The 57,671-nt window shown below is 41.7% G+C and carries 46 protein-coding genes (2 of these 46 running past the window's edge); 18 read left to right on the plus strand and 28 right to left on the minus strand.

The window, feature by feature from the left end; translation table 11 throughout:
- From RIB15_RS07680 to RIB15_RS07700, 5 genes are all read left to right on the plus strand, one after another.
- Positions 1-4,358, plus strand: partial view of an FG-GAP-like repeat-containing protein gene (locus RIB15_RS07680; protein ID WP_350201569.1) — the final stretch only. Its footprint begins 6,253 nt before the window's first position; 4,358 of the gene's 10,611 nt are visible here — the last part of the coding sequence; its start codon lies beyond the left edge, outside the window; its stop codon occupies positions 4,356-4,358.
- A gap of 147 nt (positions 4,359-4,505) precedes the next feature.
- Positions 4,506-5,831, plus strand: coding sequence for an efflux RND transporter periplasmic adaptor subunit (locus RIB15_RS07685; protein WP_350201570.1), 1,326 nt, complete (start codon positions 4,506-4,508; stop codon positions 5,829-5,831).
- 11 nt (positions 5,832-5,842) lie between these two features.
- The gene (locus RIB15_RS07690) at positions 5,843-8,950 is read left to right on the plus strand and encodes an efflux RND transporter permease subunit (RefSeq protein ID WP_350201571.1); all 3,108 of its coding nucleotides are present in this window, start codon (positions 5,843-5,845) and stop codon (positions 8,948-8,950) included.
- A gap of 119 nt (positions 8,951-9,069) precedes the next feature.
- On the plus strand, positions 9,070-10,017 hold the full coding sequence (locus RIB15_RS07695; RefSeq protein ID WP_350201572.1) for a DNA-3-methyladenine glycosylase family protein: 948 nt from the start codon (positions 9,070-9,072) through the stop codon (positions 10,015-10,017).
- 58 nt (positions 10,018-10,075) lie between these two features.
- The gene (locus RIB15_RS07700) at positions 10,076-11,719 is read left to right on the plus strand and encodes a beta-N-acetylhexosaminidase (RefSeq protein WP_350201573.1); all 1,644 of its coding nucleotides are present in this window, start codon (positions 10,076-10,078) and stop codon (positions 11,717-11,719) included.
- 2 nt (positions 11,720-11,721) lie between these two features.
- Here the strand turns inward: RIB15_RS07700 and RIB15_RS07705 are convergent, their stop codons facing one another.
- Positions 11,722-12,807, minus strand: coding sequence for a calcium/sodium antiporter (locus tag RIB15_RS07705; RefSeq protein WP_350201574.1), 1,086 nt, complete (start codon positions 12,805-12,807; stop codon positions 11,722-11,724).
- Between the two features lie 169 nt (positions 12,808-12,976).
- Here RIB15_RS07705 and RIB15_RS07710 point away from each other — a divergent pair, with 169 nt between their 5' ends.
- The 11 genes from RIB15_RS07710 to RIB15_RS07760 all read left to right on the plus strand — a co-directional run bounded on the left by RIB15_RS07710 (position 12,977) and on the right by RIB15_RS07760 (position 20,271).
- Positions 12,977-14,260, plus strand: a complete 1,284-nt coding sequence (locus RIB15_RS07710) for an amidohydrolase family protein (RefSeq protein WP_350201575.1) — start codon at positions 12,977-12,979, stop codon at positions 14,258-14,260.
- 34 nt (positions 14,261-14,294) lie between these two features.
- Positions 14,295-14,819, plus strand: coding sequence for a hypothetical protein (locus RIB15_RS07715; protein ID WP_350201576.1), 525 nt, complete (start codon positions 14,295-14,297; stop codon positions 14,817-14,819).
- 61 nt (positions 14,820-14,880) lie between these two features.
- Positions 14,881-15,387 carry an OsmC family protein gene (locus RIB15_RS07720; protein WP_350201577.1) on the plus strand — a complete coding sequence of 169 codons (507 nt, stop codon included), beginning with the start codon at positions 14,881-14,883 and terminating at the stop codon, positions 15,385-15,387.
- 16 nt (positions 15,388-15,403) lie between these two features.
- Positions 15,404-16,762, plus strand: coding sequence for a hypothetical protein (locus tag RIB15_RS07725; protein ID WP_350201578.1), 1,359 nt, complete (start codon positions 15,404-15,406; stop codon positions 16,760-16,762).
- A gap of 104 nt (positions 16,763-16,866) precedes the next feature.
- A complete protein-coding gene (locus tag RIB15_RS07730) occupies positions 16,867-17,163 on the plus strand; it encodes a cupin domain-containing protein (RefSeq protein ID WP_350201579.1) in 297 nt (98 codons plus the stop codon).
- Between the two features lie 24 nt (positions 17,164-17,187).
- Positions 17,188-17,592 (plus strand): gamma-glutamylcyclotransferase family protein, encoded by a 405-nt coding sequence (locus RIB15_RS07735; RefSeq protein WP_350201580.1) that lies wholly within the window; start codon positions 17,188-17,190, stop codon positions 17,590-17,592.
- A gap of 72 nt (positions 17,593-17,664) precedes the next feature.
- On the plus strand, positions 17,665-17,985 hold the full coding sequence (locus RIB15_RS07740; protein WP_350201581.1) for an ArsR/SmtB family transcription factor: 321 nt from the start codon (positions 17,665-17,667) through the stop codon (positions 17,983-17,985).
- A gap of 10 nt (positions 17,986-17,995) precedes the next feature.
- Positions 17,996-18,541, plus strand: a complete 546-nt coding sequence (locus tag RIB15_RS07745) for an SRPBCC family protein (RefSeq protein WP_350201582.1) — start codon at positions 17,996-17,998, stop codon at positions 18,539-18,541.
- A gap of 5 nt (positions 18,542-18,546) precedes the next feature.
- Positions 18,547-18,984: an SRPBCC family protein gene (locus RIB15_RS07750; protein WP_350201583.1), complete on the plus strand. Its 438-nt coding sequence runs from the start codon at positions 18,547-18,549 to the stop codon at positions 18,982-18,984.
- Positions 18,985-18,992: 8 nt separating this feature from the next.
- The gene (locus tag RIB15_RS07755; RefSeq protein ID WP_350201584.1) at positions 18,993-19,574 is read left to right on the plus strand and encodes a DUF6940 family protein; all 582 of its coding nucleotides are present in this window, start codon (positions 18,993-18,995) and stop codon (positions 19,572-19,574) included.
- A gap of 52 nt (positions 19,575-19,626) precedes the next feature.
- Positions 19,627-20,271: a class I SAM-dependent methyltransferase gene (locus RIB15_RS07760; RefSeq protein WP_350201585.1), complete on the plus strand. Its 645-nt coding sequence runs from the start codon at positions 19,627-19,629 to the stop codon at positions 20,269-20,271.
- A 58-nt stretch (positions 20,272-20,329) separates the two neighbouring features.
- Here RIB15_RS07760 and RIB15_RS07765 read toward each other — a convergent pair whose 3' ends face one another.
- Positions 20,330-22,096, minus strand: a complete 1,767-nt coding sequence (locus RIB15_RS07765; protein WP_350201586.1) for a T9SS type A sorting domain-containing protein — start codon at positions 22,094-22,096, stop codon at positions 20,330-20,332.
- A 253-nt stretch (positions 22,097-22,349) separates the two neighbouring features.
- Between RIB15_RS07765 and RIB15_RS07770 the strand changes: the two genes are divergently transcribed.
- Positions 22,350-26,570 carry a choice-of-anchor I family protein gene (locus RIB15_RS07770; RefSeq protein WP_350201587.1) on the plus strand — a complete coding sequence of 1,407 codons (4,221 nt, stop codon included), beginning with the start codon at positions 22,350-22,352 and terminating at the stop codon, positions 26,568-26,570.
- Between the two features lie 93 nt (positions 26,571-26,663).
- A complete protein-coding gene (locus RIB15_RS07775; protein WP_350201588.1) occupies positions 26,664-27,089 on the plus strand; it encodes a hypothetical protein in 426 nt (141 codons plus the stop codon).
- Here RIB15_RS07775 and RIB15_RS07780 read toward each other — a convergent pair.
- From RIB15_RS07780 to RIB15_RS07905, 26 genes are all read right to left on the minus strand, one after another.
- Positions 27,080-27,322: an anti-sigma factor gene (locus tag RIB15_RS07780; RefSeq protein WP_350201589.1), complete on the minus strand. Its 243-nt coding sequence runs from the start codon at positions 27,320-27,322 to the stop codon at positions 27,080-27,082. The two genes, RIB15_RS07775 and RIB15_RS07780, sit on opposite strands and share 10 nt — an antisense overlap.
- 49 nt (positions 27,323-27,371) lie before the next feature.
- On the minus strand, positions 27,372-28,016 hold the full coding sequence (locus tag RIB15_RS07785; protein WP_350201590.1) for an RNA polymerase sigma factor: 645 nt from the start codon (positions 28,014-28,016) through the stop codon (positions 27,372-27,374).
- A 148-nt stretch (positions 28,017-28,164) separates the two neighbouring features.
- A complete protein-coding gene (folE2, locus tag RIB15_RS07790) occupies positions 28,165-29,064 on the minus strand; it encodes a GTP cyclohydrolase FolE2 (protein WP_350201591.1) in 900 nt (299 codons plus the stop codon).
- 29 nt (positions 29,065-29,093) lie between these two features.
- Positions 29,094-29,525 carry a 6-pyruvoyl trahydropterin synthase family protein gene (locus RIB15_RS07795; RefSeq protein WP_350201592.1) on the minus strand — a complete coding sequence of 144 codons (432 nt, stop codon included), beginning with the start codon at positions 29,523-29,525 and terminating at the stop codon, positions 29,094-29,096.
- Between the two features lie 106 nt (positions 29,526-29,631).
- Positions 29,632-30,765 carry a pectate lyase gene (pelA, locus tag RIB15_RS07800; protein ID WP_350201593.1) on the minus strand — a complete coding sequence of 378 codons (1,134 nt, stop codon included), beginning with the start codon at positions 30,763-30,765 and terminating at the stop codon, positions 29,632-29,634.
- Positions 30,766-31,212: 447 nt separating this feature from the next.
- On the minus strand, positions 31,213-34,203 hold the full coding sequence (locus RIB15_RS07805) for a histidine kinase dimerization/phosphoacceptor domain -containing protein (RefSeq protein ID WP_350201594.1): 2,991 nt from the start codon (positions 34,201-34,203) through the stop codon (positions 31,213-31,215).
- Positions 34,204-34,207: 4 nt separating this feature from the next.
- On the minus strand, positions 34,208-35,095 hold the full coding sequence (locus tag RIB15_RS07810) for a PstS family phosphate ABC transporter substrate-binding protein (protein WP_350201595.1): 888 nt from the start codon (positions 35,093-35,095) through the stop codon (positions 34,208-34,210).
- A gap of 248 nt (positions 35,096-35,343) precedes the next feature.
- Positions 35,344-36,381 (minus strand): ACR3 family arsenite efflux transporter, encoded by a 1,038-nt coding sequence (gene arsB / locus RIB15_RS07815; protein ID WP_350201596.1) that lies wholly within the window; start codon positions 36,379-36,381, stop codon positions 35,344-35,346.
- Position 36,382: 1 nt separating this feature from the next.
- The gene (locus tag RIB15_RS07820) at positions 36,383-36,829 is read right to left on the minus strand and encodes a DUF6428 family protein (protein WP_350201597.1); all 447 of its coding nucleotides are present in this window, start codon (positions 36,827-36,829) and stop codon (positions 36,383-36,385) included.
- A gap of 36 nt (positions 36,830-36,865) precedes the next feature.
- Entirely contained in the window at positions 36,866-37,474 is a 609-nt protein-coding gene (locus RIB15_RS07825; RefSeq protein WP_350201598.1) for an arsenate reductase/protein-tyrosine-phosphatase family protein, read from the minus strand.
- An 11-nt stretch (positions 37,475-37,485) separates the two neighbouring features.
- Positions 37,486-38,391, minus strand: coding sequence for an arsenite methyltransferase (locus RIB15_RS07830; RefSeq protein WP_350201599.1), 906 nt, complete (start codon positions 38,389-38,391; stop codon positions 37,486-37,488).
- A gap of 1 nt (position 38,392) precedes the next feature.
- Positions 38,393-38,725, minus strand: a complete 333-nt coding sequence (locus RIB15_RS07835) for an ArsR/SmtB family transcription factor (RefSeq protein ID WP_350201600.1) — start codon at positions 38,723-38,725, stop codon at positions 38,393-38,395.
- A gap of 307 nt (positions 38,726-39,032) precedes the next feature.
- The gene (locus tag RIB15_RS07840; RefSeq protein ID WP_350201601.1) at positions 39,033-41,945 is read right to left on the minus strand and encodes a T9SS type A sorting domain-containing protein; all 2,913 of its coding nucleotides are present in this window, start codon (positions 41,943-41,945) and stop codon (positions 39,033-39,035) included.
- A gap of 41 nt (positions 41,946-41,986) precedes the next feature.
- On the minus strand, positions 41,987-44,854 hold the full coding sequence (locus tag RIB15_RS07845; RefSeq protein ID WP_350201602.1) for a TonB-dependent receptor: 2,868 nt from the start codon (positions 44,852-44,854) through the stop codon (positions 41,987-41,989).
- Between the two features lie 130 nt (positions 44,855-44,984).
- A complete protein-coding gene (gene ftsH / locus RIB15_RS07850; RefSeq protein WP_350201603.1) occupies positions 44,985-47,105 on the minus strand; it encodes an ATP-dependent zinc metalloprotease FtsH in 2,121 nt (706 codons plus the stop codon).
- A gap of 127 nt (positions 47,106-47,232) precedes the next feature.
- Entirely contained in the window at positions 47,233-48,261 is a 1,029-nt protein-coding gene (thiL, locus tag RIB15_RS07855) for a thiamine-phosphate kinase (RefSeq protein WP_350201604.1), read from the minus strand.
- Between the two features lie 72 nt (positions 48,262-48,333).
- Positions 48,334-48,780, minus strand: coding sequence for an ExbD/TolR family protein (locus RIB15_RS07860; protein ID WP_255135033.1), 447 nt, complete (start codon positions 48,778-48,780; stop codon positions 48,334-48,336).
- A gap of 6 nt (positions 48,781-48,786) precedes the next feature.
- Positions 48,787-49,329: an ExbD/TolR family protein gene (locus RIB15_RS07865; protein ID WP_350201605.1), complete on the minus strand. Its 543-nt coding sequence runs from the start codon at positions 49,327-49,329 to the stop codon at positions 48,787-48,789.
- 12 nt (positions 49,330-49,341) lie between these two features.
- The gene (locus RIB15_RS07870; protein ID WP_255135035.1) at positions 49,342-49,608 is read right to left on the minus strand and encodes a hypothetical protein; all 267 of its coding nucleotides are present in this window, start codon (positions 49,606-49,608) and stop codon (positions 49,342-49,344) included.
- A gap of 31 nt (positions 49,609-49,639) precedes the next feature.
- A complete protein-coding gene (locus tag RIB15_RS07875; RefSeq protein ID WP_255135036.1) occupies positions 49,640-50,359 on the minus strand; it encodes a MotA/TolQ/ExbB proton channel family protein in 720 nt (239 codons plus the stop codon).
- A 169-nt stretch (positions 50,360-50,528) separates the two neighbouring features.
- Positions 50,529-53,951, minus strand: a complete 3,423-nt coding sequence (locus tag RIB15_RS07880) for a DUF8818 domain-containing protein (RefSeq protein WP_350201606.1) — start codon at positions 53,949-53,951, stop codon at positions 50,529-50,531.
- A 115-nt stretch (positions 53,952-54,066) separates the two neighbouring features.
- A complete protein-coding gene (locus RIB15_RS07885) occupies positions 54,067-55,989 on the minus strand; it encodes a protein-disulfide reductase DsbD family protein (protein WP_350201607.1) in 1,923 nt (640 codons plus the stop codon).
- Positions 55,990-56,180: 191 nt separating this feature from the next.
- On the minus strand, positions 56,181-56,627 hold the full coding sequence (gene rplI, locus RIB15_RS07890; protein WP_350201608.1) for a 50S ribosomal protein L9: 447 nt from the start codon (positions 56,625-56,627) through the stop codon (positions 56,181-56,183).
- A gap of 20 nt (positions 56,628-56,647) precedes the next feature.
- Complete coding sequence (gene rpsR, locus RIB15_RS07895; protein WP_350201609.1) at positions 56,648-56,899, minus strand: 30S ribosomal protein S18; 252 nt, start codon at positions 56,897-56,899, stop codon at positions 56,648-56,650.
- Between the two features lie 29 nt (positions 56,900-56,928).
- Positions 56,929-57,318 (minus strand): 30S ribosomal protein S6, encoded by a 390-nt coding sequence (rpsF, locus tag RIB15_RS07900; RefSeq protein WP_350201610.1) that lies wholly within the window; start codon positions 57,316-57,318, stop codon positions 56,929-56,931.
- 153 nt (positions 57,319-57,471) lie between these two features.
- Positions 57,472-57,671, minus strand: partial view of an NADH-quinone oxidoreductase subunit N gene (locus tag RIB15_RS07905; RefSeq protein WP_350201611.1) — the 3' end only. The gene runs 1,267 nt beyond the window's last position; the window shows 200 of its 1,467 coding nt (coding positions 1,268-1,467); its start codon lies beyond the right edge, outside the window; the stop codon is at positions 57,472-57,474.

Below are 57,671 nucleotides of genomic sequence, written 5' to 3' on the forward strand. Positions count from 1 at the left end.
GAGCTAATCTTACCAACAGTTCGCTCGAAGTTCAGATTGGCGGGCAGAATGCGACTATTGCTTCATCTGACTCGATCAAGATTTCAGTAACAGTTCCTGCTTTATCACCCAGCACCTACGCTGTTACAATCAACATCAATGGAGATGTAAATCTCAGAGCCCCGGATATGTATACCGTTTTGGAAGATACACCTGATGAAAGCGGGTTTTTCCAGGATCCATCTACTCTGGCTACTTTGTCTGGCGTTCTTGAAATTCAAACCCCTAATCTGGATAACGATCAGGATCTCGATATTCTTACCGCTTCCTATAACGAAAATGCATTTAACAATGTAGGATATCTGGAAAACCTCGGTAACCTGACTTTCTCTGGTCTGCAGGAAATTGGAGAAACCGGTGATGCCCGTGCACGCAGCGTCACCTATGCTGATTTTGATGGCGACGGAATTCTGGATGTAGTCGCTGCTTACAACAATCTTCTGGCCTGGTTCCGGAATGATGGCTCCAATACTTTCAACAGCGTTGAAGGTTCAGTGATTGAAACATTCCCGGTAATCACAAACTACAATTCCCAGGATGTCATAGCTTTTGATGTGAACCTCGATGGTGATACCGATATCATTCATGTACATACCGTAACTGATGATATCTCATATTATGAGAATGATGGAACCGGATCTTTCCAGCTTCAACAAGTAATAGATGGAAATGCTCCTTTAGCTAATGATGTAAAAGCCGCAGATTTTGATGGGGATGGAGATTTCGATCTAGTCGCCTCAATTGAAGCTTCAGGTGAAATTGTTCAGTATGTAAATAACGCCGGAACCTTTAATACGGCTTCTGTAATTACCTCTTCTGTGGATTCACCTAAAAATGTTGTAACTGCAGATTTGGATAATGACGGCTTTATTGATGTGCTTTCGGTTTCGCAAAATGATTCAAAGGTAGCATGGTACTCCAATGGTTCCGGAACCGGAGTATTCTCAGCACAGAATATTATTTCCAGTGACATGACTGATCCTTTTAATGCAACAGCTGCCGACTTAAATGGGGATGGCTTAAACGACGTTATTGTTTCTACCCTTAACGGGGACCTGGTGTGGTATCAAAACCTGGGTTCCGGAAGTTTTGATACCGCCGTTAGCCTGCTATCTGGTGCCGGAGAATTACGCTCGGTTGCTGCTGCTGACCTGACAGAAACAGGTTTGCTAGATTTAATTGCAGGAGACTACACAGCTAATCAATTGATTTTACTAAAAAATGTGGATACTCCTCCTGCACCTCCAACGGGTGTGGCGGTTTCCGGAAATATTGGTTCTGCTTCAATTAGCTGGAATCCCAATACTGAAACCGATCTTCTGGGATATGATGTAGTTCGCAGTACAAACCCTGACGCAGATGGTTTTACCTCCCTGCTTGGCTCACCACAAACCGGAACCACATACGAAGATACCGGCCTGAATAACGGTGTAACCTACTACTATCGAGTGGTTGCTATCGACTCCAGTAACACACGGGTAGCATCTGATACCGTGAGCATTAAAGCCGTATCAACACAGATTTCCGGTATTCATCCAGCAACAGGTATTGAAGCAACCCGTGTTAAAATCTCAGGAATTGGATTTTCTAATGTTCAATCTGAAAATCAGGTACAGTTCAATGGAACATCAGCAACCATTCTTAGTGCCGACTCCGCCTCCATCATTGTGGAAGCTCCGTCAGGATTATCCGGGTTTGTTGACATATCTGTAACAGCCAATAGTATTGGATATACCTATCCGGGCAAATATCTTTACTTATCTGAAAGTGAAGGCACATTTGGCCAGTTCGAAACCCAAACAGGTTTTTCAGGCACCGGAAATATTACTTCTGCTGACATTGATGCTGATGGCTTTGAAGACCTGATCGCCACCCGCCCTAACGACAATCAAATATCATTGATTTTCTCCGATGGGGATGATCCGTTCAACAGAGTAGTAAACCTGAACTTCTCGGGTTCTTTATCCCCAAGGATTATTCGGCCAATTAATATTTTTGGAAATGAATACCCTGATTTTGTATTCACATCGAATCTGAATAATGAATTCAAAGTATTGAAGAATAACGGAGGAAGCACCTCAGGCGGCAACTTCCTGGATCAAACTACAGTAACAGTTAATCACGCAGGTATTACCGATATCTTCCCTGCTGATATGAATAATGATGGTTACACCGACGTTGTGATCTCTTCAGCCAATGATGGAAAAATAAGCTGGTACGAAAATCAAAGTTTCCTTTCTGAGGTAGCTTTTGGCCCGGAAAACCAAATCGTTGATAACAGTAATTTAATGAACTCTATTTACGCGGCAGATTTCAATGGCGATAACCTTACTGATATTGTATCGGCTGAGAATATTGGAAACGAAGTGGCTTTATATCAGAATAATGGAGATGGTTCCTTTACCCGGTCAATTATCGCTTCAGGTATTAATCACCCGGAAAGAGTAACAGCTGCTGATCTTAATAATGATGGAAATCTGGATGTACTTTTTGCTTCTTCTGACGACGATAAGGTCGGAGCCTTCATCAACAACGGAGATGGCACTTTTGGTACTGAAAATGTGATTGCAACCGGAATCTTGGGAGCACTGGATGTTTCTGCTGCAGATCTCAACGGCGATGGACTTGTCGATATCCTGGCCACATCATCCAATAATGGCGAAGGATACTGGTTCCAGAATAACGGAAGTAACACTTTCTCCACTGCTAATACACTCACAAGTGCATTTAGTGGGGCAATCAGCATTCACGCTTATGACTCGGACGGAAATGGCAATCTTGATGTTGCCATCCGCGGACGAGACAGTGGTACACTTGGAGTTGGCAAAAACTTCCTGATTACCGCTCTTCAAATCGAGCAGTTTCTTTCAAACGATAGCATTGTAAGCCTTTCAGATGGACTTGAGTTTGTGTTCGACACCGACCTGTCTACCCTCGATAATTTCGCCAATTATATGGACGGAACAATTACTATCTCGAATCATGATGGTGAAACATTCTCGGCTGGCGCCATAAATATCGAAGGCAATAGTCTGATTGCTGATGACATTAACTTCTATTCGTTAGATACACTTTTTGTAGATATATCTTCTCAGGCTTTATATGATAATAGTGGTGGAAGGTATTTCATAGACATCGACGGCGATGGAATACGAACTTCTGAAGATGACCGCTATTTCTCAGAGGATGACTTCTACACAACCATGATTGGTGATTTTGATAATGACCTGGATGTGGATTTTGATGACCTGAATTCCTTCAGCGATGGCTGGAGAAATGATGAGTTCGGTTATGAAACCGCTCCGCTTGATTTTGGAACTACACTGAGTTTCCCCAATGCGCGTTTAAATGGAGATAACGATTTCAATATTGATGATATCGTTGCTTTTATCCGTTTCTGGAACCTTACACAGGAGCGAAGCAAAGTAGCTAAAGCTCAGGATATGGCTGCGAAAATAGCTTCTCTGGAAAGTGGCTCATCAATAGATGAGGTAGCTTCAGGCCAGAATATTCTAAAGGCGGGAACCAAAGATTTGAGTAACAATACTGATGCCGTTCAGAAGAATTCAAAACAAAAGCCTGAAATCTCTATCTCTGATTCTCTTCAATTCATCAGCTACTCAAAGAATGAGCAGGTTCATGAATATGTGCATGATCAGAATGCAGCGCGTGAAGTAACCTATACTTTTGCTCTTTCCCACCCTGATAGTGTGATGGCGCTTTCTCTGATTATTGACTACGAAGAGGATAAACTGAGCATTTCGGATATTAAAAATCACGATCTGTTCAACATCCATAGCAGCAATGCTAATGTATTTCTATCTCATGTAGACAGCACCAATGGTATCATCACATTGAATGTGGCAAATTTTGGTACGTTGTCGAGTGTACAGGATAGAAAGATTGTTTCTCTAACATTCAATTCTCTTGACGATCAGGATTCAGAAATTATTATTTCATCTGATCTGAGAGCCAAAGGCCAGCCTGCCCTGCAGCAGATTGCAAGAAAAGCAATCAGGGTAGCCGAAGAACTGCCGGGAAGCTTTACCCTTTCACAAAACTATCCAAACCCGTTCAACCCAACTACTACAATTCATTACGAGCTGGCAGAACAGGCTAAAGTGAACATCTCCGTGTTTGATATCCTGGGCCGTAAGGTAGAAACACTGATCAGCGAGAATGGGGTTCGTCCCGGGTACTACAAGCTTAACTGGGATGCTTCCAGATATGCCTCAGGCATGTATATTTATGTTCTTAATGTGAAATCAACATCCGGGAAAGCATACTCCATGACTAAAAAGATGGTGCTGGTAAAGTAATCCTGAGAATATATACTCACAATTCTAACCCTCTGGGAGCCTTTTAAAGGAGTTCCAGAGGGTTTTCTTTTTTATAGCATTTAACATTTGTGCAGGAGTGGTTTACGAAAAAATTGGGTTAACTTTGAACGAACTCAATAAAAGACCATGAAACAGCTACTTCCGCTCTCAAAATTATTCTTTATTTCGGCGCTCTTAATCTTCATGAATGCCTGTTCAGGCTCGGATGAGAATACCTCTCAAAATCAACAACCTGAAAATACCGTCATTCCTTCAGTCGAGGCCGTTCAGGCACGCTATGGTTCTCTTCCCCTGGTAGAACGGTTCAGCGGTAACGTAAAGTCAGAAAATCAGGTGTCTCTCTACCCGGAAATCTCTGGTGTTGTAGAACAGGTTTTCGTGAAAAATGGAGACTATGTTGAGAAAGGTACCAAGCTGGTTCAGCTCAATACGGATGTACTGGAGAAACAGCTGCAACAAGCGGAAGCTGGCCTCAAAATAAACAGCGCGCAGGTTAAGCAAGCTAAAGCACAATTAGCGGAAGTTCAGTCTGAATACAGAAGAACCAAACAGCTTGAAGAGAAAGATTTAACGAGTCAGCTTGAAGTAGAACAAATTGAAGCCCAGTTAATGTCGGCGGAGGCTGATGTAGAACTTGCGGAAGCTCAGCTTGAACAAGCCAAGTCATTGGTTGCAGAACGAAAAGATGAATTGAATAAAGCTGTAATCAGAGCCCCAATATCAGGTACGGTAGGCCAGCGTAATGCAGAAATAGGTATGCAGGCATCCCAAAATTCACAATTATTCCTGATTGGTGATTTATCCAAACTCAAAATTGAAATCGTTCTTACCGAGAACATGCTAAACCGAATACAGGTGGGACAGTCTGCCCGTATCCTGGTTGAAAACAGTGCCGGACAGCAGAGAGCTATTAATGCTAAACTCTCCCGCATATCTCCCTTCCTGAATGAAGTTTCCAGAAGTACTGAAGCTGAAATTGATGTCGACAATGTTGATGGATTACTTAGACCCGGTATGTTTGTACCTGTGGATATATTTTTTGGCGAAAGTGAACAAGCCACACTCATCCCCGTGAGTGCTCTTTATACCGACCCTACTTCTGGTAAAGAAGGTGTTTTCATCGCAACATCTCTGGGTTCTGAAATTGAACCTGTTAGTGACTCAAGTGATAGCAACGGCACCCCCCGCGCTATGACTCAACCTACACCCGTACAATTTAAACCTATTGATGTAATAGCTGAAGGTAGAATGGAACTCGGGGTGACCGGTCTGGAAAGCGGACAATGGGTGGTTACTGTTGGTCAGGATTTATTGTCTGAAGGCAGAACTCAGGCTCGCATTCGTACTATGAGCTGGGAGCGTATTTTCCAGCTGCAACAACTTCAGCGAGAAGACCTGCTGAATGAAATCATGAATGAACGTGAGAACCAGCAAAATAACGTGACTCTTTAAAACTGACGATCATGCCAATTACAGAAACTTCGATTAAGCGTCCTATTGCAACTTCGATGGTCTTTTTGATCATTATCACCCTTGGTGTTATCGGGTTCAGGTTCCTCCCGGTAGATCTTTTGCCACCTATAGAATATCCTCAGCTAACCGTTGCCACTGAGTATTCCAATGTTGGACCGGAAGAAATGGAGCAAATCATAACTGAGCCTATTGAAAATGCACTGGCTGGTGTTCCTGGTGTTGAACGCGTTCGATCCAGTTCCAGTGAGGGGCGAAGCCGTGTTACCCTTGAATTTGCACAAAGTGTTGACGTGGATGTTGCGTCTAATGATGTACGGGCCGCTTTAGACCGTGTCCGTGATAACATACCACCTGAAGCCGAACCTCCCCGTATCTGGAAATTCGATCCAAACAACTTCCCGATCGTTATTGTAGGTGCAAATTCAGACATGAATCTTGCCGAGTTGACAGTCCTTTTAGATCGTGAAGTCACCAAGCGTTTTGAGCAAATTAACGGCGTTGGTTCTATTGATATTTGGGGTGGTATAAATCGAGAGGTAAAAGTTGACATTAAAAGAGACCGGCTAATTGCAAGCGGACTCTCAACAGCTGAAGTACAGCAGGCCATTGCCAGGGAAAACGCTAATCTTCCGGGTGGAAATGTGAACTCAGGCTTACAACAGCTTTATGTTCGTACTTTGGGTGAGTATGAATCTATCGAGCAAATTGCCAATACCGTTATCACCACCATCGATAATAAGCCGATACGCGTTAAAGATGTTGCGAATGTCTCCTTTGGCTATCAGGATCTGGACCGGGTGGTATCTATTGATAAAAAACCTATGGTACGATTCGGTATTCGTAAGCAAACTGGTGCAAATACCGTGGCTGTTGCCGAAGAGATCAGAAAAGAAGTTGAGAAAATCAACAATGAACGCAATGATCTGGACTTATTTATTACAACAGACCAAAGTGAATTTATTCAAAGTTCAATCGACAACGTTCAAAACTCTGCCATGTGGGGAGCCCTTTTAGCTGTTTTTGTACTTTATATATTTTTCCGCAACGGGTCTTCTACATTCATCATTGCTGTAGCTATCCCAATTTCTATTATTGCTACTTTCGCCCTCCTCTATTTTAATGACCTGACTCTGAACCAAATGAGTTTTGGTGGGCTGGCATTAGGCGTTGGGCTTATTGTAGATAATGGAATTGTTGTGCTGGAAAATATCATCCGGCTGCGCGAAGAAGAAGGTGAAGACCTGGAAACAAGTGCACTTATAGGAACCAAACAGGTAGCCGGGGCAATTGTGGCTTCTACCTTAACCACCTGCGTAATTTTCTTGCCCGTAGTATTCATGCAAACAGTTTCCGGGCTTCTTTTCCAGGAACTGGCCCTTGTTGTTGTGTTTGCACTCGTTTGTTCACTTTTGGTAGCACTTACGCTGGTACCGATGCTTTCAAGCCGATTCTTAACTGTGAAAAAGGGTATGAATAATAAAAAAGGAGCTTTCCAGCGCTTTTTCCAAAAAATGGAAACCAAATATTCTCTTTTACTCGAAAAAACTCTTTCACATAAACCCGCTGTTTTTGGAATTACAGCTGTACTTGTAATCACCAGCTTCCTATTGGTGCCAATCATTCCAGTGGAATTAGCTCCTCAAACGGATGCAGATGAAATTGATATCGACCTTGAGATGGCCGATGGAACCAATATCGCTGTGCAGAATCTATATCTGAAAGAACTGGAAGAAATCGTACGCGCTACCCTTCCTATGGAAGACGTTGAGTATTTCACCACAGAGGTGAGAGATGGTCGTGCTGAAGTCGAGATTGCCATGGTTCCTCAATCACAACGCAGCCAAAGCACTTCTGACCTGGCTGCAGAAATCAGGGAAAACCTTTCAGGCAAAGTCCCCGGAGCTGATATTCGCGTGGATGCCCAATCCGGACTCTGGATTTTACGACGGGTATTTGGCGGAGGTGGAGGCGAAGACGTTCAGTTTGAACTTCGCGGATATGATATTGAAAAAGCTTATGAATTAGCTCAGGAAATCAAACTCAGAGTCGAAAAACTACCGGGTATCGTGGAAGTTCGTGCCGGCCGAAGTGAAGGTACTCCAGAAGAACGTATTCTCTTTGATCGCGATAAAATTGCTGATCTGGGACTTTCGGTTCGCGATGTGGCACAAGTTGTTCAAACCAACATTGGCGGAAGTCGTGCCGGTTCCTACCGTATTGGCGGCGATGAATACCCTATCACCGTTCGGCTTCGACCTGAAGATCGGCTTGGAACGCTGGATATTGATAACATTTCGATTCGAACTCCCGATGGTGGAGTACTACCGATTTCCTCGGTAATTAAGAAACAAAGTGGCCGTGGCCCGGAAGATATCAACCGAATTAACGGACAACGGGTAACCAACATTACTGCAAATCTTGAAAGCGGAGTTGCATTGGGTGAAGCGGTAGAAAGAATTCAGGAAGAACTTGTCGATTTCCCATTACCTGATGGTTTTAACATCGTTTATGGCGGTGAGTACGAGGAACAGCAAAAAGCTGCAGCTGATTTCTCCATGTCTATCATCATGGCTCTCATTTTAATCTACATGGTAATGGCGGGACAATTTGAACGGTTCCTCGACCCATTGGTTGTAATGTTCTCCGTACCATTAGCAATGATTGGTGTAATTCCGGCTCTGCTGTTAACCGGTACTACCCTTAATATTCAAAGCCTGATGGGGATGATCATGCTCGTCGGAATTGTGGTTAATAACGCCATTGTACTGGTCGATTACATCAACCTGATGCGACGGGAGAAAAACATGCCTGTATTTGAAGCAGTTGTTGAAGCTGGACGTTTACGATTGCGTCCTATTCTTATGACGACACTCACCACCGTATTAGGCTTGCTGCCTCTCTCCTTTGGCTTAGGCGCCGGAGCAGAAATCCAGGCTTCTCTTGCCCGTGTGGTAATTGGTGGTTTGACTGCCTCAACGCTGGTTACTCTGGTATTTATTCCTGTTGTTTATGTAACCACCGATCAGCTATTGGAAAAAGCCAAAGCCATAAGCTGGAATCCATTTTCTACATCTAAAGAAGTGGAATTAGCAAAATAGACTGATTTGTTTAGGGTGCGAAAGCTTGTTCACCTAAAACGCTCGGCCAATTCTTAGGGTTGATAAAGTGACAATTAGATAATACTCTCACTTTATCAACTTTCACTTAACAATTCCCTATGAGCTCCTGGACACTCAAATCCATTCCTCCCCACGACTGGTTTCTCTGCCTCGATATTGAATCCTACTTTGACCACGAGCACGAACCCGAAAAGATCTTCGAAGAAGGATTTATCCGGCCTATCCCAATTGGAGACACGGACGCTATTGTAACTGTATTTTTTAATGGTGATCCGGAAAATCCTGAGTTTCATATTGAATCTCAGGAATCGCTCTCCAAAGATGAAATTGCCGAAGCCAACAAAAGCCTTACCAAGATTTTTGGAACAGATATGGATTTAAGGCCTTTATACGATCAGGCCAAAAATGACCCGGTTTTGGAAGATAAACTTACCAATCTCTATGGCTTAAAAAGAATGACCCGGGCTAATTTGTTTGAGGATATCTTATATCGGATTGTGCAGATGCAGATGAATCACAAACCGACCGCTAAAAAGATGATGTATAAAATCCGGGAGACGTACGGCACAGCTCTGATGCTTGGCAAAAAATCACTCCCAGCCTGGCCTCGCCCCCATCAGCTGATGAAAGCAGATCCGGCTAATATCCGTAAACTTGGACCTACCCTTCGTAAAGGTCAGTACTTAGTCGGACTGGCAAATGATATTGTAGCAGGTGAAGTAGATATGGATCACCTGAGCACCTGTGATCCACAAGCATGCTATGATGAACTCACAAGCATAAAAGGCATCGGACCTACTTCCGGTCAGGATTTGATGATGATGCGCGGGCGGACTGATGCTGTCTTCCCATCAAACAAAAAAAGTGGAGAAGAAAAAGGCCTTCGTCGCTGGATTATATGGAGCTACGGAGAAGATCCTCACAATACTTCTGAAGAACGGTTTCAGGAACTCATCCAAAACTGGAAAGGCTATGAAGCAGCAGCTTTAGAGTTCCTTTATGCGAATTACATCCTTAAGGAAAAAGAAGAGCAGGCTAAGAAGTAGAATAATTATTCAGAAAAGCTATATTAACAAGCCTTGAACTCTGAATTCACATCACACTATGAAGTATCTTCTACTAACTTTAGCATCTCTTTTAGCAACCTCTTCCCTCTTTGCCTATCAGTCCAAGCCGGTTATATCCGTTATCCCAAAACCCGTTTCGGCAGAATATGAAGATGGTTTTTTTGAACTTGATTCCAGTACATCTATCCACCTTTCTGGTGATTCAGAAGAAATGCAGTTTCTTGGAGAATACCTGAACGACCTTATTTATTCTGCCACATGGGTGAATCATACCATTACTTTTGAAAAGACCCGAACAGATACCAATGCTGCGATATTCCTGGAGATTGATGCCAAAAGTGATATCAGTAACCCGGAAGGGTATATACTTTCTGTGACTGAGAAAGAAATCAGGATTTCAGCCCATAAGGCCGCTGGTTTGTTTTATGGAGTACAAACCCTCAGACAACTTTTTGATCCTGTCATTGAGCATAAGCTTCCGTCTCTGGCACCTAACAATCAGAAGTGGTTAGTACCTGCTGTAAACATCAAAGATTATCCTCGTTTCCGGTATCGCGGCATGCACCTTGATGTTGCCCGCCACTTTTTCCCTGTCGATTTTATAAAGAAATATATCGACCTGTTGGCTATGCATAAGATGAACCGGTTTCACTGGCACTTAACGGAAGATCAAGGCTGGCGCATCGAGATCAAAAAGTATCCCAAATTGACTGAGATCGGTGCCTGGAGAGATTCTACCCTAATCGGGCGATATGGTTCAAATCGGTATGATAATGTTCGCCATGGCGGATTTTATACGCAGGAAGAAATTCGGGAAGTAGTTGAGTATGCTCAAAAAAGACACATTACCATCATTCCTGAAATAGAAATGCCTGGACATTCTTCGGCTGCTTTAGCTGCCTATCCTCAGTTTGGCTGTTTCGATAAGGAATATCATGTACAATCAACTTGGGGAGTTTTTGAAGATATCTACTGCCCAAGTGAAGAAACTTTTGCGTTCCTCGAGGATGTCTTAACCGAGGTAATGGAACTGTTTCCAAGTAAATACATTCATATTGGTGGTGATGAAGCCCCGAAGAAACAATGGAAAGAAAGTGATATCGCCCAGGAAGTCATCAGACGGGAAGGCTTGAAAGATGAACACGAACTCCAGAGCTATTTCATTGGACGCATTGAAAAATTTCTCAATGAAAACGGACGGCAAATTATTGGCTGGGATGAGATTATGGAAGGTGGGTTAGCACCTCAGGCAACGGTTATGAGCTGGCGGGGAGAAAAAGGTGGCATCGAAGCCGCTAAAATGAAGCATGATGTCATTATGACCCCCAACGGTTCAAATTATTTTGACCATTTCCAGGCCCAACCAACAGGGAACGAACCTATTTCTATTGGCGGACTTACCACCCTTGAGGATGTCTACCACTACGAACCTGTTCCCGAGGAACTTACTCCTGAAGAAGCAAAGTATATACTAGGTTCCCAGGGCAATGTTTGGACAGAATACATTCACTCCGGAGATAAAGTGGAGTATATGGCTTACCCAAGGGTTACAGCTCTGGCAGAGGTTTTATGGACTCCAAAAGAACAGAAAAACTGGCTGGAGTTCTGGGCACGGCTACAATCTCATTTTGAACGGCTGGATATACTGGAAGTCAATTATGCGCCGCACTATAAAAAGTAAAATCAGTTTTTTAAAAGTTTCCTTTTCCTATAATCGAAAAGAAATTTAGCCAAGATCATAACGACCGTTAGCGGGATGATAATCCAGGTCATCCCCCATTCCATGGTCTCTTTAAAAGGATGTTGTAAAGCAATAAACACCAGATAGGTAATGTAGGCTACATAGTAAAAAAGGAAACCAGCTGCCTCTGGCCTACCCAATTCTTTTGCTGGCCAAAAAAGTGGCAAACAGGCTACTGCTACTATAACCATAAAAGGCAGATCCAGGTTGATAGCATCCACTGAAACATTTAAAGCTCCCGGAGCAACAATAATGGTCAGACTGAGCGTTAGCAGAATATTATACAGGTTACTGCCCATCACATTAGCAACAGCGGTATCAGAATCATCCCGGCGAACGGCAGAAAGTGAGGTCGCCACTTCAGGCAATGAGGTACCTATTGAAACAATCGTCAGCCCAATGATAAGCTCTGAAATACCCAACACGCCTGCAATTTCAACGGCAGACTCTACCATCCATCGAGAGCCCATCACAATCAAAACCAGCCCTGCCAGTAGTAATAAAATGTATTTTCCGTAAAAAAGTGTGGTAACAGGCTCATCCAGTTCAGGCTGCTCTTCCTTATTAGATTTATTAGCTGAACGGTCTTTTCTGATCTGGCTGTACATGAAAATGGAGTAGGCAACTAAAGCTCCGAAAATGATGAACCCATCAATCATGGTAAGTAAACCATCCATAGCTAATACATAAAGCAAGATACTGGCTCCGATTACCACGGGGACATCTATTTTTATAATCCGGTTTGTGATGTTAAGAGGTTTTACCAAACCAGCAATCCCAAGAATCAGAAGTATATTGGCGATATTGCTACCTAGTATATTCCCTAAAACAAGGTCAGGCTTCCCTTCTGCAGCTGCTTGTAAACTGATAGCCAACTCTGGGGCTCCGGTAGCAAATGCCACCACTGTCAAACCCATTACAACCGGAGATACACTCCAGGCTAAACCAAATCTATCTACTGATTTCAGGAACAGCTCTGCCCCGATTATCAGCGTAACCAACCCTACGATGAATAATAAAACCGTCATTTCCGATGAATTTTCTTTTTTCTAAACCGGCATAAAACTACTACAAAAAACACTCTAAAGCGTATGTTCAAGCGCTAAACTTTGTATCAATTTTACAATCACCGACCTTTCTTTTATTTAGGTTCATTTACCTATATTGCGTCACACAGAATAACCAAACATATATCCTATGAAATTCCGCAGCTTTCTCTTCACGTTCTTTGTTTCACTAATTATTTCTACATCAGCATTTGCCCAGCGAACCGTAATCCATGCCGGCACCCTGATTGATGGAGTTTCTGATGAAGTACGAAATGAAGTCAGCATCATTATCGAAGACAGCAAAATTACCGGAATCGAAAATGGATATATTTCCGGAAATCGTGGTGACGAAATTGTTGACCTAAAATCTAAAACGGTGATGCCGGGACTCATTGACCTCCATGTTCATTTAGAAAGTGAAACAAGTCCACAAAAATATTTAGAGCCCTTCACTTTTGATGAGGCAGAGAAAGCTTTCAGATCGGTTCAATATGCAAAAAGAACACTCATGGCCGGTTTCACCACCGTTCGCGAATTAGGCGGCTCGGGAGTGAACATCGCCCTCAGAGATGCCATCAAAGGAGGATATGTAGATGGACCTCGAATTATCACCGTTGGTAAGTCACTAGCTACCACAGGCGGACACGCTGACCCTACTAACGGTTGGAAAAAAGACCTGATGGGAAGCCCGGATCCGGTTGATGGAGTGTTAAATGGTGTCGCCGAGGCGCGTGAAGCCGTAAGACAACGCTATAAAAATGGAGCTGATCATATTAAAATCACAGCAACCGGAGGTGTACTAAGTGTAGCTAAGTCAGGAGATGCACCACAGTTTTTTATGGATGAATTGAATGCCATTGTTGAAACTGCCAGCGAATATGGAATGCATGTTGCCGCTCATGCTCACGGAGCTGAGGGTATGAAACGAGCAGTGGAAGCAGGTGTTCTTACGATCGAACACGGCACAAAAATGACGGAAGAAGTAATGGATCTCATGATTGAAAAAGGCACATACTACGTCCCTACTATTTCAGCCGGAAAATGGGTTGCAGAAAAAGCAAAAGTAGAAGGATATTACCCTGAACTTGTTGTACCCAAAGCCCTTGAAATTGGCCCAATGATCCAAAACACTTTTGCCGATGCATATAAGCATGGCGTGAAAATTGCTTTTGGAACCGATGCCGGTGTTTTCCCCCACGGACAAAATGGAAAAGAATTTAAGTACATGACGGAAGTCGGGATGCCGGTAATGGAAGCCATTCAAAGTGCAACCATAACTGCAGCCACAGTATTAGGGCTGGAACATGAAATCGGATCTATTGAAGTCGGAAAAAAAGCTGATATCGTAGCCACCGAAGAAAATCCAATTCAAGATGTAACAACACTGGAGCGAGTTTCTTTTGTGATGAAAGATGGTGTGATTTATAAATAATTTATAAACAACATCATGTAGTCTTTCAAACACTATGCACAATAGAAACCCGAAAAAGAGACTTAAAAACAGATTACAGTGGACATTTCAGGTTGAGGGAATGAATGTGGTCATGTTTTTTGGAATCATGGTCTTTCTCAACTTCAACTACAATTTTTATGACCTGATATTTCTCTCCTATGGTTTATCCCTGATGTGTTTTATCCTTTTTCAGGGCACTTATTACTGGTGGATCAAGTACTCTGTGATTACAGAGCGACAAGTTTTTAAAAACACCGTTCTTTCACGCTTTCGAAAGTTCAGAAAGCAAAACCAGATAGCAATAATAGCGATCCCTCTTATGCTTTTGATTCAATGGTTCCTATCGGGCAAAAGTATCAGCAGTGATAATCTTATCGGATGGGCCATTTTCGCCAACCTCTTCGGAGTATGTGAATACATCAATTACTATCACAAGCAATTGATGTACGACAACAGAAATGACCTGAACTACCTGCTGCAAAACCGAAAACTAAAAGAAGCAGCACTCCATAAAGACCTTCGCGAGAACAAAATCTAAATTGATTCTGTTTTAGCACCTCATTACAAAACTATTAATTCACTTACTCTAGCCTAATTCCATGAAATCCGCAGAACTCAAAGAAATACAGCAACCCCTCAAAGAACAGTATAAACAAGATCCGGAGAAGGCTTTGGTTACCTTAAAGGCTTCTTCACGGGTTGGCGAAGGCATCACCTGTAAAGTAGAAACAGGAAAAGCTATGGTTAAGGCTGGTCTCCACCCCGCAACAGGAGGTGATGGATTATCTGTATGTTCGGGAGATATGCTGCTTGAAGCACTTACAGCTTGTGCCGGAGTCACCTTGAGTGCTGTGGCAACAGCCATCGATTTCAACCTGAAAGATGCATCCATTCATGCCGAAGGAGACCTGGACTTCAGGGGCACTCTGTCGGTGGATAAAGAGGCCCCGGTTGGGTTCAAAAACATAAGAGTGAGCTTCGAACTGGATACCGATGAGGAGCAGGAAAAGATTGACACCCTGATTAAACTTACCGAACGGTTTTGTGTTGTTTATCAAACTTTGGCAACCGGTAATGATATCTCTGTATCCGCAACTAAGACCTAAATAGAACTCGAAAAATATGATTAAAATAATTGGAAGTTTTTTCTGTGTTTTTTTGGCACTAATTAATTCATTTGCTCAGTCTCCCATTAATACTGAAAGAGAAAAAGCAGAACCATTATTTCATCTCGTCAATGATATAAAAATTAACGGGACTGTCGATCAATCATTAGTATTTGATTATGGAGTGTTGGTTGTATGGAGAAACCGGCATTCAGATCACACATATTTGTCAAAATTTAACAACAGGGGAGATTTAAACTGGGAACGTAAATTCCCCGTCAAAAATAATCTCAGAGCCTCTGTCTCCAAATCAAGTAATACGATCATATTAAGTATTCCTATCCCTTGGGAAGATGAATATAATACCGCCTTAAGAAAATGTGATTACAAAGTTTTAAACAGAAATGGGGAGCTCCTGAATGAGTTTAAACTAGACTGTGCTGTTGTAACTCCAATAGGTGATAAAGGGTGGGTACTCCTTCAATACGAACAGTATTCAAAAACTATTTATAACTATCAAAAGAGTGAGTTTTTTGAAGAAAAAGATCACCTGACAAATATCACAGTTCTATCAGACAACACTCTAATTATATTTGAAAAAATTTGGGAGAAAGTAAGTCAAGCAGATGTATCGAATGAGAAAAAAGGGGATTATACTCCAGTAAATAAACAAAGGAATAGAATTCGTGCAAAACTTGATTCTGTACTTCTTTCTACCCTAACAATTTCAGGTGGGGATATTAAGTCAAATAAAAATGCTTTGAGGTCTCAGGAAAAAATTGATTATGGTTTTGGGTTTGATTCTCAGCAGGTTGAATTTGAATCCCTTTCGAATACTATTGGCTGGAGTACCCGTTTTCTTACTCAGGTAGAACCAACGAGAAAATATGAGAGCAAATTATTTTTTCTAAACCAAAATGGAGAATTGAAAAGTACTTTCTCTTCGAATTCAGCAATTGAGAACTTTTCATTTGTTAACAGCTCCACTGTTCTGGTCTTTTTGCAACATATCAATCCTTTAAAACCTTTTGAGTCTTCAATGGCTCTTTATGACATTATCGAAGAGAATGTTGTCTGGGAAAAGAAAAATGACATGTTCAAGAACTATGCCCCTAAAACATTTGTCGTGAATGAAGATGTAGACTTTTTACTGTTGCAAGGTAACATTAAGCCTGAACAATCTTGTAAAACAGATATCTTGCATTTAGAATTGCAATCAGGAAGAGTCAGTTGCCCGCCATTATTCAAAGAATTGGGGCCATTATATCATCCTGAGTTAATACAGCTTTCAGAAAATAATACGCAATTTCTTCTTATCAACTCAGAAAAAGACAATCTGTTTTTTGCATCTCTAAATGAGAAATTTGCAAATTGATAAAATCTGTGAAAATTTAAATCGATTATGAATAATGGGAGGATTTCGCAATAGTCCGCCCAATTTTGTAAGATGTTTTTGCACATTCAATTAACCAGCCAATTATGACTGTAGATGCCATAAAAGAACAGCTCAAGACTGCCAAGAATCCAGTAGCTAAATCTTTTCATATCGGAGATCATTTTAAAGTTCTTATTTTTGGATTTAATAAGGGAATGAAGCTTGAAGATCATAAAGCCCATCACCCCACAAAATTACTGGTGCTGGAAGGAGAAGTAATTTATCACCAGGAGAAGAAAGACATACGCCTCAAAAAACACCAGGAAGTGGAAATACCGGCCGAGGTTTCTCATTCGGTAGCCGCTCTTGATGATGCCCTCGTATTACTTACCCAAGGCTGATTTGTTTAGTAACCGCCCGGCAGCATGACAAAAACAAATCTGCTTTTTGTGTATGGAACGCTTATGAAAGGCTTTGAAAACCCTGTAGCCCGGCATCTCCATTCTACCCAGAATTTTCTTGGCGAGGCTTACTTTCCCGGCCTGCTTTTTAAAGTAAGTTTTTATCCGGGAGCTGTTTGCATACCTGATTCTGAAAACAAAGTCTATGGCCACTTATTCAAAATCACTCAAAATCAAAAACAACTCCTCCAAAAACTGGATGATTACGAAGGTATAGGTACGCAATTTAAACAGCCGAATGAATTCAAGCGCGATGTGATTCCCGTCTTTTTTAAAGGACAATCCTTAACGGCCTACACCTATCTCTTCAATGCACCTTATAATCAATACCCAGTCATAACCTCCGGCCGTTTTTCTGAAGAGGCATAAACTTTTATTTGCGTAACCAAATTGTTACACATATATTTACGTAACCAATTAGTTACATAAAAGTTTCAATCTATGCCCCAGGATGTTTTCCAAGCCATTGCTGACCCAACCCGTCGGGAAATTATCGATCTGCTAGCCGGACAATCGCTCCCTGTAAATGATGTTGCCGAGAAGTTTGATATGAGCCGGCCTGCCGTATCCAAGCATATCAAAATATTAAATGAATGCGGTCTGGTCTTGATCCAGAAACAAGGCCGCAAACGCTATTGTCGGGCTGATACCCGCAAACTACAGGAAGTAATGGAGTGGACTCAACGCTACCGCCAATTCTGGAATAAGAAGCTCGATGCACTTGAGTCTTTACTGACCGATATTGACAACACCAACACCTAATGAAACAACCATGAATGATAATAAAGGCGTATTTACTGAACCGGGAACTATCCGATTTGAAAGGCTTTTGCCTGGCCCCGCTGAACGGGTGTGGGAGTTCCTTACCAAATCAGAATTAAAGGCTAAATGGCTTTCTGCCGGGGATGTAGAAACAGAGGTAGGGGGAAAGGTTGAGCATCAATTTGATCATGCCACACTTTCGCCTGAGGATGATTCATTTCCGGAAAAGTATAAGGACCTTAAGTCGGGAGATTCATCCCACGGCGTAGTTACTCAATGTGATCCCCCTCACCTTCTGAGTTACACCTGGGCTGAAGGTGATGGTACGGGTTCGGAAGTAACATTCGAGCTTTTTCCGGAAGGAGATAAAGTCCGACTCGTATTAACACACCAGCAATTACCGGACGAGAAAGAAGTTCAGCTGGGAGTTGGCGCCGGTTGGCATACCCATCTTGGCATCTTAATTGATGTGCTGGAAGGGAAAACACCGAAAGGATTTTGGAAAGTGCACATGCCTTTAGAAAAGGAATATGCTAAGATAGTTGATAAACTTTGAAGAGCATGAGTAATCAAAACTTTAGTATATACCATCAATTATATATCAAAAAAGACGCGAAGTCAGTTTTTGAGGCCATTACTCAACCCGAACACCTCAACAATTGGTGGCCATTAAAAAGCTCAGGCGACCCTGGCATCGGGAACGAGTACAACTTCTATTTTGGAGAGGAATACGATTGGTATGCGGAAGTCACTACCTGTATTATCGATACATCTTTTCATGTTAAGATGATCCGGTCGGACAAGGACTGGGCTCCTACAACTTTTGGATTTGACTTGGAAGAAGATAAGAATGGAACCCAGTTAACCTTCCAGCATATTAACTGGCCTGCTTGCAATGATCATTTCAAAACGGCTTCTTATTGTTGGGCTATTTTATTAAAAGACCTCAAGAATTATATTGAACATGGTGTAATTGTGCCTTTTGAACAAAGATCATAACAAAACCTATGTGGGAAGCAGATACAATTGAATCTTCCGAAAATCATACCCGATTTGCAATTCTTGAACAAAATGAACCCATTTCAAACCTCCGTTTTCTTGAACTTCTTCGTGATGAAAACCCTTTTTGTACCTTTTACAACAACTATTTGAAAAGCCTGCCATTCGAGGCCTTCTTTTGGGAAAATAAGCCTATCACCACTTCCAGGCTTGAAGAGCCTTATGAATGTAACGTCATAAAAAGTGATTATTTGGCTCAAAAATCCTCGGATTTTCAAACTTTCAGTTCCCATTTTAAAAAAGAGAAGCAGGTGGTAAGCTTTCCGAATTTAGGAAATGATGCCCAACTCATTGCCCCCTGCCCTGTTGGTAAGGGTAAAGGATATCCACACATTGGCACCTTCATTCGGGAAGCCCCTGAATCACAAGTTCAGCAGCTCTGGGAACGAACAGCCAGACAAATGCTGAATCAAATTGGGGAAGAGCCAAAATGGCTGAGTACTTCTGGTTTAGGAGTTTTCTGGCTTCATATTCGCATTGATTCTGTCCCAAAGTATTATCAGACTAAAGAATACAAAGACGTTGATTGAAATGGACTAATATTCCGAAATATTTTAATTACTGATATACTTATCATCTAAAATGGATCCTAAAGAATTAGCTCAACAGCTTAGAAAACCTACTGGTGAAGCCGGGCTGGAAGTAGCCACAGCGTTAAACGAATCGAATCAGGAACTGTACGATCTCGCTTTTGAGGTGCTGAACCTAAAACCTCGCCAAAATATACTTGAGATCGGTTTCGGTAATGGAAAACACTTTTCACAGTATTTCCAGGCACAACCACAGCTGAACCTCACCGGCGTTGATTTTTCTACAGATATGTGTGAAGAAGCCATGACCCGCAATTCCCAGTTCATAGAGGAAGGAAAACTGAGTATTCACTGTGCAGAAACCTCTTCGCTCCCATTTCAAGAGAATGAATTTGATCTAATCCTGGCTATCAATGTGATTTACTTCCTGGATCCACCTGAATCTCACCTGCAGGAAATCCGCAGAGTCCTGAAACCAAATGGCTCTTTCCTTGTCGGTTACCGTCCGCGGCACTCTATAGAACACCTTGAGTTTACAAGGCATAATTTTGTGCTTTATGAAACTGATGTACTCGTCGACCTTATGGAATCCAATGGATTCAAAGTTTCAGATCAGAAAACCAAAAGCTATCAAAAGCTTGCAGTGGATGAGACTGAATTTGAAGTGAAAGATGCATGTCTTGTTTTACAAAAATAAAAACGCCTCAGGTTAGATTAACCAGAGGCGTTTGAATATTAAAGAACTGAAAATCTATTTACTTTATCAGCATCATCTTCTTGGTAAGCTGTTGCCCTGAACCCGCAGACAATCTGTAAATATACACACCACTTGAAAGATTAGCGGCATCAAAGGTTACCGTTTGTTGTCCGGCTGATTGCCTTCCATTTACCAGGGTTGCCACTTTCCTGCCCATTACATCAAATACTTCCAACTGCACAGAGCTGTTTTCAGACAACTGATAGCTGATTTGAGTGGTAGGATTGAATGGATTTGGATAATTCTGTTCCAGTGAGAATCCTACAGGCTGATCGGCAGGCTCATCTTCATTGCTAACCAGCGTAGTAAACTGAAAGCGTGTCCATATAGGGTAATGGTCAGAAGTAGAGCTCAAATAACTGCCAATGTAAGAGGTATTTTCCACGCGCTCTGTAGCTACAATGTATTCATCAGAGAGCTCTGAGGTAATGGTTATATGATCGATGAAAGAACCCGATGCCTGTGACTGAAACCCTCTTTCTTCGAGGCTTTTTGTAAGTATTGTATAGTTTTCATCTTCATCAAAGTTATCATAAGGAGAATCCTCACCAGTTGTAATTGAGCCTGTGATGGTATCGTTATAATCACCCAGGAAAATCACATTATCCGCTGATCTTTCATTATCCAGATATAGTTTCAGTTCGCCGGAAGCATTTTCCCTTTGCTCGTAGGAATCGGTGTCGTCAAAGGCTTTTGCGTGAATGTTGTACGCATAAATTTCCCGGCTTTCTCCGTCAATGGTAACATTGAATCTGAAGAATAACGGATAACGTCCATTCGCCCAGTTAGACTGAGTCATACCCGTCGTTATCATTCCCGAATCCAGGGAATCAATGGTAGCTCTTTTGAAAATAAAAGCCGTTTTCTGGGTTTGAGCAAAATTAGCGATAAAGCCTCCATAACCTTCCAATCCAGCTATTAAATCAGAAAAGGCAGTGGTGCTTGAAATCTCCTGAAAAGCATATAAATCCGCATCCACTTCGTTAATAACCCGGGTCACATTTTCCATTTGCTCTTCTTCATCATTGGGACCCTGACTCCCTGACCCAAACCATTCAATATTCCAGGTAGCTACTTCAAAAGTTTGGTCTTTGGAAACCTCTTCTCCTGGATAGGTCAGTTCTTCAGCATCAATGTCATTTAAATCGCGGGGCAAAAGTTGAAATGTATCACCAAAGATCCCAACCACGCCTACAATGGTGGTGATTCCCTCCGGAGCCGTTGCTCCAATTACTTCTGTATCGTCATTTATGTATAAGACTCCACTTCCCGTTCGGTCTGTGATCGTATACTCATCAGACTGAAAGGCTCCTGTATGAATAATATCCACATCCATAGAAACTAACTGTCCTTCATAATCTCCGGATTCAAGCTCTGCAACTGTGATGGGTACAGGTTTTACATTGCGATTCCCTTCCGGAAAAAATTCATACTGTACATTATCACCAACAATCTGAATGAGGCCATTGAACTCTCCCAGCTCTCCTGTAATCACAATAGAATCGCCCCGATTCACATCCAGGTCAAAACCGTTATCACCCCGCATTAAATCAAAGTTAAACCAAGCTATACCACCCGTTTCGTCCTGAAAATAAACAGGGCCTTCAAATTCGTTTGTAACAGTCATATGGCCGGTTACGGTTACCGTTGTCCCCTGATCTTCTTGCCGGGCTTCAGAAATAGAAATGGGTTGCTGAGCTAAAAGATTAGTAGCAGATATGAGAAAAATAAAGAGGAACAATAATGAGAGGCGCATTTTCTTCATTGAGAACAAAAATTTGATGAATATTAATTATTTAAGATAGGACTTTTCGGAACCGGGTGCATAATCAGGATAGCCTAAAAAAGGCTTTGATTATTTTTTAGAAATAAAAGTTAAGCTTTCGCTAAAGCCATTAAATTATTGTTATCCCATTCTATAATCATTAATCAGAAGTAATGTGACCGTAAAAATTCGGTAACAGTACTTAAACAATTTGTCGGTTCATAAAACCTTACACTTATTAACCGACAAACCTATGAAAACCAATACAATTCGATTAGCTTTACTGGCTTTTTCGCTCTTGTTCTCAGGAAGTGTTCTTGCCCAGCAAAGTAGTTTCGACCTGACACTACTGGGAACCTATAAAACTGGTATTTTTGACGAAGGAGCTGCAGAAATTTCCGCTTATGATCCTGGATCAAAACGACTTTTTTTCACAAACGCTGATGCTAACACCATTGTAATTCTTGATTTAAGTGATCCATCTAATCCTGCCGAAGTCTCAACTATAGACCTGGACACTTATGGCGGGGGTGTGAATAGCGTGGATGTTTACAACGGAATCGTTGCAGTGGCGGTAGAAGCCGACCCAAAAACTGACCCCGGGGCCGTAGTATTTTTTGATAAAGACGGTACATTCATCAGTAGCGTTCAGGTTGGAGCTCTTCCTGACATGCTTACTTTTACTCCGGACGGCTCCAAAGTTGTAGTTGCTAATGAAGGAGAGCCCAGTGATGATTACACAATCGATCCGGAAGGAAGTATCAGCATTATCGACGTTTCAGGTGACCTTTCTGCAGTTTCTGCTACAGAAGTGACTACTGCAGATTTCACTTCATACAATGCACAGAAAGCGACATTAATAGCTGATGGAGTTCGAATTTTCGGACCTAATGCATCTGTTGCCCAGGATATAGAACCAGAATACATTACTGTATCAGAAGACGGATCTATGGCTTATGCCACCCTTCAGGAAAATAACGCAATCGCTGTCATTAATCTCACAACGGGAGTTATAGATGATATTTATGCATTAGGCTATATTGATCATAGCTTGACAGGTAACGAACTAGATGCCAGTGATGACGATGATAAAATCAATATTCAAAACTGGCCCGTGCGTGGACTATTTATGCCAGATGCCATTGCAAGTTTTGAGGTAGGTGGTACCACATATTTGGTTACTGCAAATGAGGGTGATGCCCGCGAATATGAGTATGAAAATAGTTTTGGTAACGATACCCTTGCCTATGCTGAAGAAGCCAGAGTTGAAGATATTGAACTAGACCCATCAATTTTCACAAATGCAGCAGAGTTGCAAAACGATACCACTCTTGGGCGACTAAATATCACTACAGCATTAGCTGACACAAACGCAAACGGCCAATATCAAACGTTGTATTCTTTTGGAACCCGTTCTTTTACCATATGGAATGCTGGTGATGGATCCAGGGTATTTGACAGTGGCAGTCAGTTTGAAATGAAATTGGCGGAGTTAATTCCAGATAACTTTAACTCAGACAATACGGAAAACGGCTCATTTGACAGCCGAAGTGATGCTAAAGGTCCGGAGCCAGAAGCTGTAACCATAGCCACTTATGCCGGAAAAATTTATGCTATGATTGGTCTTGAGAGGGTTGGTGGTATCATGGTATATGATGTAACAGACCCAATGAACCCGGAATATGTGACCTACTCTACTTCCCGGGACTTCTCAATAGCTACTTTCACCGAAGATGATATTGAAGAACTCGATGATCTGAATGATAACGCAGGTATAGCTGCTATTCTTTCCAGTGTCGTTGAATCTGGTCCTGAAAGCATCACTTTCATTAAACAAGGAGCAAGTACTTCTGCAAAACCACTCTTTGTTGTTAGCAATGAGATTACTGGAACAATCACCGTATACGAAGCCGACATAGCAAGCGATGCTGCCCCACTTTTCTTTTCAGAGTATGGAGAAGGAAGCAGTAATAACAAATACCTCGAAATCTATAATCCTACGGAACAAATTGTATCGTTGAGCGAGTATGCATTCCCGAATGGAAATAATACCGTTGATATACCAGGATCTTTTGAGTTCTGGAATTACTTCCCTGAAGGCGCTGAGATTGCTCCCGGAGATGTATATGTTATCGCTCACCCTTCAGCTGATGCTAAGATTCTGGCTGAAGCAGATTTTACCTGGCAGTACCTGAGTAATGGCGATGATGGCTATGCACTGGTTTACGGTAACGAAGACAACTACCAAATCCTTGATATCATTGGTGAACTAGGTGAGGATCCTGGCTCAGGATGGGATGTGGCAGGAGTAAGCAACGGGACACAAGATCATGTACTGGTCAGAAAGGAAGCCGTTGTAAATGGTAATCCTGCACCACTTGGATCTTTTGGTACTGATGCAGACAACTCCGAATGGGTTGTACTTGAGAATGAAAACTGGAAAAGTTTAGGAAAACGTGAGCTTAATCCGACTTTCTCATTAACCATTCTGCACAATAACGACGGAGAATCTCAACTTATAAATGCAGGTTCAGGAGACCTCGCTAATTATGGAGGTGTAGCCCGCTTCAAAACACTAGCCGATCAGCTTAAAGCAGAAGCTGTTGCTGAAGGCCGGGGAGTTATTATGCTAACCTCTGGAGATAATTTCCTTCCCGGACCTGAATTCAATGTTGGGCAGGAGAATGTAGAAAATGGCGGGGATTATTATGATGCCATCGCCTTAAATGCAATTGGATATGATGCCTTTGCAATCGGAAACCATGACTTCGATTTTGGGCCTGATGTATTGGAAGAATTCATTTCTCAATTGGGAGAAAATGCCCCCTTTATTTCTGCAAACCTCGACTTTAGTGGTGAGGCTGGTCTACAGGCTCAATTCGATAATGGCTTGATCGCAAAATCTACCATCCTGTACACTAATGGAGATTCTGTTGGAATTGTAGGAGCAACTACTCCTTCACTTCCATTTATTTCCAGCCCAAGAAATGTTGAGGTAAGCTCTGCTGTAGCTGATTCGGTTCAAAAACAAGTAGATCTGCTCACCGCGAAAGGCATTAACAAGATCATCTTGATAAGCCACCTGCAAAGTATTAAAGAAGACTCAGCACTTGCTGCAGAACTTTCTGATGTAGACGTGATGATCGCCGGTGGTGGTGATGAGTTACTGGCAAACGAGGGTGACCTTATGGTGCCCGGCGATGAAGTGGCCAACGCCTTTGGACCTTATCCTTTGCTGTACAAAAATGCCGACGATATCGATGTTCCTGTTGTAACTACAACCGGTAACTATAAGTACATCGGTAAGCTTTCCCTTGAATTTGATATCGACGGTAACTTAATCTCTGTTCTTAATGATAAATCTGGCCCGGTTCGTGTTTCTGGTGTTGGAGATGATGCTGTAGCCGAAAATGCAGTTGTTAAAACCTCAGCTGTAGATCCGGTTATTGCAGGCCTGGAAGCACTGGATCAAAATATAATCGGAACATCAGCAGTTGTCTTGAATGGGGTTCGCGGAGATGTCCGAACGAAGGAAACTAACCTGGGGAACCTTATTGCAGATGCCCTTTTATGGCAGGCAAAAGAGCTGGCAAGTACATTTGCTGTTGCCGTTCCTGATGTAGCCCTGCAAAATGGGGGTGGAATTCGTAACGACTCACAAATTCCAGCTGGAAATATCAGTGAGCTAACTACTTTCGATATCCTTCCATTCTCCAACTTTACCTCAGTAGTACCAAATATTTCTGCGTCGCAGTTTAAGGAGATTATGGAGAATGCGGTTTCAAGAGTAGAAAACGTAGACGGTCGTTTTGCCCAGATTGCTGGCTTCACTTTTGAGTATGATCCACAAGGAACTGCTCAAATCCTAGATGCTGATGCAAATGTAACCACTGCAGGCTCCCGTATAATAACTCTTACCCTCGATGACGGAACCGAAATAGTTTCTGAAGGCGAAGTAGTGAGCGGAGCGCCTGCTGTTAGCATTGCCACCATCAACTTTTCTGCATCCGGTGGTGATCAATATCCATTCCGTGGTGCAGCTTATACTACACTTGGTGTAACTTACCAGCAAACTCTTGCAAATTTTATAACATCTTCAGGAGCACTAAATGGTACAATTACCTCCGAAGATTACCCGGTTGGCGGGGAAGACAGAATCACGGTCTTTGAAGAGATGGAGACTTCCAATGAGCCAAATGCCGGAATTCCTGAGAGGTTTGCACTCAAACAAAACTATCCTAACCCTTTTAATCCAACGACTCAAATTGCGTTTGACCTGCCGGAAACTGCAGAAGTTCGTTTGAGCGTATTTGATATGCTGGGAAGGAAAGTAACAGATTTAGTAAACGAGAGAATGTCTGCCGGTACTCATTCTGTACAATTTGACGCTTCTGCACTTTCAAGTGGCATGTATATCTACCGTATTGAAGCCGGAAGCTTTTCCAAAACCCAAAAAATGATGCTTATCAAATAGGCCTTTTAGCTTAAACTTAGCTAGTCCTTCAAACCCTGTGCATTTAGATATGCATGGGGTTTTTTATATCTCATTTTCTGGTACCTTATTCCTATGAAAAAGAAAATGTGTGGTTTCGTTCTTGCCTTGCTGGTTATAGCCGGCTGTAATACCCCTTCAGAGAAAGTCCCCGACTTTATTACCGGCTCTTTTAACGATGACTATGGCATAGAGTATGAAATATCGCAAGAACTGTGGCACCAGAAGCCGGATGCCAGATTTCACATCGTAACCTGGAATGTGAAAGACCAGTATCTGATTGCACGGAATGACTCAACCAATCCTTCAGAACCAGGGCTTTATACCCGGTTCGACTGGATGAAATTTGAGAATATGCCTCCTTATAGATGGGGTTTTTGTATGACTACCTACAATGCTAAAACTATTGAAGAAGCCAGAAAGATCTCTGAACCTGACAGAGAAAACCCTAAAGAAGGTTGTAATGGATTCCCTTTTTCAAGGATGAAGAATCACGAGTAGATTTTTAGTTCTTCCATCGCCTTCAGCAAGGCTTGATATTCTTCCTTACACTCACCACATTTTTCCAGATGCTCTTTAACAAGTGGCATCGCTTTTTCAGGTGATTTCCCCAGAAGCTCCATTTCTGCGAATTCATGAATCTGATCGAAGCATTCCCCACAGCCCAACTCATTCTCATGAGTTGCTTTTACGGTGCCGACTAATATTTTTATGATCTGCTTGTTCAATTTCATGTCAGAATAACTCTCTTCCTTTTTTCTGATGTGCTGAGCCTACCATATCTTACATCTCCTCCAAAAGTTTTTCCGGATCAATACCGTCCAGCTCCAGGCTATTCTTAAGCTTAAGCCGTGCATCGTGTACTAACTTATAGATTGCATTTCGGTTCGTGTCCATTTTTTGTGCTACAATCGTTAATGGAATTTGATCAATAATCAGGTATTGAAGCACTGTTTTTTGTTTCTCCGTAAGCTCTTCATTCATCACCTTCATTACCTTTTCCACCATCATAGCTTCGTGGGTAAGCTGGTCGGGTAATGCTTCTTTCTCTTCAATCTCAACTGCATGTTCAGCTTCACCCTTGGGATTCACATAGTCATGCAGCGAAATATCATTATATCGTTTACGGCGGAGCTCCGTATACCCTTCTCTCACAGCGATCTTCATAGCCCATGTTGTGAATTTGCTTTCTCCACGGAATGTATCCAGCTTGTTCAGAATTTTCAGCACAGCATCCTGCGCGATGTCTTCCACAAAATCCCCTAAATTTTTGTCTACGTATTTATACAGAGAAGCTTTTAATCCCCTTACTAAATACGCCCTTAATTTTGAAATAGCCGCTTCCTCAGGAGGTGGAGACAATGCTTCTATCCACTCTTCATTGGTAGAATAATCCGTATTAGATTTTTTCCTGAACCGGTTGAACATTCAAAAGGGGTTTATTTTCCGCTACAGCTTGAACTCAGTAGATGGCCAATTATTTTATAAACTAATGTAGTAGTTGTAAACATGATTTCACAAAAAAGCCTCGCTCTTTTTTGAAGAACGAGGCATTTCTTTGAAAGAACTACCTAAGTTATCTCAAGCCATTTGGGAGTCCTTTGCAAATTCGGCTTACAGCATCGTGGCTGTGGAGGCTTTCCATGTGTACACACCGTACCACAAAATCGCGGATGCTGTTGTAGCTGTCCAGCTCATCATAAAGCAACCGGGCGGCATCTTCTACAAACTTTTGGTATGCGCCATTTAACTCAGCAAATGCCTGTTCATCTTCCCGTTTAACCATCACCTGTGTTTCGGTTTGCAGAGCAGTTCGGCAGATATTCACCAGGTCTTCCACAAAAAACTCATCTTTCAGTGCCACCGTGATATTAGCAACACTTCGCTGGCTATGTGGGATGGCAGCAACATCGCGGGTCTCGCGTGCATGTTCTGATAATTCATACGAGCAAGGGCAAGCACTGCTGTATTCAAAATCGAGATGCATGTATTTCTGGAACTGGTTATAATTATCCAGCTTGCCTTCAAAAGAGACCTTGTAATACTGATACCCTTTCATTCCTGAACGAAGACTATCTTTCAGAAGCGGATAGTTAAAACTAATTCTAAGATATGATTCCTGACTTTCCAGATTTTCTTTATATGCCCTGAGAATTTCTTCAAGGCGGTCAAGATGAAATACCTTATCCTGAAATTTATAAAAGGTCCGCATAATGCGGCTCATATTAATGCCCTTTTTATCCATTTCAAGACTAACATATCCGTCTACGGAAGCTTCAAGTGTAATGGGTTCTCCTTCTCTTCTGCGAAACTTTAGCGGCAGCTTAAAATTGGAAATCCCCACCTGCTGAATAGGCACATTGGCGCCTTCAATCAAAGAAGCAGGACCATTTTGTAAATCCGGCAAAGATTCTTTGTAGTCTTTTGTTACCGTAAAGGTAGGGTCATAAAATCGTTGTACTTCATTCTTAATCATATCTCTAACTGCTAATGATGAATAGTCTGTTATATTCCCCGATAAGGACAATATTCGGCAATATTTCGTTCGGTTTCGAAAAGTTTGACCATATAAAGCTTACCATTGTTGGCGCAGGCAGCTTCCACATCAGGCCTAAGCTCTTCAAAAAATGCACGGACCAGGTTTTCTGTTGTTGGGATAATCCCTTCCAGGAAATCAACGTCCAGATTCAGGTTCCGATGGTCGCAGGGATCCAGAATTTTTTCTTTTATAATGGATTTGAGCTTACCAAGATCAATGATATATCCCGTTTCAGGATCAGGCTCACCCGATACGGTTACTTCTATGATATAATTATGTCCGTGCCAGTTTGGGAGATTGCATTTCCCAAAAGTCTTGCGGTTCCATTCCTCACTCTTATCTGGATTATGAAGCCGGTGTGCGGCATTAAAATGTGCTCTGCGTGTTACAAACGTCAATGTTTCTATTCCTAAATTTTTTGGTTACTCGATAAGCTAACATTTAGAAATTAGAAACAGTTCTGCAAATGTAAATATTTTTCTGACCGACAAATTGCCCTTCCCTTTATTGAATTCTATCCAGCCATTTTGGATAATCTTTTTCCAATAATTCTTCCGCGTAGTTTCCAAGCCATGAGTAGCCGACACGGCGTTCATAGGGTATTTCAGATAGCGCATAATGTACCGTGCCTTCCCGATCCACAAACATCGGATAATTGGTTCCTATTTCGTAGAATCTTGCCCAAAGCGGTGATTCACCGGTTGGATCAAACCCCACAACCCGATCAAAACCTTTTGGCAAATCAGGTTTTTCTACCTCAATTATTCGTACATCTGTTAGCTTCACTTTATCAAACCAAACAACGGCACTGTTTATAGCATTGATTATAACGGAGTCCGGTTCCTCAATACCCATCAAATAGTAGACAATTCCTACGCTCTCTGATCCACTCAAAGAAATAAGCTCATACGTACGTGCGGCAGCGGGTTCCAGAGTTTCCCGATCATATTGCGCACACCAGGTTGTAAGTTTTCCATCTACTTCTACCTGTGTTTTCAAAATAATGTCCAGTCCTTTCTCAATTGCTTTGGTTGATTTTTCTTTTCTGTCAGCATCAACAAATGAATATGATTTTTCTTCATTAGCGACATCTCTCAATAGCTGCATCGCCCCTATCATAGCTCCATCATTAAACGTAATATGCTCGTAATACCCATTTCTGATAGGATAATATTGGGGCCAGCCGCCATTATTATATTGAGCCTGCAAAAGGTAATCTATGCCTTTTAAAACTCCATTCTTAAATCGTTCTCTTTCGGTAGCTGTATATACTTTGGCAAGATATTTTATTTGAGAAATAGTAGCTCCATTGTCTATAGTAATATCGTTCAGAGAGCTATTTGTTAAACTTTTATTTGTCCGGATGAGCTGTTTTTTCTGTTCAGACAGTTTTTTTGCCATATCAATATTTTTCGGCCAACCCCCACTTTCATGCTGATATAAAAGTACATTATCTGCGATTCGGATTGCCTCTGTACTTTTATACCATTCTGATTCCTGCAGAAGAGCTTCCCCCCAGGTAATCGGGTCTTCAGCGTTTTGGGCAGTCACTAATTGAATGCCTCCAACCTGAAATACTAAACTGCATAAGAAGACGAGTGAAAAGAAATAGGGTTGTGATTTTTTAGTGATCTTCATTCCAAAGTAATTTTGGTTAAAGAATAAATATAATATACAGGAGGATGGTTTGCAGAAATGCTTCCAAATCAAAAAATCAGCAACGTTCCGCTGTTTTAAACCTTCTCCAGCTTCTCAGGCTAATAAGAAAAAACAGCCAACAAAGTGTGTTTAATAACTCCAGATACAGTGATGAGGAAATACCAGAAATCGGTAAAGAAGTCCGTGAAACTCTGTTTAAGCTTGTTCATTATCTCATCGACAGCAAGCATTTAACACTACAGCATATCAAATTAATTAATCAATAAAATGTATGCTGAATTTGAAAATCCAGAGTCAGAAACCATTCAATCGGGTGAAGTCGTTACTTTCATCAATTCCCGTAAAGCATTCCTACCATATTGAAGGTAATGAATTTAACATCAAGCAAGTCTCTCTACCACAAGATTAAATTAAAGTCAGGGCTATTTATAAGCCTGTTTTTTCTTTTTTGAATGTTATTTTGAAGAGAGAGCCATTCTCTGAAATTGTTTCCAGAGTCCCTTCAAGTTGAGACACCAAGGTTTGAACCAAGGTGAGACCAAGAGAACCTGTTTCCATAGGATCTTCTTCAGGCATACCAATGCCATCATCCTGGATAACAAATTCGATTTCATCATTTTCCTTTTGCTTGAACTTTATACAGATATTCCCCTGCTCCTTTCCCTTAAAAGCATGTTCAAATGCATTACTAACCAACTCATTCATTATCAGACCGCAGGGAATACTTTGATCCAGATTCAGCTCCAGGTCGTCCACTTCGGTATGTACAGAGATATCTTTGTTTTCAAAATTGTAGGAAGAGGCAATGATTCGGGTTAAATCAGTGACATATTTTTCAAAGTCAATTTTAGCAAGGGTATCGTTTTGATATAATTTTTCATGAATCAGGGCGATACTTTGAACCCGCATCTGGGCTTCAAGAAGAACCTGGGAGGATTTATCGTCATCTATTTGTCCACGTTGTAATTCCATTAAACCTGAGATAACAGCCAGATTATTTTTGATCCTGTGATGAACCTCTTGTATCAATATTTCTTTTTCTTTGAGTGTGGCCCGAAGATACTCTGTTCGGTGATCCACCATTTTTTTCAACTTCTCTTTTTCAAGCCACTGAAGCCGTAATCGTTCTCCGCCATACACCAATCCCAAAAAACCTGCCACCATTAATCCAAAAAACCAATATGAATTCCAAAATGGTGTATCAATAACAAATGGGAATGAAGCAGTTTCATTAGTCCATAGTCCTTTTTGGTTCTGCGCCTTTACTTGAAATATGTACTTCCCGGGTTTTAAATTCTGAAAGCTGACACTGTTTAGCTTGGTAGGTTCTGACCAGTTGTTATCGAGGTTTTCAATTTTATACTTATAAGTAAGTTCCTCAGGCGAAGAATAATCTAAACCCTCATAGTAAAATGTGAGATTATTCTCTTCTTTTTTAAACCTTTCAACCGGACCATTCCTGATTTCATCATCAAGCTTAATAGTAGCGCTCAATTGATTCGATTTGTCTCTAAGGAAATCTACGCGGATATCAGTAATTATAATTCTCGGGCCTTTTGAAACTGTCTCCTCAAATTGATTCGAATAAGAAAATACTCCCTGATCAGATCCAAACCAGATAGTCCCCAAATTTTCAGCTACAGCATGGTGATTTGTTTTCATACTACGTATATCATTTTGATAGGCAATATGGACCATCGAGCTAAGTTTGTTATTCCTGAAACTTAACTTATGGAGCCCTGATGAAGTGGCGTGCCAAAGGGTACTATCCGTAAGTAATAAAGACTGGGTGTCCACAGTCTGAAGACCTGATCTGTTATCAAACACATCCGTTTCTCCAGTTTTTGGGTCAACTCTTATGATCCCTTCAATTGTCCCCAGCCAGTATTGGTTCTGTTCATCTGCAATTACATACCTGACTTGAGTTTGGAAATCTGGTGCATAAAGGATCTCAGGAGTTACAACTTCCCTGTCCCGGAGTACAGAAAGTCCCTGATCAGTTGCTACCAGTATTTGCCCATTTTTATCCTGATTAATATGTAGAACATAACTGCCGGTAAGCCCGGAATCTATGGTAATAATCTTATACTCATTATCTTTTATGGTGATAAGACCATTTGGTGTACCCGCATAAATCGTTGAATCCTCGCCTATAAAAGTGTCTGTTATATCCTGACCATAAGAATTAAAGTCTAAAAGCTGTAGTTTTTCAAAAGGAGAATAGCGATACAACTTTCCGGATTCTGAGAGAAGTAATAAATCTCCATTTGGGAAAGCTTCAATATCATCAATCTTTATATTCACTTCTGTGGATAAAACAGAAAACAAAGAAACCGAGTCGTCTTTTATAGCTGACAAGCCCTTATCCGTTCCAAACCAGACCATTGGAGAATTTGGATCACTAAAAACTGAATGCACTATATTGGAAGGAAGGAAAGTCCTTTTATCATACCTGATTAACGGAGGATTTCGTACAAGGTCTACGCCACTATCTTCAGTAAGCACCCAGTACCGTTGCTCCTGATCAAGAAATACACCTTTAATTTTATTATCACTCAGGTTGTTTTCCGATCCTAACCTTATGGCAGTTTTCCTGTCATAGAAATACAATTCATCAGAGTTGTTCAGAACCAAAAGATTGCCAAGCTCTGTCTCATTTATACTAATTATTGTTCCTAAACCCTCGCCAAAAAGATCTTCTGTTCTTTCTATTTCAGACCCAGCAGGTTTAAATATGCCTTTATCAGAAATGACCCAAGCTGAATTATTGGCCGAGGGGCTTACCTGAAAAAAATTGTGCCCCGAAAAACCATCAACTTCCTTGACCAAGGTTCCATCATCCGGGTTTAATATCCGGATACCCTGGTTGCTAAAAACCCATAATCCGAATTCATTTTGCCATATAGCTGTAATTGGTGATGGTTGTTCATTAGAAAAAGGGAAATGCTGTGTGAGCTGTACCTGACCTTTCTTAAAAAGTCCATTCTTCTCAGTTCCAATCCAGAGATCTGAATTCTCTGACTCAAAAATAGATGCCACCCTGAAACCTTCTCTCGCCAGGGTATCGAACGGATACGTGACCGTAGTTCCAGAAACTTTTGCCAATCCACCTGTCTTTGTAGCAACCCATAGTGATTCATCCAGATCTTCATGAATATGAGTTACCGTATCATCTTTAAGACCATTACTTATTGTAATTTGCTCACTGTACCGACCATTGAATTTTACCAGCCCCTCTCCTTCTATACCAAGCCAAATTAATCCATCCTTTGTTTGATGGATGGTGGTGATATTGTTGCCGGGCAATCCGCTTTTATCGGAATAGTTCTTTACATCCAGCAACTGTGCATGTGCTAAGTTACCGGCTACTGCAAATAAGAGAAAAAATAGGTACAACTGAATACTTCTTCGACACATAATCTCAGTTGTTAGAAAGGTTGGTTTTAATTGAATCGAGCTGAGATAAATATTTTTGATAAATATTCTCTGAGTGGGGGATATTACCAACATCAGATACTATATTTGAAGCGTGGATAAGATAAAATTCGATGAAGTCTTGAAGTTTTTCATTAGCTAATGCATTTGTTGAAACGTACATGTAAAGGGTCCTGGAAAGTGGCTGATAAGTGCCATTTTTAACTGAGTTTTCAGTTGGGGTAATAGGACCATCTCCATTTTCAGGATTTTGATCATCTATAGGTATCAGCTTAAGAGAGAAATAATTTTCCTTATAGTATGCGAACCCAAAAAATCCCAACCCGTATTTATTATCAGCCACCCCATCCACTAAAAGTATATCGTTTTCGGAGGCGACATAATCCCCCCTGCTTGAGCCGTAATCTAAAATAACCTCTGAAAAGTAGTCGTAGGTCCCGGAGGCACTGCTGGGGCCAAAAAGCTGAATAGGTTCGTCTGGCCATGAAGACCTTATATCTTTCCAGGTCTTTATTTCTTTTTCGTTTTTAAGACTCCAGAGCTTTTGTAACTCCTGAACCGTAAAAAAATCAACCCAATAATTTTCTGAGTTAACAACCAATGCAATACCATCTTTGCCGACTTCTATTTCCATAAATTCGATGCTATTGTCGGTACAAGATCGAGCTTCCTGTTTCGTGATCTTTCTGGATGCGTTGGCAATTTCTATGATGCCCGCACACAGCTTGTTAAATCCGCCTGAAGTTCCTGAAATGGTATGAGAAAAGGTCAGTCCATCTTGTTCAACACTAAATTCCTGGATAATCTTTTCAGAAATTGGGTAAACGGTACTGGAACCATCAATACTTATGAGAGAAGATTTATTTCGCTGCAAAAAATCGCAGGAGGTAAGAAAAAAGGATAAAAGAACAAACAGAACTGCCCTGATCATGTACAAAAATTGAGTGAGAAATTATCCTCTAACATACAATTCACAGTTTAATAAACTATTAAATACTTCACTGAAACTGAGGGGCTATGTAAAGTTTCTGTTAGTTTTTTGAATTAGTTCGGCTGCTTCGCTGAAATGAATAAAAAAGGCTATAACACCCATAAGCGGAGGCTACCCGCTTTACGTCTCGATCAATAAGCCGCTCTTCTTGCATTAGCAAACCGCACCAGCGATAGCATCACAGGCACTTCAATTAAAACACCAACAACGGTTACTAAAGCTGCACCAGACTGCAGTCCGAATAAAGCGATAGCCACAGCAACAGCGAGCTCAAAGAAATTACTGGCTCCTATCATAGATCCCGGAGCACAGACCTGATACGGAAGTCCCAGCCATTTTCCGCCAAACCACGCAATCCCGAAAATGAAATAGGTTTGAATAATCAGGGGAATGGCAATGAAAATAATATCCAGAGGCTGAGAAATAATACGTTCTCCCTGGTAAGCAAATAGGAGAATGAGCGTAATCAGCAGTGCTGAGATCGAAACCGGTTTGAATCTGGGTAAAAATTTATGGGTGTACCATTCCTTCCCTTTCTGAGCAATTACTACTTTGTGTGTCAGATACCCGGCAACCAACGGAATCACCACAAACACGATAATGGAAGCTGCCAATGTATTCCAGGGAATGGTTATATCAGTGATGCCTAACAATAATCCTACTATCGGAATGAATAGCACCAGGATCAGCAAATCATTTACAGAAACCTGTACAAGCGTATAGTTTGGATCCCCATCCGATAAGTATGACCATACAAAAACCATTGCCGTACAAGGAGCAGCTCCAAGTAAAATAGCACCGGCAATATACTGGTCGGCCAACTCCGGACTCAGCCACGCCGAATAGAGCTGATCAAAGAAGATCCATGCAAAAAACGCCATCGTGAAAGGTTTTATGGCCCAGTTAATGATAACGGTCCATACCACACCTTTGGGCGATTTTCGGATCTCTTTAAGCGATCCGAAATCAACCTGCAGCATCATTGGGTAAATCATCAGCCAAATCAGAATAGCCACGGGAATGTTTACTTTATAGATCTCCCACCGGCTGATAACCTCTATAGAGTCTCCGGCCAAATATCCAACTCCAATTCCGATTCCAATACATAGCAGTACCCAAACCGTCAGGTACCGCTCGAAAAAGTCCATTCTTTTTTGTTTATCCGACATGTTAACAACAGGCTCCGGCTTTGGCTGTTCGGGTTAAACTTGGCTTACAAACCGTTGGCTTGACCATTAAATCTATAACCAACCTTTCTTGCTGTACAGCAAAATTTTGAATTGAATATCTGCTGGTGGGGTGATCAGAATCACCGAATTCTATGAATAATTCCGCTTCATTTTGATATGACTTCTTTTGCCCAACCAAGTCAATGATTTTAAGTGCTTTATTGGTTGTCCATTCAGCTGTCTTGTAGGAGTTCTCATTCACCCAAAGCTGGATGACTGTCTCATTGTATGAATGTTGATTCCCGCCACAATCCACAGAGTCAACAGAATGATGCTGTATCTCAGTGATGTGCAGATCGCCTGAAATAATAGTGTTATCCGGAAGGCTGAACTGAAGTTCTTTGCCGGAATTATTAACCAATGTATTTATAAATGTTGAAGTATTCATTTTATCGTATTTATGCGATTAATTTGGATAAATTTTTTAGACCTTGCTCACCATATAAAACATCTCTGTTGCAATCTGAAAGCACCGTTCATCATAAGTTTCTTTTTCTGCATTAGTGCCATCAGATTCTTTTGGATCCCGATAGGTAATGGATATTCTAAATTCAGCTCCGGGCACAAAAGGACAGTTTTCGTCGGCATCAGAGCATGTCATGATAGCAGCAAAAGATGTATCAGGATTGAAATCATCATCAAAGGTTTTAGAGAAACAGATAAGCGGCTCGGCTTTTTCGTCAAACTTTACCATATATCTGGGATTTTCGCCGCCGGAATTTTTCACCATAAATCCGGCTCTTTCAATGGCTGCTACCGCCCTTGAATTGAAAGCTGTGGCTTCAGTTCCACCCGAATAGGTTTGGATGTTTTTGAGACCAAGCTGATGGGCTGCAACAGCTGTCCAAATCTGCGCCAAATGACTTCTTCTGCTGTTATGTGTACAAATGAAGTTCAGCTTTACGGGTTGATCTTTCTCAATCTTTGAACGGATATAATCAGCCAATTTCCCCAGTCTTTCTTTTCTTTCCGGGAGAATGGAATTAAAATCAGACTCCAGATTTTTTGTGTATTTTTTTAATTCTTTATACATCAGTTCTGTAATTAACAGCAGCCCGAACCGGGTTCACAGGCATTAGCATTGGCATTTCCAAGCATGGTCACCGCTTGCTGTTTAGTTGATTTATTTTCACCACCCTTTTGAGCGAAAACAGTAATACTGTAAATACCGGTTCCGCCAGAGTTAAATTCGACAATCTCATCTTCACTTAGATACTGATTCAGAATGTCATCGGGGATCTCAATAGGTTTCTGTTTCTGTATAGTGATATTTTCAAATCCGGCTTCTTTGATGTAGTCCAGATACGTTTCTTTCTGAATAGCTCCTGCTACACATCCGGCATACATTTCTGCGTCTTCTCTAAGCGCTTCAGGGAGATCTCCTTCCAGCACGATGTCGGAAATGCTGAAATGTCCGCCAGGTTTAAGTACCCTGTAGATTTCTGAAAATACTTTGGGCTTATTGGGCACCAGGTTTAATACACAGTTACTAACAACCACATCAGCTACGTTATCGGAAACAGGCATCTCCTCGATATCACCAGAACGAAATTCAACATTATTGAACCCAAGCTTGTCAGCATTTTCACGGGCTTTTTTAATCATCGGTTCCGCAAAATCAATTCCCAGAACTTTACCTGTTTCACCGGATTCATGCCGGGCTACAAAGCAATCATTCCCGGCTCCTGAACCCAAATCAATTACATAATCACCTGTCTGGATTTTTGCGAATTGAGTGGGAAGACCACAACCCAGACCTAAATCCGCCTCGGCGTTATAGCCTTCAAGTTCACTATAATCATCCGTCATGATATTATAAACCTTGGTGGATTCTCCTCCAGCTCCACAACAAGATCGGGCATTATAGTCTTTGCCTTGTTCGCTGATCTCAGAATACTTCCTGCGAACGGTTTCTTTGAGTTCTTCGGGGGATTTTTTTTTGGTTTTCATATTAGCAGCAGGTTGGCTTTGGTATTGAAATTTCTTCGATCATAACTTCCATCACAGATTTGAATTCAGCCAAATTATCCTCGTCAAAGCAATAGCAAGTTCTCACCCCTTCGATCTCGCCTTTAATAATTCCGGCCGACTTCAAAGCCTTTAAATGTTGCGAAACAGTGGATTGCGCAAGTGGTAATTCTTCTGTTATATCTCCACAGTAACAGGCATTCGTTTTAGCCAAGATTTGTAGAATTGCAATCCGTGCCGGGTGAGCAATGGCCTTGGCAAACTCAGCTGCTTTGATCTGTTTTTTGTTAAATAATTGTGCTTTTGTTATCGCCATAATCGTATATCGTAATTATACGATTGATAGTACGGGATTAATCATGAAGTGTCAATACTTTTTAGCGAAATTTTCTGTTCACACTTGAATCAATTAACCAAAAGTCATGTCATGCCGAATGCCTGAGATCAGGAGGTGTGTAAGCTTTTGACTTTAATTTAGAACCAGATTCCTGTCTTCGCGGGAATGGCCGTTCGTGCAATTTGAAAATAGCGACATAAAAAAAGAGAGCCCCGGTTCCCCGGAGCTCTCCTTGATCAGCACACCTCACAGTGATGTGAGACGTTTATGTGAGTAGGAATAGTGATTATTTAATCAATGTCATTTTGCGTGTTACCGCTACATTTCCGCTGGTTAAGCGATAGATGTACAATCCACTTGAAAGGTTGCTTGCATTGAAGTTTAGCGTGCTCATACCTGAAGAGAACATTTCCCTGTTGGCAAGCGTAGCCACTTCACGACCCAGCATGTCATACACTTTCAGCGTTACTTGCTGTGCCTGTGGCAGCGTAAAACTAATCTGTGTAGTTGGGTTAAATGGGTTTGGATAGTTTTGGTTCAGCGTTACTGAATTCGGAACTTCTGAAGGGCTTCCTTCAGTATCAGTAACTAAACCACTACCTAAGAATCCATAAGCATCCAAAGCAGTCCAGCCAGCAGCCCAGTTAGAGCCATCAAAAGCACCTGCATAATTTGTTGGATAGAACCAGTCATCTTCCATAGCTACTGCAGTTCCATAAACAGGGCTATCTGGATTTGGTCGTGGATCTAAACCTGCATCGTCAGTTCGGCTTATCCCTCTAAGCATTGGATCAACAATTGTATTGCTGTTAGCACTCAGCATTGTTTCTTCGTAACCATTTGTTGCCATGTCAGCAAAAGTAGTACCTGTTCCAAAGCTGAAGAAGATACTGTTAGTGATATTCAATGAATCTGCTTCAAGTCGAGCTCTTGAGTCAAAGTCATCTACACCGTCTACATCTTCTACGCGTAGAGCGTTACCCGGGTGATCTGTGAATACTGAGTTTGCATATAATGCACCAGTGTTGTCACGGAACTCAAGCATTTGTCCCGGATCGCCGGATGGAGTTGAAGAAACGCCAGGTCCAATGTAAGTAGCATTTGAAATCACTGGGTATGCAAATGGAGTACCCGTTTCATCGCCACCGGCACCATCCATTTCAGCTGAACGTCCAGCCTGATCGCTATCCTGGATAACAAACCAGAATTGGCCTTTTCCACGGAATCCCTGATCCCAGTCAAAAGCGTCATCATTGTTAAAAGCAGAAATCAGGTATCTTGTATTTACTGTTCCACCGAACCACTCGTATCCATCATCGCCACTGGCAAATGACTCTATATACTCAATAGTAGTTCCGGCGCCAACGCCACCAAGAGTTAAACCTTGAATCTCGTTACCTGAACTTGAACCAATATTGATTCCTGAGTGACGGATAGATACATAGCGAAGTACACCAGAATCATCCATGTCATCAGTACCACCATATCCTACTAAGTCAGGATCTGAAGAAATCTCATTTACTCCTTCAATAGTAGCTTCTACAGTATTGTTGGTTGAAGCACGGCCAAGAATAACAAGTCCGCCCCACTCTCCAACATCATCTTTGGTTAAGTTGGCATCATCTTCAGCAGTAAAAATAATAGGATTGCTTGAAGTACCTTCAGCAAAAATTCTAGATCCACGAGTGATTACCAAACCGGAAGCATCCAGATCCTGTCCTTCGCCACCACGTACTGTGGTTCCAGCTTCTATGTATAGATCAGCACCATCAGTCACAAACACCATTCCATCCAGAAGATACTCATTGTCAGCAGTCCAGTAAGTATCTTCAGTAATATTTCCTGATACTGCTTCCATTCCTGGTGTACCTGACTCACTTAAATAGCCATATTGGTCAAGAGCAGTCCATCCTGCTAACCAGTTATTTCCACCGAAAGCACCTTTAAAAGAAACCTCGCTAAAGAAAGCGTCTTCTGGTATAACAGCACCACTTAAAACCGCGCTATTACCAGGACGAGGGTCTAAACCAGCATCACCTGTTCGGCTAATTCCGCCTAACTCTGGATCAATAGTAACATTATTGTTAGCTGTAAGCATGGTTGCTTCATAAGCATTTGTTGCCATGTCAGCTAATGTAGTACCTGTTCCAAAGCTGAAGAAAACACTGTTTGTAATGTTCAATGAATCTGCTTCAAGACGAGCTCTTGAGTCAAAGTCATCTACACCGTCTACATCTTCTACGCGAAGAGCGTTACCCGGGTGATCTGTGAATACAGAGTTAGCATAAAGCGCACCCGTGTTGTCACGGAACTCAAGCATTTGTCCCGGATCGCCGGATGGAGTTGAAGAAACGCCAGGTCCAATGTAAGTAGCATTTGAAATCACTGGGTATGCAAACGGAGTACCTGTTTCATCGCCACCGGCACCATCCATCTCAGCAGAACGTCCAGCCTGATCGCTATCCTGGATTACAAACCAGAATTGGCCCTTTCCACGGAATCCCTGATCCCAGTCAAAAGCATCATCATTGTTGAAAGCAGACACTAAATACTTTGTGTTTACAGTTCCACCGAACCACTCATATCCATCATCACCACTGGCAAATGATTCTACATATTCAATAGTAGTTCCGGCACCAACGCCACCAAGGGTTAAACCTTGAATTTCGTTACCAGAACTTGAACCAATATTGATTCCTGTGTGACGGATAGATACATACCGAAGAATACCGGAATCATCCATGTCATCAGTACCACCATAACCTACAAGTGCTGGATCGCTGGTGATCTCGTTTACCCCTTCGATGGTAGCTTCAACAACATTGTTAGTTGAAGCGCGACCTAGAATTACCAGTCCGCCCCACTCTCCAACATCATCTTTGGTTAAGTTGGCATCATCTTCAGCAGTAAAGATAATGGGATTTTCCGCTGTACCTTCAGCGAATATCTTTGAACCACGGGTAATTACCAAGCCGGATGCATCAAGATCCTGACCTTCACCACCACGAACTGTGGTCCCTGCTTCAATATACAGATCGGCTCCTCCTGTTACGAAAATCATACCGTCAAGTACGTATTCGTTATCAGAGGTCCACTCTGTATCTTCAGTAATGTTTGCACTTACAGTCACAGTAGTTTGCGCCATCGCAAGGAAGGGCAAACTCATCAAGACTGCTATTAGTAGCGTTGCTTTCTTCATTTGTACGTATGTTTATTTAGGGTTTTAAGTTAAATTCTATTTTAAATTTTGTATTTGATACCAAGAGAGAAGGTTCTTCCACGCTGATATTTCTGATAAAAATATTCATCACCTTTAAATTTCTGTGATTGGATAATATCCGGATTCAGGATATTGCTGATCTTAAAACTCAGCTCGAAATTCTCACCAATAGTTTTGTTTGAGGTGAAATTGAGAGAACCATAACCTCTTTCATATATATCTGGTGTTGCGCCTTCAGTAACGATTCCCAACCGATCTCCAAAGAAATTGTAACTGATTGAAGAATTGAACTCGATATCAGGATTTGCATACCCTAAATCTAAATTGAAAAGGAAAGGTGACTGACCCTGTAGTTCTCTGGTGTCTTCAGCATCTGGTCGTGCATTGCGAATTACCTGTAGCTCAAGCTCAGGAATGTCTACATAAGATCTTACGAGTGTGTAATTGGTTGAAAGTGAAAAGTGACGAAGATCTTCGGTTAAGAATCCTAAATTTTTACGTACCTCAAATTCAAGTCCATAAACTCTACCCTCTTCTACATTCTGAATGGAAAGAGCATCATTTCCAATATCAGTTCGAATCACACGCTCGAGGGGATTTTCAAGCTCTTTGTAAAAACCACTTACAGCCAGAATCTCACCAGGGCCTGTAAATAATTCCCATCTGACATCATAATTGGTAATTAATGTACGTTTGAGGTTCTCATTACCCTGAAATAGGAGCCCTCCAACAAAGTCGAACGTGATATATGGAGCTAATTCACGGAAAGTAGGTCTGGCTACTGTTTGGGTGTATGCCGCACGAACATTCATATTCTCTGTAAAGCTGTAGATTGCATTCACAGAGGGCAGGTAATCAGTATTAGATAATGAACCCACTGCTAAAGCAGTATCCTGACTGATTACTTCTATATCAGCATTTTCGACACGAACACCACCTATAAGCTTAAACTTATCGGTGACAGGTAGTTCAGTCATCAAATAAGCTGCAGAAACTGTTCTTGTAGCATCATAATTACTTCTTGGTGTAGATGCATTTTGAACGTAGTTACCAAATTGTGGGCGGCCGTTATTAGCGTAACCTAAAATTCCTAATGAGTCAAAGAATGCATCAACATCTCCTTCCACATCATTAAGTGTAAAGTTTTGGGTGTCGGTATAGAAGTCAAACCGCTGCTCCCTAAAGTCACGTTCAACATCAACAAGGTTACCACCAAATTTGATATTACCCGCTACACCATTAAAAGAATTGAACGGGATTGTAACATCAACTCCGGCATTCCGATTATTCTCTTCCAGATTTCTATAGAAACGTCCTGGACGTTGAAAGTTATTTGTTGGACTGGAATAAAGAATTGCTCCAGAAGCAAAAGTATCTACTTGAGTAGTGAAGTACCTAAGATCTGGTTCATCTTGAGTATTTGTTGCATTAGCTGCCTTCCACTCAACCGTTGTTTTCAGGAAATTTTCAAAATAACTTTTCCCACTTAGCTGAAATGAGGTCAAACTACGTTCAGTATATTGTACTACCCTGGTTTGAAAAAGAGCATTAGGGATGTCATACTGAAAGCCTTCGAGATATCTACCTGCTCCTGTACCACTTTGGGTCTTTAAAAAGCGAGCTGAGAATCTATGATTATCAGTAAGACGATATGAAACCGTTGCCATACCACCCCAGTCTACATTTCTTTCTCCCTTCACATCATTCACATCCAAACGACGGAACAGCTGCTCTGAATCGTCAAAATTACCTACCAAATCATAGCGGGCAACATCTCCATTGTTATAACCTGAGTAACCCTGGCTATATGAAAAGCTTGCAGTGTATCCAAGATCATTGCCAAAAAAAGGCACCTGGTTACCAATCGAAAAACCGTAGCTTTGATTCATTACACCATATTGCTCTCTTGGTTGAAATTCATTGTTAAATGAATTTGAAAGGCGGTCTAATGTTTCAGCAGCTTGCTGGTCATCTCTGGTATCCCTTAAAGTCGGAATCTCTTGTCCGCTTTTTATAAAGTCTTTTACTTCTTTCGGGATTTCTCTCCTCCCTCCATCAAAACCGAATGCATCTGTACTACTCGGATCACCGATTCTTAGATCCGTGAAAGTTGCCTGAGTATTATATCCTGTTGAAGCAGATAACTGAAAAGAAAATTGTTCAGGGAAATCTTTAGTTGCTATATCTACCAACCCGCCGCTAAAGTTACCTGGTTTGTCAGGGGTAAAGGTTTTGAGAGTTACAATATTCTCTAACAGATTAGCAGGAAAGATATCCATCTGAAAAGATTTCCTGTTTGGATCTGACGACGGAAGCTCTGAGCCATTTAAATGAGTGCTGGTATACCTGTCACCTAACCCCCGGATAAAGACATACTTACCATCTACTACAGAAGCACCTACAACTTTTTGAAGTGCCCCGGCCGCATCACCTGCTCCTGAACTCGAAATACTTTCAGCAGAAATAGCATCGCTGAAAGAAATAGATTTTTGGCGCTGGCGCAGAAGCCCTGCTTCGTTATCAAGGATAGCTTCTGCCGTTATAATAACGTCATCAAGCTCTTCTGTTTCGGGCTGAAGAGTTAGGTCAAGCCTGGTTGCCTGTCCTGCATTAACCTCAACGCCGGTAATGGTTTGCTTCTGAAAAGAGATATAACTGACTTCAAGAGTATAACTACCTGGACTGAGATTCCTGATCGTGTACCGACCATCTAGATCGGTAGACGTACCGATGGTAGTTCCTTGAATTACAACATTAACTCCGATTAGAGTTTCGCCGGTCTCGGCATCTACAACGGTTCCTGTGACGGAACCTGTTTCTTGCGCTTTTAGATTAACAGAAATAGAAAGCGCAAAACAAACGAGTGCTGATATTATGTGTGTTTTCACGTGTGCTGATATGTTTTAGTTTTGCTTTCATAACTACGATGCAAAACTAAACCTCAGCCTTTGCGCTACTGTTAACCAGCAGTTATCCTTTCTTTACCTGTAGATTACCTCAATGTTAATAGCCGAAATCTCAGGCCTTTGATTCTTCACTCTCTTCTTTATCTGAAGAATCTTCTGTTTTATTATCTATATCTTTTTCTTCAACCTGAGCGTCTTCAGACTCTATTACTTCAGCGTCGTCTACTTCAGATTTTTCTTCTTTATCCTTTTGAACTCCATTTTTCTTGGAATCAGAAGATTGTTCGAAAATTCCAGCCGGATATTTTCCGTGCGGGCGATCACCTAATAATTCGCGAAGGGCATGGTGATCCAATACTTCTCTTTCGAGTAATGCCTCAGCTAGTTTCTCAAGTTCATCTTTATGCTTTTTGAGCAATTCGATGGTACGATCATGATTCAAATCAATAATCTTACGAACCTCTTTATCGATCTGCTCACTGGTTTTCTCAGAGTACTTTTTGTTAAAGCCATAGCTGTTCTCAGGATTTTGAGAATCCTTCAAAGAGATATATCCCAGCTCTTCGCTCATTCCGTATTCAGCAACCATAGCAAATGCCATGGTCGTAATGCGCTCAAGATCATTTTGGGCTCCCGTTGAAATTCGGCCAAAGATAATCTCTTCTGCCACACGACCACCAAGAAGAGCACAAATCTTGTCATTAAGCTCTTCTGTTGTCATCAGGAAGCGTTCTTCCAGTGGAGTTTGCAAAGTGTAGCCCAATGCTGCCAGTCCACGTGGCACAATACTCACCTTAAGTACAGGATCGGTATGCTCCAGAAACCAGCCTACAATAGCATGACCGGCCTCGTGGTAAGCCACAATCTTCCGCTCATCAGGACTAATGAGTTTATTCTTACGCTCTAGTCCTGCAATTACCTTCTCAATAGAATCCTGAAAGTCTTCCATCTCGATACTGTTCTTCTCTCGGCGGGCGGCCAACAATGCAGCTTCATTACAAAGATTGGCAAGATCAGCACCAGCAAATCCCGGTGTTTGAGACGCCAATACACGGAGATCGATATTATCTGATAGCTTTAACTTTTTGGTGTGAACCCTCAGAATTTCGACACGACCGTTAAGATCTGGCTTGTCAATCATAATCTGACGATCAAAACGTCCGGGTCTTAGCAGAGCTGAATCCAGAATATCAGGACGGTTGGTAGCTGCCATCAGGATTACTCCTTTGTCGGAGTTAAACCCATCCATTTCACTCAACAACTGGTTCAGAGTGTTTTCTCGCTCGTCGTTAGATCCCATAGCCATTCCACGTCCACGGGTACGACCAATAGAATCAATCTCATCAATAAAAATAATACACGGAGCTTTTTCTTTGGCTTGTTTGAACAGATCACGAACACGTGCTGCACCAACACCAACAAACATCTCCACAAAGTCAGAACCACTTAAGCTGAAGAACGGCACACTGGCTTCGCCCGCTGTTGCCTTGGCAAGCAATGTTTTTCCAGTTCCCGGAGGGCCTACCAATAAAACACCTTTTGGCAGAACGCCACCAAGCTTAGTAAATTTCTGTGGATTTTTAAGAAACTCCACAACTTCTTCTACCTCAGCCTTAGCTTCCTGCAGACCGGCTACATCTTCAAATGTAACTTTAGTTTCTTTCTGCTGGTCATAAAGTGAGGCCTTATTCTTACCAATATTCAGAACTTGCTGACCCGGATTCATTTTTCTGAAAATGAAAATCCAGATTACTATTAACAGAGCAATTGGAATCAGCCATACAAAAATTCCGCTAAACCAGTCTTCTTCAATTCTAACGTCGTACTCCACGGCGTTGGCATCCAGTACCGGACGAATTTCATCGCCACGAAGCATGGTGGTTCTGAATTTTTTAAAATCCTCAACACCTTCAGTCGAAAATGGCAGGTTGTTACTGTCACCTTGTTCCGGTCTGTTGATTATTCCATCAGAAATGGCTTTATCAGAATAAACCCCGGTTACATCCACTCCATTGGTTATGGTTATTTCACTGACATATCCGTTTTCTACGTGTTCAAGAAACTTACTGTACTTAATTCTGTTTCCTGTATCAGGAGAAAAGAAAAGAACCTGGGCAAGTAGAAGTACAAAGAATAATACAAATATACTCCAGGTAGGAAATTTAGGTGAGTTACCACCTTTTTTACCATCTGGCTTAACTGATTTTTTTTGATTTTGTTTTTTCTGCGCCATTAAAACGAGCTTAAAAAATTATCTTAGACTATAATATAACGAACCTTACACTCAGATGAGTTTACGAGATCGAATTATCTTTATTGAATTGAACTAATTATTGGCAATAAACGTGCCACTAACCTAATCATGACAAATCATCAAATGAAACCACATCACCTTCAGCGGTTTGCATTTTCATGCCCTCTTCTTTTGGAACCATACGCCCTATTACTACGAAATCATTAAAATGATTCACGAACTCTTCCACTTTCTCCTCGGATAGAGTAAACATGAGTTCCAGATCCTCTCCACCAAAAAGTGCATAGCGATCTACATCTTCTTGCATTTCATCAGCGACCTGACGAGTCTCAATTGCTATTGGCAGGGCCGCTTGATAAATATAAGCACCAAGGTCAGATGCTTCTGAAATAGCGTTAACTTCATTAACCAGCCCTTTTGTAACATCGATCATAGAGGTAGGAATCAGCTTATGCTCTCTCAACGTTTCTATTAAATCTTTTCTTGCCTCAGGAACCAATTGTCTCTTAACCACAAACTGATAGTCTCCCAGTTCTGGCTGAATAGATTCATCGCCATGTTCTTCCCAAAACTTTTTTTCTCGCATCAGGATGCGTAAACCAGCCAGTGCACCTCCTACATCTCCTGTAAGGCAAATAGCATCCCCTTCTTTAGCACCTTTTCGATACGTAATATGTTCTGCATCCACTTTTCCATAAACACTAATTGAAACCACAAGGTTGGCGTGATTGGCTTTTAAGTCACCACCAACAACCTCTACTTCGTGCTTTTTTCCTGCAGCATAGATGCCCTGATATAGGTCTTCGACCATTTGTACCGACATACGATTGGGAACGGCCAGATTTATAAGTACAGCTTCGGGTGTACCGTTCATAGCATAAATATCACTCACACCGGCAGAAAGAATCTTGTATCCAAGATGATTAAAAGGAGTATATGTGGGATCAAAGTCAACTCCTTCAACATAGGTATCACTGGTAAGGAGTGTCAGTTTGCCGCTCTCTTCTTTAATTACGGCTGAGTCATCTCCTATAGATTGGGCAACTTTATCATTCTTGAAAGCATCATAATTCGAAATTTTTTCAAGAAGCCCTTTGCTCCCAATACTTTGTATCGTTTGAAATTCTTCGGACATAAACAGGGGGGTTAAAATAAAAAAAGGCACCTGCACCACTGGTACAGCTGCCTTAATCTTTAAAAAATTAAATTAAGGTTCGCGACGTGTGGAGTAATTAATTCGAAACGTGCTAGCCTGCTTCAATTCTTCCTGAACATCAGTTAGAAGTCCAAATTCGGAATTCTCATCGACACGTAAAGAAACAATCAATTTAGGCTGTTCGCGAAGTTTGTCGTACATCAGTGTTCTGATTCCACCAATATCTTCAACGATAGCATCATCAATTTGAACCTTATCTTCACCAAGTTTATTACCCGGAAGTCTTTCCGGCCCGATATACACATAAGAAAGAAGTCGCTTTTGCTCAATCTTTTCAATGTTCTCGGCTTGGGTGAGGTTAACACGAACCTTTAATGTTACTTCTCTCAATACGGTAGTCACCATAAAAAAGAAGAGCAACATAAATACAACATCCGGCATGGCGGAAGTTGGCACTTCCTGCTTACTGCCTGCATTTTTCTTTTTAAAATGAGCCATGATAGATTATTCGTTAGGTTCTGCTATTGAAATTTTCTTAGGATACATATCCTTTACCTGCTCTTGCTGAGGACTATCTTCTTCAAGGGCACCATATGGAACACCATAATTAGCTCTTGAAGCTTCATCCCTGAGATCTTTATAGGCACCCATTACTTCATCCAACATATCGACATAAATTCGATACGGAGTTTCGCGTTGGGTTCTGATTGAGATAATTGCCAAATCAGGGGTTTCTGCAAGGTTAGGGTCGTTTGTTGGATTCTTAATGAACTCAATTAAACGAGTTTTTACTTCACCAAGCTGATAGAATTCTTCATCCATTACAATTCGCCCTTCCTGATTCACAAGAATATTCATCAGGTTTCTTTCTTTAATCGGTGGTGGTTCCACATCATCTTCTAATGGAGGAGGAAGAACCAACCCGATTCCGGTATCAACGTTAATTGTTGTAGTTACCAGAAAGAAGATCAGCAAGAGAAAAGCGATATCCGCCATGGAAGACCCATTGATCTCCGCACTTTCTCTTTTTCTTTTTTTAAGTAGCATATTGCGTTCCTACTAAAACTTAAATGTTCCGCGAAGTCCGGTCAGGACAATCGCTGCAACCATACCAAGCATCATTAGAGCTGCTGTCATCACTCCGGCATCTGAAAACTCACCGGATATTGCATATGCAATTCCAAAGACAACAAATGGGATGGCCATCATTCCAATCTTTTTGTAGTCCTGCTTGCCCATTACAAGGCTTCGAACCCCGGCACCAGCCATAGTGACCACACCGAGAACGATTAACCCAAGAGCAAGTCCGACACTAATTGCAACCATTTCTTTATCCTTTTTATTGTTTGGATTCTAATTATGCGTCAGTGTCGCTAGTAGATGGAGGAACTAAATCTTTTCCTTCATTCAGCATGATAATGGAATCAATCAGTGTGATTGAACTTTCTTCCATTTCTGCAATCAGTCGGTCAATTTTAGATACACAGTAGTTGTATCCGATTTGAAGAATAATACCCGCAATCAGACCTCCGGCGGTTGTTAAAAGCGCAGTTTTAATACCACCCGCTACAATACTTGGGGAGATATCAGCTGCAGCCTCAATATCATCGAACGCCTCGATCATACCTACTACGGTACCAAGGAATCCGAATAGCGGAGCAATTGCAATGAAAAGTGATAACCATACAAGACCGCGCTCGAGGAAGCTCATTTCAATAGAGCCGTATGCCGAAATTGCTTTCTCAGCTGCTTCGATGCCTTCGTGTGAACGCATTAAACCAGCTTGGAATACTGACGCTACAGGACCTCGGGTTTGTGCACAAAGTTCTTCGGCAGCTTCAATACCACCATCCTGAAGAGCTTCTTGTACGTTTACAATAAATTTACGTGTGTTGATGTCAGCAAGGTTGAGAGTAATGATCCGCTCAAGAAAAATAGCGAGACCGAGGATCAATGTAACCAATACCGGCCACATCCATCCGCCTTCATTACCTTCATTAAATTTTGCTACTACGACATTAAAAAACCCTTCGTCAGCAGGGGCTTGTAAGAGAAAAAGAGCAATCGACGATATCATGTCTACTCCACTAATAGTTTAATTGTTAAAGGCTAAGTTTAATGAAGCGAAAGAATAGTTCATTTTATACTAAATGTCAAAGTAACATCAACCATAAAAAGTCATTTTTACGTAATGTTACCCACTTTCGAATTCACAATATTAAGTTACAGATTATTAATGGTTTTTATCAAAAAGTTGCACTCATAACTAATTTTATAGTATGTACCGCAGCACGGTCTGTGACGGTTCTTCCATCATAATTAAAACTTATTCGAATTAAATTACTTGCCCGGTAAGAACTATTGAGCGACCAAATGAGATTAGTACCTTCCCCTGTTCCCTCGGTCAACTCATAACTTCCGTATGACGATGAACTTCCATTCACAACTGTATTTCGTAATTCCATCCGGATGTTGGATTGTAATTTCCTCCACAAAAATGTTCGGTGCATAGTTGAAATTTTGAGTAGATCTGCCGTCACATTTTGAACTGGAAAACGGTCTTCTTTTCGGGCATAGGAAAACTCAAACCCTGCATTCCAGGAACGATTAATAGTTCCGTTTATGCCAGGCTTCAATGTAAAAGTCTGGATATCAAAATTTCGATTTTGCAGGCGGTTACTTTCGCTTCTGTTCACACTACCCTGAGCATCTAAAGAAAGGCGAATCCGGTCTGTGATGTCATAAGCGGCATTTATGTATTTCAGATCTGTATAACTTTCTATTGATTCTGTGCTTCGCTGATTTAAGCTGCGATTTTCAGTATATCCGAATCTCAAATCTGTACGATCAACGCCATTGAGAAGATCCACTTCTTTTTCCCACAATAGCCTTCCCTGTACGGTATTCGAATCGTTACGAAATGAATTCAGCTTCAATAAATAGACATCTTCTAAATTACGGGTCGTGGAATTTTCAGTTATATCAATTCGGGATCGCAGCTTGATTTCCCGCATCCAGCTATTATCATTTAAAAATGTAAATGGCATGATGGTATTGAGTAAACGTACATTCAAATCAATTACAGGCAGCAATTCATCTGAAGGCAAGAACTGCCGAATGAATGTTCCTTCATTTGGACTCACTTCCAGGAAAAACTCGTCTACTTGCTGTGTTCCATCTCCATTCAGATCATCCCACACGTATTGTCCAATCTCAGGCCCCACTTCAATATAAGTTTCCTGTAACAAAGCCTGCCTCTGGGTATTGGCTTCATAGAAAAACTCCCCATCAATAAACTCGCTGGGGGTTGAGTAATTGGTAACCGATTTAATCAGCAGCCCTTGTCTATTTCGTCCACCCTCCTGTTCAAATGCATCTGTAAATTGCTTATCTCGGAGACGTACTTCATTGGTTGTTACGAAATTGCTTCCCGGACGATAACTCACTCTATATCGTTGCTCTACCGCTATAGCTTCATCCTGCAAACGATTATCCAGCACCCCCTCTTCTTCCCGGTAAGCGACAGAAGCATCCAGTTCAAGATTAGAAAATTCAATCCGTAAGCCCGGACCAATATCGTAAAAGTTCTGCGAAAGCTGATTGAGCGAATCCGTAACACTATTTCTCTGTTCCCGGCTCTCCTGCTCAAAAGAAAGGTAGGGTGTGATCAGGGTTGAGCCTATTCCTATTCCTTTACTTAAAGACCCATTCTGTCTAAACCAGCTTCCGTCCTGATTTAGAATGTCATCTTCACTTTGCACCCAGTCCTGACTGTATCTAAAATCAACGATTCCTTCTTCGGTGCTTGATAAAGAAGAAGCCTGGCGGATCCCGGAAAACCGATCCCGTTCTACAATCCCAAGCTCTCCGCTAATCGTTGTTTGTGAAGTTGGGCTGATGCTCACGCTTGCCTGATTGATAGATTCCTTACTTTCTCCTGTCCGGGTAATATTCCATTTTCGATTAAACTCCACATCACGGGTGCGCTCAAAAAACTCGAATCTCCTTCCCGAATATCTTCTGCTAATGGATGCATTAATTTTACCAATCGCTGAATTAGCTTCATTAATCCTTAAACCGGACTCATAAGCCATGTCGGTATTATTACCATCATCAAGGCCTGAAAAGCGGTTGGCGTCAAAATCACTGGCTGCCCATTCACCGAAAAATTCCATATTGTCGGTGATGCTGAAACTGCCATAGATAGACGCCATTTGTTGTTTCTGTGGAGCCGGAAGCTGCCGGAAGGGCTCATAACTACCGAGACCCGGACCTGCCCATTCATATAACAGACCATTCACCTGCCCGCTTACTCTCCTGTAGCTGCCTTCCCCTTCGCCCACATTAGAAAACTGCACCCGGTATATCGCATCCGCTGAACCGGGCTGGTTCTCGTAAATCGTATAGCTCTGACCATTTAAAACTGTATCTTTTTCTGCATATAGTACAAACTGATCACGCTCTTCTTCAGTTGCCACTCTCGCACCGCTTACAACGGCATTATCCAGGTTGTCCCCAACATCCTGCAATAACTCAATGTCACTTTGGGTAAGTGTTTGCTGAGAAAGCAGCTCATCGCCATCGGCTTGCCGGATGACCGAAGCCCCAATTTTCAGCCTTCCGTCAATAAACTCTCCACCACCTTCTGCAGCTACCATCGTTCGGTTGAAATCCTGATCTACATATTCGTATTCAATAACGATCCGGGTTTCATCTTTAATGAGCAGATTATTGGTAAAAATAACTTCTCCTAACCCATAATCTATGATGTATTCATTTTCCGCTCCGCGCTGCACTTGTTGCCCATTCACATACACCTGCTCTGTTCCTGCCAGAATAATCACAAACTCCTGATCATTCCGCCCGGTAAGCCGATACGGACCCTGCACCCCATCCTGACCTTCAAAATTTACCGACTTATATGTTCCCCGAACCACCGAAGCAGCCCCGGTATAATCTCCGTAATCTGAATTCACATATCCTGTAGCTCCCTGAAGTCGGCGGTTGAGTCGTGCGAAGGTGCTTTGCTCCAGGCTGATATCCACATCCCCCATTTCAACTGTTGCGTTAGGTGCTTCTACCTGGATAAAAACTTTGTCAAATTCCCGAAGGTTTTGTGTGGTTCCATCCGGCTGAATGGGAATGCTTTGGTCGGTGAGAGAAGCATTGATGTTTATATTTTCTGTTAGTGCGCCACTTAATTCAAAATTCAAGCCGCTTTCAAGTGCAAAGTCCTGATTCGAACCTACTATAATTCCCCGGCTCAGGCTTCCCGATTGCCTCAGATTTGATTCCGTCAAGGTAGGTCGTTGCTGCATGCTTTCAATCTCACGCTCTAAGGAATCAGGATCAGCGAATAGAGATGTATCCAATTCTACCGGTTTTCTGGGCTGGAAAGTTCTTGGAATGGTGAAAGGATATTCTTCATAAATAACGCGTATCTGTGCATTCTCTTCAGCTTCATAGTCAGGGAATGAAAGAAGTCCATTCTGTTCATCAAACTCCCAGTCACTCCTATCAACCTCGGTTCCATTCACTTCAACGATAATAGTTGAAGGAAGCACCCAATTTCCCAGAAAATAAGATGAATCTGGATCAAAGGGCTGCAGTGCTTTTTGCTGTGTGATCGTAGATTGTCCATAAACAGAAACCAAGCTTATCAGACACATCAATAATGTGCCTGTAAGATGATAAACGTACGTTTTGAAAGCTTGTTCAGCCAGGGGAATCTACATTTATTTGGATATGATCAAGGCTAAAGCTTTCCGCGGAAAGGGTCAACAATCAGCGATTATTATATGCTTGAAGCCCACGATCCAGAAAGGCTACAAAGTCCTCTTTTTTACTGTACCCTAAAATTTGGGTAATCACACGCCCTGATTCCGGATCAACAATAGCATAGGTTGGCAGGGCTACATTCCCGGTTAGTTCAAACTGAAACATCTGATTCTCGGGACCATCCGGTCCACCGTCGGTATAAAGTTTTACTAATTCCATTTGTTCGAACCTCTGCACCACCTCTTCCAGTGGAAAAATATTTGACTCCATCGCACGGCAGTTTGTACAGGTATATCCTGTAAAATCAATAAATATAGGCTTTCCTGCTTCTTTAGCAGCTTCCCTGGAAGCTTCATAATCTTTAGACCACCCTTCATCAGCACTCGTTGTTGCTCCAGAACCTGGTGTGGTTCCAATAGATGCAACAAGAGATACATCGGTTGCCTGTTTTGGTGGAAGGAAAGCATCCCAAATTCCCAACGAAGAGCCTAATAGCCCAGGTATTAAATAGAAACTGAATAGCAAAAACGGAATGGATAGAAGCATCCGGCCGGTAGAGATACTTTCGGGTTTTTGCTCATGCTTCAGAGAATAAGTTCCCAACAGGTACAAACCTGTCAAAAGGAAAATGGCAATCCAGGCAGCAATCGTGAGCGGGCGGGATACGATTCCCCATTCCCAGACCAAATCTACATTGGAAAGGAACTTAAAAGCTGCAGCCAGTTCTATAAAACCAAGCAGTACTTTCACAATGTTCATCCAGGAACCACTCTTGGGCAGCGACTCCATCCATTTCGGAAATATAGCCAGAACCACAAACGGACTCGCAAAAGCTGCTGAAAACCCAATCATTCCAAGAATAGGATAAAACCATTCCCCTCCCGTTGTGGCAGCAAATACACCTCCTACAAATGGGGCTGTACAAGAAAATGAAACGGCACTTATCGTCAGCGCCATGAATAAAATCCCGGCGATGCCCGAGCTTTCGTTACTTTGCCGGTTCAGCCAGTTTGTTAATTGGTGAGGCAGTCTCAGCTCATACATACCCAGTAAACTGAAAGCGAAAGCTACCAGTACAAAAGCTATAAAAAGGTTCACCCAGGGATTGGATGCAAAGTTCTGGGCTCCGGACACTCCAAATATAGCGGCAAGTAACACTCCAAGTATGGTGAAGGTCGCAACAATGGCGATTCCAAATAAAATAGCACCGCCCACTCCTTTTCCTGAGCCTTCCTGTTTAGAAAAGTAAGAAACCGTCAAAGGAATCATTGGGAAAACACATGGAGTAAGTAAAGCAGCAAAACCAGCCAGAATAGCTACCCAAATGAATGAAAAGATACCGTCTCCCCCCAGCGCCGACTGTTTAATTTGTTGGGCTTCACCAGACACATTATCGTTGTTCTGACCCTCCTGAAAAACAGCTGCTTCCACCGGATTCTCGGATACGCCTGTTACATTCACCCCGGCAATAATGGATTTGGTTTTTGGGGGAAGACAAACACGATCATCACAAACCTGGTAAAAAACTTCAATGTCCAGATTTTGCTTTCCGGTTTGATTTGTTTTGATGGCTACAGGAAGCGTAAAGCTTGCAAAGCTGCTGTGCCATCCTAATTCGGCTTCGAAATTCGGATCGAATTCAATATCCGCTTCCGATTCAACGATATCACCGATGACGACAAAGTTATTTGATTTGGCCGAAAATTCGGTTGGAAAAGGACCTGCGTCTTTATCATTAAGAATAGAGTAGAGATGCCAGTCACCTTCAATTGAAGCATCTATTTTTATTTCAAACACTTCTCCTGCAACTACTTCTTCGGGAGCGTCAGACACACTGAATTTAACCGGATCAGGGATTTGTGCCTGAATAAAAAATGGGGATAACATCATTACGATGATCCCCATTAATACTGTTTGAGATGATTTCATTAATCCTAATTTCATTGAGTTAACCAACACGGTTTTAATTCAGCAATCTTTTTGTTCAATCAATTCCGGCATCACTACGTTTCATTGTAAATAATGCATCCGTTTTCTGATGACTGCTTAACCGTTTTTCTTACGAATGCTAACTCAGTTTTTTCGAAATTAGTATAACGAAATCTGAAGCGATAAATTTATCACTCGTCTTTAACTACCCAGAATTTAACCTTAGGATTCAGATCTCCTACAAGGTTTACGGTAGCTGTATATTCACCCAGTGCTTTAACATCCTGGTCGAGTGAAATGTCTTTCTTGTCTACAAGAATTTCACGCTCTTCAAGAGCTGCTGCTATATCAGCGTTGGTTACAGTTCCGTGAATCTTGTCTTCTTCACCTGTGGTAACAGGGATAGTCAGGGAAGTAACTTCCAGCTGCTTGGCCAACTCTTTGGCTTCTTTAACTGTAAACTCGGCCTGACGAGCTGCTTCTTTCTTCAGTCTTTCGAGCTCCTGAATAGCTCCTTTGGTTGCCATAACGGCTTTACCTTGTGGTATAAGGAAGTTTCTCCCGTAGCCGTCTTTCACATCAACGACTTCACCAGACTGTCCTAATTTTTCTACGTCTTCTCTAAGAATGATTTTCATAATTCTGTCAACTTAAAATTTTATCTAAGGTTTTCAGCTACGTACGGCATAAGAGCTAAAAAACGAGCTCTCTTCACTGCTGTAGTTAACTGTCGCTGATGTTTTGCGCTGGTCCCGGTTACACGACGAGGGAGGATTTTACCCTGATCGTTTGTAAAACGCTGAAGCATTTCAGTGTTTTTGTAATCAATATACTCAAGTCCGGCACGGGTAAATTTGCACTGCTTTACCTTACGTTGACCTTTTTTCGGATGTGATGGATTCTTAATCATAATTCAAATTCTTTGTATGAGGGTTATACTTAATCGTCGTTCTCTTCTGAATCTTCGTCTTCATCTTCAATTGCGAAGATATCAGGAACTTCATTTTTCTTTTGAAGTTCACGATGACGCAACATTTTAGCGTCGTACTTGAGAGTCATAAATCGAAGAATATCATCATCAATTCTTAACTGACGCTCAACAGAAGCGATCGCTTCAGCAGGTGCATCAAAATACATGTTCACATAATAACCACTGCCTTTTTTGTCAATGCTATATGCAAACTGACGTAAGCCCCACTCATCAACTTCATCAATTTCTCCACCGTTTTTTTCGATTAGCTTGGTAACTTTATCAACGGTTTCTTTGAACTTATCCTCTTCGAGAACAGGATTTATGATATAGGTAAACTCGTAATAGTTCTTGCTCATTTTATATGTGTTTCTTTGGTTGCTTCCTTAGATGGAAGCAGTCGCCCTGGCACTTTGCCGAGCAACAGAGACCCCAAAGATACACTTTTTTTGAAGTCTATTCCAACTTCTCCAGTGTGAAATATTCTACTAATTAAAAGCAGAAGCCAAGGATCAGGGAGCTACAGAAATAGCTGGAGTTGAGTATCCGCCAAATGTATTCAGAATATCCATTAATCCTCCAGTAGGAAGTAAAGGCTCTACTCCATAATACAGGGTTAGAATGGCCAGAATGGCAATCGTGCCTTTGTAAAGCAATGTAGGCTTAAATAACTCAATAGGCTGATGCTCTTCACGGAAATACAAATATACCA

Origin of the sequence: Gracilimonas sp. (genome assembly GCF_040218225.1) — a bacterium.
Taxonomy (GTDB): Bacteria; Bacteroidota; Rhodothermia; order Balneolales; family Balneolaceae; genus Gracilimonas.

Excerpts from the sequence above, each read along its gene's own strand:
- RIB15_RS07685 (WP_350201570.1), top strand. The coding sequence starts at position 4,506 with ATGAAACAGCTACTTCCGCTCTCAAAATTATTCTTTATTTCGGCGCTC.
- RIB15_RS07690 (WP_350201571.1), top strand. The coding sequence starts at position 5,843 with ATGCCAATTACAGAAACTTCGATTAAGCGTCCTATTGCAACTTCGATG.
- RIB15_RS07695 (WP_350201572.1), top strand. The coding sequence starts at position 9,070 with ATGAGCTCCTGGACACTCAAATCCATTCCTCCCCACGACTGGTTTCTC.
- RIB15_RS07700 (WP_350201573.1), top strand. The coding sequence starts at position 10,076 with ATGAAGTATCTTCTACTAACTTTAGCATCTCTTTTAGCAACCTCTTCC.
- RIB15_RS07705 (WP_350201574.1), bottom strand. The coding sequence starts at position 12,807 with ATGACGGTTTTATTATTCATCGTAGGGTTGGTTACGCTGATAATCGGG.
- RIB15_RS07710 (WP_350201575.1), top strand. The coding sequence starts at position 12,977 with ATGAAATTCCGCAGCTTTCTCTTCACGTTCTTTGTTTCACTAATTATT.
- RIB15_RS07715 (WP_350201576.1), top strand. The coding sequence starts at position 14,295 with ATGCACAATAGAAACCCGAAAAAGAGACTTAAAAACAGATTACAGTGG.
- RIB15_RS07720 (WP_350201577.1), top strand. The coding sequence starts at position 14,881 with ATGAAATCCGCAGAACTCAAAGAAATACAGCAACCCCTCAAAGAACAG.
- RIB15_RS07725 (WP_350201578.1), top strand. The coding sequence starts at position 15,404 with ATGATTAAAATAATTGGAAGTTTTTTCTGTGTTTTTTTGGCACTAATT.
- RIB15_RS07730 (WP_350201579.1), top strand. The coding sequence starts at position 16,867 with ATGACTGTAGATGCCATAAAAGAACAGCTCAAGACTGCCAAGAATCCA.
- RIB15_RS07735 (WP_350201580.1), top strand. The coding sequence starts at position 17,188 with ATGACAAAAACAAATCTGCTTTTTGTGTATGGAACGCTTATGAAAGGC.
- RIB15_RS07740 (WP_350201581.1), top strand. The coding sequence starts at position 17,665 with ATGCCCCAGGATGTTTTCCAAGCCATTGCTGACCCAACCCGTCGGGAA.
- RIB15_RS07745 (WP_350201582.1), top strand. The coding sequence starts at position 17,996 with ATGAATGATAATAAAGGCGTATTTACTGAACCGGGAACTATCCGATTT.
- RIB15_RS07750 (WP_350201583.1), top strand. The coding sequence starts at position 18,547 with ATGAGTAATCAAAACTTTAGTATATACCATCAATTATATATCAAAAAA.
- RIB15_RS07755 (WP_350201584.1), top strand. The coding sequence starts at position 18,993 with ATGTGGGAAGCAGATACAATTGAATCTTCCGAAAATCATACCCGATTT.
- RIB15_RS07760 (WP_350201585.1), top strand. The coding sequence starts at position 19,627 with ATGGATCCTAAAGAATTAGCTCAACAGCTTAGAAAACCTACTGGTGAA.
- RIB15_RS07765 (WP_350201586.1), bottom strand. The coding sequence starts at position 22,096 with ATGAAGAAAATGCGCCTCTCATTATTGTTCCTCTTTATTTTTCTCATA.
- RIB15_RS07770 (WP_350201587.1), top strand. The coding sequence starts at position 22,350 with ATGAAAACCAATACAATTCGATTAGCTTTACTGGCTTTTTCGCTCTTG.
- RIB15_RS07775 (WP_350201588.1), top strand. The coding sequence starts at position 26,664 with ATGAAAAAGAAAATGTGTGGTTTCGTTCTTGCCTTGCTGGTTATAGCC.
- RIB15_RS07780 (WP_350201589.1), bottom strand. The coding sequence starts at position 27,322 with ATGAAATTGAACAAGCAGATCATAAAAATATTAGTCGGCACCGTAAAA.
- RIB15_RS07785 (WP_350201590.1), bottom strand. The coding sequence starts at position 28,016 with ATGTTCAACCGGTTCAGGAAAAAATCTAATACGGATTATTCTACCAAT.
- folE2 (WP_350201591.1), bottom strand. The coding sequence starts at position 29,064 with ATGATTAAGAATGAAGTACAACGATTTTATGACCCTACCTTTACGGTA.
- pelA (WP_350201593.1), bottom strand. The coding sequence starts at position 30,765 with ATGAAGATCACTAAAAAATCACAACCCTATTTCTTTTCACTCGTCTTC.
- RIB15_RS07805 (WP_350201594.1), bottom strand. The coding sequence starts at position 34,203 with ATGTGTCGAAGAAGTATTCAGTTGTACCTATTTTTTCTCTTATTTGCA.
- arsB (WP_350201596.1), bottom strand. The coding sequence starts at position 36,381 with ATGTCGGATAAACAAAAAAGAATGGACTTTTTCGAGCGGTACCTGACG.
- RIB15_RS07820 (WP_350201597.1), bottom strand. The coding sequence starts at position 36,829 with ATGAATACTTCAACATTTATAAATACATTGGTTAATAATTCCGGCAAA.
- RIB15_RS07825 (WP_350201598.1), bottom strand. The coding sequence starts at position 37,474 with ATGTATAAAGAATTAAAAAAATACACAAAAAATCTGGAGTCTGATTTT.
- RIB15_RS07830 (WP_350201599.1), bottom strand. The coding sequence starts at position 38,391 with ATGAAAACCAAAAAAAAATCCCCCGAAGAACTCAAAGAAACCGTTCGC.
- RIB15_RS07835 (WP_350201600.1), bottom strand. The coding sequence starts at position 38,725 with ATGGCGATAACAAAAGCACAATTATTTAACAAAAAACAGATCAAAGCA.
- RIB15_RS07840 (WP_350201601.1), bottom strand. The coding sequence starts at position 41,945 with ATGAAGAAAGCAACGCTACTAATAGCAGTCTTGATGAGTTTGCCCTTC.
- ftsH (WP_350201603.1), bottom strand. The coding sequence starts at position 47,105 with ATGGCGCAGAAAAAACAAAATCAAAAAAAATCAGTTAAGCCAGATGGT.
- thiL (WP_350201604.1), bottom strand. The coding sequence starts at position 48,261 with ATGTCCGAAGAATTTCAAACGATACAAAGTATTGGGAGCAAAGGGCTT.
- RIB15_RS07860 (WP_255135033.1), bottom strand. The coding sequence starts at position 48,780 with ATGGCTCATTTTAAAAAGAAAAATGCAGGCAGTAAGCAGGAAGTGCCA.
- RIB15_RS07865 (WP_350201605.1), bottom strand. The coding sequence starts at position 49,329 with ATGCTACTTAAAAAAAGAAAAAGAGAAAGTGCGGAGATCAATGGGTCT.
- RIB15_RS07870 (WP_255135035.1), bottom strand. The coding sequence starts at position 49,608 with ATGGTTGCAATTAGTGTCGGACTTGCTCTTGGGTTAATCGTTCTCGGT.
- RIB15_RS07875 (WP_255135036.1), bottom strand. The coding sequence starts at position 50,359 with ATGATATCGTCGATTGCTCTTTTTCTCTTACAAGCCCCTGCTGACGAA.
- RIB15_RS07880 (WP_350201606.1), bottom strand. The coding sequence starts at position 53,951 with ATGTGTCTGATAAGCTTGGTTTCTGTTTATGGACAATCTACGATCACA.
- RIB15_RS07885 (WP_350201607.1), bottom strand. The coding sequence starts at position 55,989 with ATGAAATCATCTCAAACAGTATTAATGGGGATCATCGTAATGATGTTA.
- rplI (WP_350201608.1), bottom strand. The coding sequence starts at position 56,627 with ATGAAAATCATTCTTAGAGAAGACGTAGAAAAATTAGGACAGTCTGGT.
- rpsR (WP_350201609.1), bottom strand. The coding sequence starts at position 56,899 with ATGATTAAGAATCCATCACATCCGAAAAAAGGTCAACGTAAGGTAAAG.
- rpsF (WP_350201610.1), bottom strand. The coding sequence starts at position 57,318 with ATGAGCAAGAACTATTACGAGTTTACCTATATCATAAATCCTGTTCTC.